The organism is Streptomyces sp. NPDC031049 (assembly GCF_055571015.1).
Map to the genome: position 1 here is coordinate 57,324 of NZ_JBVIGC010000021.1, position 54,718 is coordinate 112,041.

The 54,718-nt window shown below is 72.8% G+C and carries 57 protein-coding genes (2 of these 57 only partly in view); 19 read left to right on the forward strand and 38 right to left on the reverse strand.

Features of this window, described 5'->3' with window-relative positions:
- Both ACZ45Q_RS28895 and ACZ45Q_RS28900 read right to left on the reverse strand, forming a co-directional pair.
- Positions 1-1,922, reverse strand: partial view of an AMP-dependent synthetase/ligase gene (locus ACZ45Q_RS28895; protein ID WP_468266623.1) — the 5' portion only. Its footprint begins 31 nt before the window's first position; the window shows 1,922 of its 1,953 coding nt (coding positions 1-1,922); its start codon is at positions 1,920-1,922; its stop codon lies beyond the left edge, outside the window.
- Positions 1,923-2,203: 281 nt separating this feature from the next.
- Positions 2,204-3,490, reverse strand: a complete 1,287-nt coding sequence (locus ACZ45Q_RS28900) for an acetyl-CoA C-acetyltransferase (protein WP_468266625.1) — start codon at positions 3,488-3,490, stop codon at positions 2,204-2,206.
- Positions 3,491-3,878: 388 nt separating this feature from the next.
- On the opposite strand from ACZ45Q_RS28900, the gene ACZ45Q_RS28905 reads away from it, so the two are divergent.
- Together ACZ45Q_RS28905 and ACZ45Q_RS28910 are read left to right on the forward strand one after the other, a co-directional pair.
- Positions 3,879-5,180 (forward strand): 3-oxoacyl-ACP reductase, encoded by a 1,302-nt coding sequence (locus tag ACZ45Q_RS28905; RefSeq protein WP_468266627.1) that lies wholly within the window; start codon positions 3,879-3,881, stop codon positions 5,178-5,180.
- The gene (locus ACZ45Q_RS28910; protein WP_468266629.1) at positions 5,180-6,037 is read left to right on the forward strand and encodes a MaoC family dehydratase; all 858 of its coding nucleotides are present in this window, start codon (positions 5,180-5,182) and stop codon (positions 6,035-6,037) included. The genes ACZ45Q_RS28905 and ACZ45Q_RS28910 overlap by 1 nt, the downstream gene beginning before the upstream one ends.
- A gap of 98 nt (positions 6,038-6,135) precedes the next feature.
- On the opposite strand, the gene ACZ45Q_RS28915 is transcribed toward ACZ45Q_RS28910, so the two are convergent.
- The 9 genes from ACZ45Q_RS28915 to ACZ45Q_RS28955 all read right to left on the reverse strand — a co-directional run bounded on the left by ACZ45Q_RS28915 (position 6,136) and on the right by ACZ45Q_RS28955 (position 12,825).
- A complete protein-coding gene (locus tag ACZ45Q_RS28915; RefSeq protein WP_468266631.1) occupies positions 6,136-6,813 on the reverse strand; it encodes a TetR/AcrR family transcriptional regulator in 678 nt (225 codons plus the stop codon).
- A gap of 48 nt (positions 6,814-6,861) precedes the next feature.
- Complete coding sequence (locus ACZ45Q_RS28920; RefSeq protein ID WP_468266633.1) at positions 6,862-8,178, reverse strand: dicarboxylate/amino acid:cation symporter; 1,317 nt, start codon at positions 8,176-8,178, stop codon at positions 6,862-6,864.
- A gap of 72 nt (positions 8,179-8,250) precedes the next feature.
- Entirely contained in the window at positions 8,251-8,352 is a 102-nt protein-coding gene (locus ACZ45Q_RS28925; protein ID WP_468266635.1) for a putative leader peptide, read from the reverse strand.
- 184 nt (positions 8,353-8,536) lie between these two features.
- Entirely contained in the window at positions 8,537-8,836 is a 300-nt protein-coding gene (locus ACZ45Q_RS28930; RefSeq protein WP_468266637.1) for a DUF4229 domain-containing protein, read from the reverse strand.
- 137 nt (positions 8,837-8,973) lie between these two features.
- Entirely contained in the window at positions 8,974-9,501 is a 528-nt protein-coding gene (locus ACZ45Q_RS28935) for a GNAT family N-acetyltransferase (RefSeq protein WP_468266639.1), read from the reverse strand.
- Positions 9,502-9,517: 16 nt separating this feature from the next.
- Entirely contained in the window at positions 9,518-10,168 is a 651-nt protein-coding gene (locus tag ACZ45Q_RS28940; protein ID WP_468266641.1) for a UdgX family uracil-DNA binding protein, read from the reverse strand.
- A gap of 198 nt (positions 10,169-10,366) precedes the next feature.
- Positions 10,367-11,530, reverse strand: a complete 1,164-nt coding sequence (gene mqnE / locus ACZ45Q_RS28945) for an aminofutalosine synthase MqnE (protein ID WP_468266643.1) — start codon at positions 11,528-11,530, stop codon at positions 10,367-10,369.
- 50 nt (positions 11,531-11,580) lie between these two features.
- On the reverse strand, positions 11,581-12,036 hold the full coding sequence (locus ACZ45Q_RS28950) for an Lrp/AsnC family transcriptional regulator (RefSeq protein ID WP_416525587.1): 456 nt from the start codon (positions 12,034-12,036) through the stop codon (positions 11,581-11,583).
- Positions 12,037-12,135: 99 nt separating this feature from the next.
- Positions 12,136-12,825 carry a UbiX family flavin prenyltransferase gene (locus ACZ45Q_RS28955; protein ID WP_468266646.1) on the reverse strand — a complete coding sequence of 230 codons (690 nt, stop codon included), beginning with the start codon at positions 12,823-12,825 and terminating at the stop codon, positions 12,136-12,138.
- Between the two features lie 91 nt (positions 12,826-12,916).
- On the opposite strand from ACZ45Q_RS28955, the gene ACZ45Q_RS28960 reads away from it, so the two are divergent.
- Positions 12,917-13,540, forward strand: a complete 624-nt coding sequence (locus ACZ45Q_RS28960; protein WP_468266648.1) for a rhomboid family intramembrane serine protease — start codon at positions 12,917-12,919, stop codon at positions 13,538-13,540.
- A 30-nt stretch (positions 13,541-13,570) separates the two neighbouring features.
- Here ACZ45Q_RS28960 and mqnP read toward each other — a convergent pair whose 3' ends face one another.
- Entirely contained in the window at positions 13,571-14,476 is a 906-nt protein-coding gene (gene mqnP / locus ACZ45Q_RS28965) for a menaquinone biosynthesis prenyltransferase MqnP (protein WP_468266650.1), read from the reverse strand.
- Positions 14,473-15,930 (reverse strand): menaquinone biosynthesis decarboxylase, encoded by a 1,458-nt coding sequence (locus ACZ45Q_RS28970; RefSeq protein ID WP_468266652.1) that lies wholly within the window; start codon positions 15,928-15,930, stop codon positions 14,473-14,475. The genes mqnP and ACZ45Q_RS28970 overlap by 4 nt, the downstream gene beginning before the upstream one ends.
- Before the next feature lie 76 nt (positions 15,931-16,006).
- On the opposite strand from ACZ45Q_RS28970, the gene ACZ45Q_RS28975 reads away from it, so the two are divergent.
- Positions 16,007-16,315, forward strand: coding sequence for a PLD nuclease N-terminal domain-containing protein (locus tag ACZ45Q_RS28975; RefSeq protein WP_468266654.1), 309 nt, complete (start codon positions 16,007-16,009; stop codon positions 16,313-16,315).
- 50 nt (positions 16,316-16,365) lie between these two features.
- Here the strand turns inward: ACZ45Q_RS28975 and ACZ45Q_RS28980 are convergent, their stop codons facing one another.
- Complete coding sequence (locus tag ACZ45Q_RS28980; RefSeq protein ID WP_468266656.1) at positions 16,366-18,462, reverse strand: serine/threonine-protein kinase; 2,097 nt, start codon at positions 18,460-18,462, stop codon at positions 16,366-16,368.
- Between the two features lie 240 nt (positions 18,463-18,702).
- On the opposite strand from ACZ45Q_RS28980, the gene ACZ45Q_RS28985 reads away from it, so the two are divergent.
- Positions 18,703-19,305, forward strand: coding sequence for a TetR/AcrR family transcriptional regulator (locus ACZ45Q_RS28985; protein ID WP_468266659.1), 603 nt, complete (start codon positions 18,703-18,705; stop codon positions 19,303-19,305).
- Positions 19,306-19,360: 55 nt separating this feature from the next.
- Here the strand turns inward: ACZ45Q_RS28985 and ACZ45Q_RS28990 are convergent, their stop codons facing one another.
- From ACZ45Q_RS28990 to ACZ45Q_RS29005, 4 genes are all read right to left on the reverse strand, one after another.
- Positions 19,361-19,738, reverse strand: a complete 378-nt coding sequence (locus ACZ45Q_RS28990) for a hypothetical protein (RefSeq protein WP_468266661.1) — start codon at positions 19,736-19,738, stop codon at positions 19,361-19,363.
- 18 nt (positions 19,739-19,756) lie between these two features.
- Positions 19,757-20,623: a helix-turn-helix domain-containing protein gene (locus ACZ45Q_RS28995; RefSeq protein ID WP_468266663.1), complete on the reverse strand. Its 867-nt coding sequence runs from the start codon at positions 20,621-20,623 to the stop codon at positions 19,757-19,759.
- A gap of 230 nt (positions 20,624-20,853) precedes the next feature.
- Positions 20,854-20,979: a DUF397 domain-containing protein gene (locus ACZ45Q_RS29000; protein WP_468266785.1), complete on the reverse strand. Its 126-nt coding sequence runs from the start codon at positions 20,977-20,979 to the stop codon at positions 20,854-20,856.
- On the reverse strand, positions 20,927-21,889 hold the full coding sequence (locus ACZ45Q_RS29005) for a helix-turn-helix domain-containing protein (RefSeq protein ID WP_468266665.1): 963 nt from the start codon (positions 21,887-21,889) through the stop codon (positions 20,927-20,929). The genes ACZ45Q_RS29000 and ACZ45Q_RS29005 overlap by 53 nt, the downstream gene beginning before the upstream one ends.
- Positions 21,890-21,993: 104 nt before the next feature.
- Between ACZ45Q_RS29005 and ACZ45Q_RS29010 the strand changes: the two genes are divergently transcribed.
- Positions 21,994-22,455 carry a DUF7848 domain-containing protein gene (locus tag ACZ45Q_RS29010; protein WP_468266667.1) on the forward strand — a complete coding sequence of 154 codons (462 nt, stop codon included), beginning with the start codon at positions 21,994-21,996 and terminating at the stop codon, positions 22,453-22,455.
- A 1-nt stretch (position 22,456) separates the two neighbouring features.
- Here the strand turns inward: ACZ45Q_RS29010 and ACZ45Q_RS29015 are convergent, their stop codons facing one another.
- The gene (locus tag ACZ45Q_RS29015; RefSeq protein WP_468266669.1) at positions 22,457-23,989 is read right to left on the reverse strand and encodes a carboxylesterase/lipase family protein; all 1,533 of its coding nucleotides are present in this window, start codon (positions 23,987-23,989) and stop codon (positions 22,457-22,459) included.
- Positions 23,990-24,174: 185 nt separating this feature from the next.
- Here ACZ45Q_RS29015 and ACZ45Q_RS29020 point away from each other — a divergent pair, with 185 nt between their 5' ends.
- Positions 24,175-24,888, forward strand: coding sequence for a MerR family transcriptional regulator (locus ACZ45Q_RS29020; RefSeq protein WP_468266671.1), 714 nt, complete (start codon positions 24,175-24,177; stop codon positions 24,886-24,888).
- Between the two features lie 22 nt (positions 24,889-24,910).
- Here ACZ45Q_RS29020 and ccsB read toward each other — a convergent pair whose 3' ends face one another.
- From ccsB to hemL, 7 genes are all read right to left on the reverse strand, one after another.
- On the reverse strand, positions 24,911-25,927 hold the full coding sequence (gene ccsB, locus ACZ45Q_RS29025; protein WP_468266787.1) for a c-type cytochrome biogenesis protein CcsB: 1,017 nt from the start codon (positions 25,925-25,927) through the stop codon (positions 24,911-24,913).
- Positions 25,928-26,019: 92 nt separating this feature from the next.
- Positions 26,020-27,759: a cytochrome c biogenesis protein ResB gene (gene resB, locus ACZ45Q_RS29030; RefSeq protein ID WP_468266673.1), complete on the reverse strand. Its 1,740-nt coding sequence runs from the start codon at positions 27,757-27,759 to the stop codon at positions 26,020-26,022.
- Positions 27,759-28,526, reverse strand: coding sequence for a cytochrome c biogenesis CcdA family protein (locus ACZ45Q_RS29035; RefSeq protein ID WP_468266675.1), 768 nt, complete (start codon positions 28,524-28,526; stop codon positions 27,759-27,761). The genes resB and ACZ45Q_RS29035 overlap by 1 nt, the downstream gene beginning before the upstream one ends.
- A 1-nt stretch (position 28,527) precedes the next feature.
- Positions 28,528-29,160 carry a TlpA family protein disulfide reductase gene (locus ACZ45Q_RS29040; RefSeq protein ID WP_468266677.1) on the reverse strand — a complete coding sequence of 211 codons (633 nt, stop codon included), beginning with the start codon at positions 29,158-29,160 and terminating at the stop codon, positions 28,528-28,530.
- Between the two features lie 66 nt (positions 29,161-29,226).
- Positions 29,227-30,465 (reverse strand): polysaccharide deacetylase family protein, encoded by a 1,239-nt coding sequence (locus tag ACZ45Q_RS29045; RefSeq protein ID WP_468266679.1) that lies wholly within the window; start codon positions 30,463-30,465, stop codon positions 29,227-29,229.
- A 144-nt stretch (positions 30,466-30,609) separates the two neighbouring features.
- The gene (locus ACZ45Q_RS29050; RefSeq protein ID WP_468266681.1) at positions 30,610-31,305 is read right to left on the reverse strand and encodes a histidine phosphatase family protein; all 696 of its coding nucleotides are present in this window, start codon (positions 31,303-31,305) and stop codon (positions 30,610-30,612) included.
- Entirely contained in the window at positions 31,302-32,618 is a 1,317-nt protein-coding gene (gene hemL, locus ACZ45Q_RS29055; RefSeq protein WP_468266683.1) for a glutamate-1-semialdehyde 2,1-aminomutase, read from the reverse strand. The genes ACZ45Q_RS29050 and hemL overlap by 4 nt, the downstream gene beginning before the upstream one ends.
- A 434-nt stretch (positions 32,619-33,052) precedes the next feature.
- Here hemL and ACZ45Q_RS29060 point away from each other — a divergent pair, with 434 nt between their 5' ends.
- Entirely contained in the window at positions 33,053-33,688 is a 636-nt protein-coding gene (locus ACZ45Q_RS29060; RefSeq protein ID WP_468266685.1) for a hypothetical protein, read from the forward strand.
- A gap of 112 nt (positions 33,689-33,800) precedes the next feature.
- Here ACZ45Q_RS29060 and ACZ45Q_RS29065 read toward each other — a convergent pair whose 3' ends face one another.
- Together ACZ45Q_RS29065 and ACZ45Q_RS29070 are read right to left on the reverse strand one after the other, a co-directional pair.
- Positions 33,801-34,265 carry an ArsI/CadI family heavy metal resistance metalloenzyme gene (locus ACZ45Q_RS29065; RefSeq protein WP_468266687.1) on the reverse strand — a complete coding sequence of 155 codons (465 nt, stop codon included), beginning with the start codon at positions 34,263-34,265 and terminating at the stop codon, positions 33,801-33,803.
- Positions 34,266-34,299: 34 nt separating this feature from the next.
- Positions 34,300-35,607 (reverse strand): FAD-dependent oxidoreductase, encoded by a 1,308-nt coding sequence (locus tag ACZ45Q_RS29070; protein WP_468266689.1) that lies wholly within the window; start codon positions 35,605-35,607, stop codon positions 34,300-34,302.
- 190 nt (positions 35,608-35,797) lie between these two features.
- Here ACZ45Q_RS29070 and ACZ45Q_RS29075 point away from each other — a divergent pair, with 190 nt between their 5' ends.
- Both ACZ45Q_RS29075 and ACZ45Q_RS29080 read left to right on the forward strand, forming a co-directional pair.
- Positions 35,798-36,859 carry a flavin-containing monooxygenase gene (locus ACZ45Q_RS29075; protein ID WP_468266691.1) on the forward strand — a complete coding sequence of 354 codons (1,062 nt, stop codon included), beginning with the start codon at positions 35,798-35,800 and terminating at the stop codon, positions 36,857-36,859.
- 41 nt (positions 36,860-36,900) lie between these two features.
- Positions 36,901-37,278, forward strand: a complete 378-nt coding sequence (locus tag ACZ45Q_RS29080; RefSeq protein ID WP_468266693.1) for an ArsR/SmtB family transcription factor — start codon at positions 36,901-36,903, stop codon at positions 37,276-37,278.
- A gap of 93 nt (positions 37,279-37,371) precedes the next feature.
- Here the strand turns inward: ACZ45Q_RS29080 and arsB are convergent, their stop codons facing one another.
- Together arsB and ACZ45Q_RS29090 are read right to left on the reverse strand one after the other, a co-directional pair.
- Positions 37,372-38,472: an ACR3 family arsenite efflux transporter gene (gene arsB, locus ACZ45Q_RS29085; RefSeq protein WP_468266695.1), complete on the reverse strand. Its 1,101-nt coding sequence runs from the start codon at positions 38,470-38,472 to the stop codon at positions 37,372-37,374.
- Positions 38,469-38,777, reverse strand: coding sequence for an ArsR/SmtB family transcription factor (locus ACZ45Q_RS29090; protein WP_468266697.1), 309 nt, complete (start codon positions 38,775-38,777; stop codon positions 38,469-38,471). Before ACZ45Q_RS29090 ends, arsB begins: the two co-directional genes overlap by 4 nt.
- A 93-nt stretch (positions 38,778-38,870) precedes the next feature.
- Here ACZ45Q_RS29090 and ACZ45Q_RS29095 point away from each other — a divergent pair, with 93 nt between their 5' ends.
- From ACZ45Q_RS29095 to ACZ45Q_RS29110, 4 genes are all read left to right on the forward strand, one after another.
- A complete protein-coding gene (locus ACZ45Q_RS29095) occupies positions 38,871-39,296 on the forward strand; it encodes an arsenate reductase ArsC (protein WP_468266699.1) in 426 nt (141 codons plus the stop codon).
- A gap of 222 nt (positions 39,297-39,518) precedes the next feature.
- Entirely contained in the window at positions 39,519-40,229 is a 711-nt protein-coding gene (locus ACZ45Q_RS29100; protein WP_468266701.1) for a hypothetical protein, read from the forward strand.
- An 8-nt stretch (positions 40,230-40,237) separates the two neighbouring features.
- Entirely contained in the window at positions 40,238-41,791 is a 1,554-nt protein-coding gene (locus ACZ45Q_RS29105; protein ID WP_468266703.1) for a hypothetical protein, read from the forward strand.
- Positions 41,788-42,546, forward strand: a complete 759-nt coding sequence (locus ACZ45Q_RS29110) for a TIR domain-containing protein (protein ID WP_468266705.1) — start codon at positions 41,788-41,790, stop codon at positions 42,544-42,546. Before ACZ45Q_RS29105 ends, ACZ45Q_RS29110 begins: the two co-directional genes overlap by 4 nt.
- Positions 42,547-42,840: 294 nt before the next feature.
- Here the strand turns inward: ACZ45Q_RS29110 and ACZ45Q_RS29115 are convergent, their stop codons facing one another.
- Positions 42,841-43,701 carry a macro domain-containing protein gene (locus tag ACZ45Q_RS29115; RefSeq protein ID WP_468266707.1) on the reverse strand — a complete coding sequence of 287 codons (861 nt, stop codon included), beginning with the start codon at positions 43,699-43,701 and terminating at the stop codon, positions 42,841-42,843.
- 162 nt (positions 43,702-43,863) lie between these two features.
- Between ACZ45Q_RS29115 and ACZ45Q_RS29120 the strand changes: the two genes are divergently transcribed.
- Positions 43,864-45,252 (forward strand): macro domain-containing protein, encoded by a 1,389-nt coding sequence (locus ACZ45Q_RS29120; RefSeq protein ID WP_468266709.1) that lies wholly within the window; start codon positions 43,864-43,866, stop codon positions 45,250-45,252.
- A gap of 97 nt (positions 45,253-45,349) precedes the next feature.
- On the opposite strand, the gene ACZ45Q_RS29125 is transcribed toward ACZ45Q_RS29120, so the two are convergent.
- The 6 genes from ACZ45Q_RS29125 to ACZ45Q_RS29150 form a co-directional block, all read right to left on the reverse strand.
- Entirely contained in the window at positions 45,350-46,843 is a 1,494-nt protein-coding gene (locus ACZ45Q_RS29125; RefSeq protein ID WP_468266789.1) for a HAMP domain-containing sensor histidine kinase, read from the reverse strand.
- Positions 46,844-46,897: 54 nt separating this feature from the next.
- A complete protein-coding gene (locus ACZ45Q_RS29130) occupies positions 46,898-47,626 on the reverse strand; it encodes a response regulator transcription factor (protein WP_468266711.1) in 729 nt (242 codons plus the stop codon).
- A 97-nt stretch (positions 47,627-47,723) separates the two neighbouring features.
- Positions 47,724-48,356, reverse strand: coding sequence for an FMN reductase (locus ACZ45Q_RS29135; protein WP_468266714.1), 633 nt, complete (start codon positions 48,354-48,356; stop codon positions 47,724-47,726).
- Entirely contained in the window at positions 48,353-49,441 is a 1,089-nt protein-coding gene (locus ACZ45Q_RS29140) for an LLM class flavin-dependent oxidoreductase (RefSeq protein ID WP_468266716.1), read from the reverse strand. The genes ACZ45Q_RS29135 and ACZ45Q_RS29140 overlap by 4 nt, the downstream gene beginning before the upstream one ends.
- Positions 49,442-49,519: 78 nt before the next feature.
- Positions 49,520-49,996 (reverse strand): MarR family winged helix-turn-helix transcriptional regulator, encoded by a 477-nt coding sequence (locus ACZ45Q_RS29145; RefSeq protein ID WP_468266791.1) that lies wholly within the window; start codon positions 49,994-49,996, stop codon positions 49,520-49,522.
- 90 nt (positions 49,997-50,086) lie between these two features.
- On the reverse strand, positions 50,087-50,566 hold the full coding sequence (locus ACZ45Q_RS29150) for a hypothetical protein (RefSeq protein ID WP_468266718.1): 480 nt from the start codon (positions 50,564-50,566) through the stop codon (positions 50,087-50,089).
- A gap of 212 nt (positions 50,567-50,778) precedes the next feature.
- Between ACZ45Q_RS29150 and ACZ45Q_RS29155 the strand changes: the two genes are divergently transcribed.
- Positions 50,779-51,117 (forward strand): YnfA family protein, encoded by a 339-nt coding sequence (locus ACZ45Q_RS29155; protein WP_468266720.1) that lies wholly within the window; start codon positions 50,779-50,781, stop codon positions 51,115-51,117.
- A gap of 130 nt (positions 51,118-51,247) precedes the next feature.
- On the forward strand, positions 51,248-52,024 hold the full coding sequence (locus ACZ45Q_RS29160) for an SDR family NAD(P)-dependent oxidoreductase (RefSeq protein ID WP_468266722.1): 777 nt from the start codon (positions 51,248-51,250) through the stop codon (positions 52,022-52,024).
- Positions 52,025-52,057: 33 nt separating this feature from the next.
- Here ACZ45Q_RS29160 and ACZ45Q_RS29165 read toward each other — a convergent pair whose 3' ends face one another.
- Positions 52,058-53,251 (reverse strand): RtcB family protein, encoded by a 1,194-nt coding sequence (locus tag ACZ45Q_RS29165; RefSeq protein WP_468266723.1) that lies wholly within the window; start codon positions 53,249-53,251, stop codon positions 52,058-52,060.
- Between the two features lie 229 nt (positions 53,252-53,480).
- On the opposite strand from ACZ45Q_RS29165, the gene ACZ45Q_RS29170 reads away from it, so the two are divergent.
- Positions 53,481-54,374, forward strand: a complete 894-nt coding sequence (locus ACZ45Q_RS29170; protein WP_468266725.1) for a DUF3558 domain-containing protein — start codon at positions 53,481-53,483, stop codon at positions 54,372-54,374.
- 116 nt (positions 54,375-54,490) lie between these two features.
- Positions 54,491-54,718, forward strand: the 5' portion of a protein-coding gene (locus tag ACZ45Q_RS29175; RefSeq protein ID WP_468266727.1) for a DUF3558 family protein. It continues 630 nt past the right edge of the window; only the first 228 of its 858 coding nucleotides appear in the window; its start codon is at positions 54,491-54,493; its stop codon lies off the right edge, out of view.

A 54,718-nucleotide genomic window follows, 5' to 3' on the forward strand; every position in this document is an offset into this window, starting at 1 on the left:
GCGTACAGCTTCTCCACCGCCTCCGCGAAGTCCCGCAGGATCGCCTCTCGGCGCAGCTTCAGCGACGGGGTCAGGTGGCCCTCCTGCTCGGTGAAGTCCCGGGGGAGGACGGCGAAGCGGCGGATGGTCTCCGGGCGGGAGACCAGCCTGTTGGCCTCGTCGACCGCTCGTTGCAGGACCGCCAGCAGTTCCTCGTCGTCGGTCAGCAGCTCCGGCGGGACCGGGTGCTTGCCGATCATGCGGCGCCAGTGGGTGATGCCGTCGGGGTCGAGGGTGAACAGGGCGGTGACGTAGGGGCGGGCGTCGCCCAGGACCAGGCACTGGGAGATCAGCGGGTGGGAGCGCAGCCAGTTCTCCAGCGGGGCCGGCGCCACGCTCTTGCCGCCCGCCGTGATCAGCAGTTCCTTCTTGCGGCCGGTGATCGTCAGGTACCCCTCGTCGTCCAGGGCGCCGATGTCGCCGGTGGGGAACCAGCCGTCCGGCGCGGCCGGGACCACGCCGCCGGCGGCCGGGTCCCAGTAGCCGTGCAGGACCTGCTCGCCGGCGAGCAGGATCTCGCCGTCCGAGGCGATGCGGACCCGGGTGCCGGGCAGGGGCCAGCCCACGGTGCCCAGCCGGGGCTTCAGGGGCGGGGTCACCGTCGCGGCGCCCGTCGTCTCGGTCAGGCCGTAGCCCTCGTAGATCTCGATGCCCGCACCGGCGTAGAAGGCCGCCAGGCGGCGGCCCAGCGGGGAGCCGCCGCAGATGGCGTACCGGACCCGTCCGCCCATCGCGTTGCGCAGCCGGCGGTAGACCAGGGGGTCGTACAGGGCGCGGGCCGCCTTCAGGGCGCGAGAGGGGCCGCCGCCCGTGCCGGTCTGGTGGGCCTCCCGCGCCTCGCCGTACTTCACCGCCACCGACACCGCGCGGTCGAAGGTCGACGCCCGTCCGCCGGACTCGGCCTTGGCGCGGGCGGTGTTGAAGACCTTCTCCAGCATGTAGGGGATGGTGAGCAGGCAGGTGGGGCGGAAGGCCGCCAGGTCCGGCAGGAGGTCCTCCGGCTTCAGGCTGGGGGCGTGGCCGAGGCGGACGCGGGCGCGGACGCAGGCCACGGCCACCATGCGGCCGAAGACATGGGACATCGGCAGGAAGAGGAGGACGGACGCCTCGTCGTCGGTCCTCGCCTTGAAGACCGGGTAGAGCAGCTCGATCGCGTTGTCGACCTCGGCGAAGAAGTTGCCGTGGGTGAGGGCGCAGCCCTTCGGGCGGCCCGTGGTGCCGGAGGTGTAGATCAGGGTGGCGAGCGTGGCCGGGCTCAGCATGCCGCGGCGGACGTCGACCTCGGCGTCGGCGATGCCCGCGCCCGTCTCCGCGAGCCGGTCCACGTGCCCCTGGCCCATCACCCACAGGTGCCTGAGGTCGGGCATGTGCTGGAGTTCCGGGCCGAGGGCGGCGGCCTGGGCCGGTTCCTCCACGACCAGGGCGACGGCGCCCGAGTCCTGCACGATCCAGCGGGTCTGGAAGAGGGAGGAGGTCGGGTAGACCGGGACGGTCACCAGGCCGGCCGCCCAGGCGGCGAAGTCCAGGAGGGTCCACTCGTACGTCGTCCTGGCCATGATCGCCAGCCGGTCACCGGGCATCAGCCCCTCCGCGATCAGACCCTTGGCCACCGCCAGCACCTGTGCGGCGAACTCGCCGGCCGTCACGTCCGACCAGCTCCCGTCCGGGCCCTTGCGGCTGAGGACGACGGTGTCCGGCACGGCCGCGGCGTTCTCGAACGGCAGGTCGGCGAGCGAGCCGTGCCGCACCGGCGGCGCGAAGGGCGGGACGTACGCCTCCCGGACCGTCCCGTCCAGCCGCCGGATCTCGGGCTCCACGAGGGTGGGGCCGGGCGCGTCGGCGAAGGCGGCGGACGCGGCGAAGGAGGGGAGGGGGGTCGACACGGGCGGCTCCTGGGACGTGCAGCGGCGACACTGCCTGCTGCCTGAGGTACGTGCCTCGCGCGCCGGGGCGTTCACCGAGGCCTTCACCGACGGACCGCCACGGACAGGGGTTACCGCCGGTCAGGTGGGGATCGTACGAGGCTGTCGTGGCGGGTTGGTGCACGTTCGGGGAGGGTCCGGGGCCGGGTCTGTGCAATCCCGCAGGTTACGTGAGGGTAGATCACGTTCCCGGTGCGCGGGCGTCCGCCCGGCCCCGCGGCCCGGGGGCCGGGCGGCGGCCCTCAGGGGCGCTCCAGCACCGCCGTCACCCCCTGGCCGCCCGCCGCGCACACCGAGATCAGGCCCCGGCCGGGTCCCTCGCGCTCGGCGAGGAGCTTGGCCAGGGTCGCCACGATCCGGGCGCCGGTCGCCGCGAAGGGGTGGCCGGTGGCGAGGGAGGAGCCGGCCGCGTTGAGGCGGGCGCGGTCCACCGGGGGCAGCCCGCGCTTCTCCCAGGCGGCGAGGGTCGCCAGCACCTGGGAGGCGAACGCCTCGTGGATCTCGATCAGGTCGAAGTCGGACAGGGTCAGTCCGGCCCGCTCCAGCATGCGCGGGACCGCGTGGGCCGGGGCCATCAGCAGGCCGTCCTCGCCGCCCGCCACGTCACCGGCGACGAAGTCGACGGCCGCCGTCTCGTACGTCGTCAGATACGCCAGCGGCTCCAGGCCGCGCCGCTCGGCCCACTCCTCGCTCGCCAGCAGCACCGTCGCCGCGCCGTCCGTCAGCGGCGTCGAGTTGCCCGCGGTCATCGTGGGGCCGGGGTCCGCGACGCCGAACACCGGCTTCAGCGCGGCCAGTTTCTCCGGGGTCGAGTCCGGGCGCAGGTTCTCGTCGCGGGTCAGGCCGCGGAAGGGGACCACCAGGTCCTCGAAGAAGCCGCGCTCGTACGCCGCCGCCAGCCGCCGGTGGCTGGCGGCCGCCAGTTCGTCCTGGGCCTCGCGGGTGATGCCCCAGGCCCGGGCGGTCACGGCGGCGTGCTCGCCCATCGACAGGCCGGTGCGCGGCTCGGCGTTGCGCGGGATGTCGGGGACGAGGTGGGCGGGCCGGATCCTCGCCAGGGCCCTCGCCCGGCCCGCGAGGGACCTGGCGCGCCGCGCCTCCAGCAGCAGGCGCCGCAGCCGGTCGTTGACGCCGAGGGGTGCGTCGCTGGCCGTGTCGGCGCCGCCCGCGACCGCCGCCTCGGTCTGCCCGAGGGCGATCTTGTTGGCGGCGGCGATCACCGCCTGGAGACCGGTGCCGCAGGCCTGCTGGATGTCGTAGGCGGGTGTGCGCGGGTCCAGGGCCGAGCCGAGCACGGTCTCGCGGGCCAGGTTGAAGTCCCGGCTGTGCTTGAGGACCGCTCCGGCGACGAACTCGTCCACCGCGCCGGGGCCGCGCAGGCCGTAGCGCTCGGCCAGCCCGTCGAGGGCCGCCGTCAGCATCTCCTGGTTGGAGGCGGTGGCGTACGGGCCGTCGGAGCGGGCGAAGGGGACGCGGGCGCCGCCGACGATCGCGACGCGTCGCGCCGGCGGTGGACTGACGGGGCTCATCTCGACCTGCTCCTCACCGTCGACCTAGACTTACCTCCGGTAACCTTACTCCAGAGTAAGGACTATGCGACCGTCCGGGGCCCGGTCGGCCGTCCCGCGGCCGTCCGAAGCCCAGCCGAAACCCGGTCGGCCGGAGCCCGGCCGTCCGAAGCCGGACGGCCCGCAGCCCGAGGGCCCCGGCCGACCTGGGCCCCGGCCGAGCGGGCCCCGACGGCTCGCGCCCCGACCCACCGCCCTCCGACCCAGCGCCATCCCGACCCGACCACTGCCCTCCGACCACCGCACCCCGCCCCCCCTCGACCACCGCCCTCCGACTCAGCGCCATCCCGACCCACGCACCCCGACCCCACCACCCCGACCCACCACCGACCCCGACCGGGAGACACGCATGGCCGACCGTTACCTCAGCCTCGCCGGCACCGCGCCCGGCCGCTTCCTCACCCGGCGCCTGGGCCTGCCGCAGCCGGCGCCGCTGCTGCGCCGGTCCTCCGGCGCCCGCACGCTGGAGGGCGGCCTGCTGCACCTGACGGCCGGCACGTCCGGCCTGGACCTCGCCCCCGTCCTCGCCCGGACGGGACTCGGCGAGGACACCGGCACCCCGGGCGCCGTCGTCCTCGACGCCACCGGCGTGCGGGACGTCGAGACGCTGGCCGAGGTGCACGCGGCCCTGCACCCGGTCGTCCGGTCGATCGCCGCCAGCGGACGGGTCGTCCTGCTCGGCGCCCCGCTCGATCCCGCCGACCACCACCAGGCCGCCGCCCAGCAGGCACTGGAGGGCTTCACCCGCTCGCTCGGCAAGGAGATCGGCCGGGGCAGGACCGTCAACCTGGTCCGGCTCACCGACGCCGCACCCGCCGAGTCCACCCTGCGCTTCCTGCTCTCCCCCGCCTCCGCCTACGTCAGCGGCCAGGTCGTCGAGGTCGGCGCCGGGCGGACCCGCACCCCGGACGACTGGGACCGCCCCCTGGCCGGCCGCACCGCCCTGGTCACCGGCGGTGCGCGCGGCATCGGCGAGGCGGTCGCCGAGACGCTGGCCCGGGACGGCGCCCGGGTCGTCGTCCTCGACGTGCCGCAGGCGGAGGCGGACGCCCGGCGCGTCGCGGAACGGCTCGGCGGGACGGCGCTGCCCCTGGACATCACCGCCGCCGACGCCGGCGACCGGATCGCCCGCGCCCTGCCCGACGGCCTCGACGTGCTGGTCCACAACGCGGGCGTCACCCGGGACCGGCGACTGGTCAACATGCCCGCCGAACGCTGGAGTTCCGTGCTGGAGGTCAACCTGGCGAGCGTGCTGCGCACCACCGACGCGCTGCTCACCGCCGGCACGCTGCGGGCCGGCGGCCGGATCGTGGCCACCGCCTCCATCGCCGGGCTCGCGGGCAACGCGGGACAGACCAACTACGGGGCGAGCAAGGCCGGGATCGTCGGTCTGGTCCGCGCCCTGGCCCCGCGCGCCCTGGCCGAGCACGAGGTCACGGTCAACGCGGTCGCGCCGGGGTTCATCGAGACCAGGATGACGGCGGCCGTCCCGCTGTTCATCCGGGAGGCGGGCCGCCGGATGAACTCCCTCGCCCAGGGCGGGCTGCCCGTCGACGTCGCCGAGACGACCGCCTGGCTCGCGCATCCGGCGTCCGGGGCGGTCAACGGCCAGGTCGTGCGGGTCTGCGGCCAGAGCCTGCTGGGGGCGTGATGACCGGCGACGCGAACACCACGACCCTCACCGGCACGCCCGCCCTGCCGCCGCTGCTGGCGCGCGGCGCCCTGCTCTCGCCGTTCAAGCGGCCCCGCCCCGACGCCGGCCATCCCCGTACCCGCCTGGTCCTGCCCGGCCTGCGCGTCGATCTCGCGCGGCTGGCGGCGTACGAGCGGGTGTGCGGGTTCGCGACCGGGGCGGACGCGCTTCCGGTGACGTATCCGCACGTGCTGGGCTTCCCGCTGGCGATGCGGCTGATGAGCGGGCGGGACTTCCCGCTGCCGCTGCTGGGCCTGGTGCACACCTCGATCGGCATCACGCGGTGGGCGGCGATGCCGGCGAGCGGGGAGTACGAACTCGCCGTGCACGTCGCCGGGCTGGCGCCGCACCGGCGCGGGACCGAGGCCGCGGTCGTCACCGAGATGCGCAGGGGCGGGGAGGTCGTGTGGCGGTCACGCAGCACGTATCTGGCGCGGCACCGCACCGGCCGGCCGGTCGAGGAGAGGACGGTCCGGCGCGAACCCGGTCCGCTGCCGGTGCGGGGCGAGTGGCGGCTCGGCGACGACCTGGGGCGGCGCTACGGTGCCGCGTCCGGCGACCGCAACCCGATCCACCTGCATCCGCTCACCGCGCGCCTGTTCGGCTTCCCGCGGGCCATCGCGCACGGCATGTGGACGGTGGCCCGGTGCCTGGCCGCGCACGGCACGCCCGAGGCGGTGGTCGTGGGCGCCGAGTTCCGGGCGCCGGTGCTGCTGCCGGGGACGGTGGTGTACGGGGCGGAGGACGGCCGGTTCGACCTGCGCGCCGCCGCGGACGGCCGGCTGCATCTCACCGGCGACGTCCACCCGGCCTGACCGGCCGGCGCCCGGAACTCGGACCGGGCCGGGCGACGGGGACGTGCGCCCGGCCCCGGCGTCCCCGCCCCTGCCCTGCTCGGTATCCGACTACCCGACTACCCGGCCCGAGCGACCGTCGCGGCCGGGTCGTCCTCCGGTGGTGACCAGGAGCGGCCCCGCATGAGGTCGCCCAGGCCGGCCCAGGCGAAGTTCATCAGGGTGGCCGCCGCCTGCCGGGCCGTCACGCCCGGGGTGGCACCGGCCCAGTCGGCGAGCGACTCGGCGGCGCCGACCAGGGCCTCGGCGAGCCCGGCGACCTCGTGTTCGGGCAGGTCGGGGTCCCGGTGGGCCTCGCGGGCGGCGGCGGCGATCAGCTGCGTGACGAACGCGACGATCTCCTCGCGCAGCGCCGTGACCTCGGCGGCGAACCGCTCGCCGTGGGTGCGGGCCTGGAGGTGCAGCACCGCCCAGCCGTCCGGGTGCCGGGCGGTGTGCGTGAAGAAGGCCGTCAGGCCGTTCCAGAGCTGCCGGTCCGCCGGCAGGTCCGCGTGCCGGGTGCCGGCCCGGACGGCCGCGACGAGCGCCTGGGCCTCGCGCCGGATGCAGGCGCTGAAGAGGTCTTCCTTGGAATTCAGATACAGGTAGACCAACGGCTTGGAGACACCGGCGAGTTCGGCGATCTCGTCCATCGACGCGGCCATGTAGCCGCGCTGCCCGAAGATCGTCACGGCGGCGTCCAGCATCTGCTGCTCACGGACCGCACGCGGCATCCGTCTGGTCTTCCCTGCACCCATGCGGATCAGCGTACGGTCCGTGCGGCGGCCGGCAGGCGGTTCCGGCCGTCAGGCGACGGCGGCCACCGGCTCCTTGTCCTGCTCGCGCGCGGGCTCCGGCTCGTCGAGCGGGGAGCTGTGCGCCCGGTCGTAGGCCGTGCGGTCGAGCAGGCCCTCGCGGGCGGAGACGAGGACCGGGACCAGGGCCTGGCCGGCGACGTTGGTCGCGGTGCGCATCATGTCCAGGATCGGGTCGATGGCGAGCAGAAGGCCGACGCCCTCCATCGGCAGGCCGAGCGTGGACAGGGTCAGCGTCAGCATGACCGTGGCGCCCGTGAGACCGGCCGTGGCGGCCGAGCCGACCACCGAGACGAACGCGATCAGCAGGTAGTCGGTGACTCCGAGCTGGATGTCGAAGATCTGCGCGACGAAGATCGCGGCGATCGCGGGGTAGATCGCGGCGCAGCCGTCCATCTTGGTCGTCGCGCCGAACGGCACGGCGAAGGACGCGTACTCCTTCGGCACCCCGAGGCGCTCGGTGACCTTCTGGGTCAGCGGCATGGTGCCGACCGAGGAGCGGGAGACGAAGGCCAGCTGGATGGCGGGCCAGGCGCCCTTGAAGAACTGGAGCGGGTTGGCCTTGGCGACGGTGGCGAGCAGCGTCGGGTAGACCACGAACATCACGATGGCGCAGCCGACGTAGATGTCGGCGGTGAAGGTGGCGTACTTGCCGATCAGGTCCCAGCCGTAGGTGGCGATGGCGTTGCCGATCAGGCCGGCGGTGCCGATCGGGGCGAGGCGGATGACCCACCACAGGGCCTTCTGGAGAAGGGCGAGGACCGACTCGCTCAGGTTCAGGATCGGCTGGGCCTTCTCGCCGAGCTGGAGGGCCGCGATGCCGGCGACGGCGGCCATGAAGACGATCTGGAGAACGTTCAGGTCGGTGAACGGCGTGATGACGTCGGTCGGCACGATGCCGGTCAGGAAGTCGATCCACGAGCCGGTGCTCTCCGGCTCGGCGCCGTCGGCGGGGGTCAGGCCGGTGCCGGCGCCGGGGTTGGTGACGAGGCCGATGACGAGGCCGATGGCCACCGCGATCAGCGACGTGATCATGAACCAGAGAAGGGTGCGGGACGCCAGGCGGGCCGCGTTGTTGACCTTCCGCAGGTTGGTGATCGACACCAGGATCGCGAAGAAGACGAGGGGGGCGACGGCCAGCTTCAGCAGGCCGACGAAGGTGCCACCGACCTTCTCCAGGGTGGTGACCAGCCAGGAGAGGTCCTGGCTGCGGGCCAGCCAGCCCAGCAGGACGCCGAGGACGAGACCGGCGAGTATCTGGGCCCAGAAGGGCACCTTGAAGGACTTCGTGCGTGTGGACACGGACATGCTCCGTTAGGGGACGGGACGCGGGGACGGACGCGCTGTACTGACGTGGGCGATGACGGATGAAGAGGTACGTCAGGGGCGACAGGTCGCGGACGCGCACCGACAGAGGTCCACGTGCAGGCGCGCCACGAGCGGAACGCTCGACGGCGGGTGGGGCGCGGCTGCGTGCTTCATGCACACGACTTTAACACCCATGCTTTCAGGCACTCAAAGCCTCACTTTGAGAGGCCGGGGCGCCCGGATGCCCGTAAAACGCAAAGCGCCCCGGTTTCCTGCGGATTGGGAAACCGGGGCGGGTGCGTCTGTGACGGAGGTTACGGCGAGCGACGCGGAGGCGCGGACGGGGCCGGGGCCGGCGTCAGGAGGCCTGTCCCTGGGCCCGCGCGGTGTCGTCGGCGACGTCCTCCTGGCTGCGGCTGGCCTCCAGGTCGGCCTTCATCCGGCCGACCCGCTCCACGACCTGCACGGAGGCCCGGTCGCGCTCTTTGCGCAGCACCACGAAGCTGATGGGCGCCGAGATCAGCAGGGAGAGCAGGACGATCCACATCCCGTTGGAGTCACCCAGGCCGCGCGGGAAGACTCCGGCGTAGACGAGACCCCAGACGACCACGAGGCAGCCCACGAAGATCCCGAGGCGCATCAGCGTGTAGCGGAGCATCTCAATCCACTCTTCCGTTTCTGGCACAAAGAGGCACTGTCCAGTGAAGCACGCCGGGCCGCGGGGCCCGCAGGCGGGTCCGGTGGCGGGCCCCGGACCGTGCCGGCGGGCCACGCCGGTGATGCCTCACCGGGGGCTCAGCAGCCCAGCGGCAGCAGCATGACGACGTCGTCGCGGTCGTCGCCGGGCGCCACCCGGATCGCGCCGGGCACCCGGCCGACCTCCTTGTAGCCGCAGGACTCGTAGAACCGCTCCAGGCCGAGGCCGCCGCGGCAGGTGAGGCGGATCGCCTCGATGCCGTCGACGGTGCGGGCCGCGTCCGCGGCGGCGGCCATGAGGTCCCGGCCGTAGCCCCGGCCCTGGTGGCGGGGGTGCACCATCACCGTGTAGAGCCACAGCCAGTGCGTCATCAGCCGGTGGGTGTTGAGGGTGAGGAACGCGGTGGCGGCCACCCGTCCGTCCGCGTCGTGCCCGACGAGCAGCCGGGTGCGGCCCTCGGCCATGGCCACCATGTGCCTGACCAGCTCGGGACGGATGGCCTCCCGGTCCGCCGGCGGGACGAAACCGACCGAGCCGCCCGCGTCGGTGACGTCGGTCCACAGGTCGAGGATGCCGTCACGGAGCTGGGGCGTGACGGGGGGATCGAGCATGAAGGTAAGGGACACGCATCGATGGTAACCATTACCCCAGAGCGTCGGCCGCCACCTTCAGGTCGGCCAGCAGCCCCCGGTAGGCGGCGTCCCGGTCGTCCGCCCGCAGCACCGACGAGGGGTGCACGGTCGGCACCAGCCGCTCGGGGCGCCCGTGGATCTCCTCCTCCAGGACCGTGCCGCGCACCCGGGTGACCCGGAACGAGGACCCGAGCAGCGCCTTGCCGGCGGTGGCGCCGAGCACGACGATCAGCTCGGGCTCGACCAGCGCCAGCTCGGCGGCGAGCCACGGCCCGCACGCCGTCATCTCGCGCAGGGTGGGCGCCTTGTGGATCCGGCGCTTGCGCGGCTCGGCCTGCGTGAACTTGAAGTGCTTGACGGCGTTGGTGACGTACGCGTCCGCCGGGTCGATGCCGGCCTCCTCCAGCGCGCGGTCCAGGAGCCTGCCGGCCGGGCCGACGAAGGGCTCGCCCCGCCGGTCCTCCTGGTCGCCGGGCTGCTCGCCGACGAGCATGACGCGGGCGTCCGCCGTGCCGGCGCCGAAGACGGTCTGCGTGGCGTCTCTGTGCAGCGGGCACCCCCGGCAGCCGGCCGCGGCCTTCCGCAGGGCGGCGAGCCCTCCGCGCGCCGGCACGAAGGGCTCCGCCGTGTAGGCGTCCTCGGGGGCTCGGGTGGTGGGCATGGCCCCCGGGTACCCGCCGCGGAGGCCATGCATCCTGCCGGGTGCGGGCGTACGGGGGCCGGTCGCGCCGTTCCCCGCGCCCCTTGGGGCACGTGCGGTGAACGCCCCTGAAAGGGGCGCGGGGAACGGCGCGAGCAACCCCACACCTCCCGCACCATGCGACCGAAGACCCCTCACACCCTCATCGGCTGAAGACCCTCACACCCTCATCGGCTGCGGAGACTCCCGGCGCCCGGCGTCGGGACCCTCGTACTCGCGGATGATCTCGTACCGCGTGTTCCGCTCCACCGGCCGGAACCCCGCGTCGCGGATCAGCTCCAGCAGGTCCTCCCGCGTGAGCTTGTTCGGCGTGCCGTAGTTGTCGGCGTCGTGCGTGATCTTGTACTCGACCACCGAGCCGTCCATGTCGTCCGCGCCGTGCTGGAGGGCCAGCTGCGCGGTCTGCACGCCGTGCATCACCCAGAAGACCTTCACGTGCGGGACGTTGTCGAACAGCAGCCGGGAGACCGCGAAGGTCTTCAGGGCCTCCGCGCCGGTCGCCATCTGCGTCCGGGCCTGGAGCCGGTTGCGGATCTTGCCGTCCCTCATGTCCACGAAGTCGTGCTGGTAGCGCAGCGGGATGAAGACCTGGAAGCCGCCGGTCTCGTCCTGGAGCTCACGCAGCCGCAGCACGTGGTCGACGCGGTGGCGGGGCTCCTCGATGTGGCCGTACAGCATGGTGCACGGGGTCTTCAGCCCCTTCTCGTGCGCCAGGCGGTGGATGCGCGACCAGTCCTCCCAGTGGGTGCGGTGGTCCACGATGTGCTGCCGGACCTCCCAGTCGAAGATCTCGGCGCCGCCGCCGGTCAGGGACTCCAGACCGGCGTCGATCAGCTCGTCCAGGATGTCGCTCGCGCTCATCCCGGAGATCGTCTCGAAGTGGTGGATCTCGGTGGCGGTGAAGGCCTTGAGCGAGACCCCCGGCAGGGCGGCCTTCAGCTCGCGCAGGGAGCGCGGGTAGTACCGCCACGGAAGGTTGGGGTGCAGCCCGTTGACGATGTGCAGCTCGGTGAGGTTCTCGCTCTCCATCTCCTTGGCGAGCTTGACGGCCTCCTCGATGCGCATGGTGTACGCGTCCTTCTCCCCCGGCTTGCGCTGGAAGGAGCAGTAGGCGCAGGAGGCCGTGCACACGTTGGTCATGTTGAGGTGGCGGTTGACGTTGAAGTGGACGACGTCGCCGTTCTTGCGGGTGCGCACCTCGTGGGCGAGGCCGCCGAGCCACGCCAGGTCGTCCGACTCGTACAGCGCGATGCCGTCCTCGCGGGTCAGCCGCTCACCGGAGCGGACCTTCTCCTCCAGCTCGCGCTTGAGCCCGACGTCCATGCCGATACCTCTTTCCTGAGACAGACTGCGTCCACCGTACGCCCGGCCCGCTACACCTCTTCGGGCAGCTCACCGACCCGGTTCTCCCACTTCGTGGACAGCACGATCGTGGTACGGGTACGGGAGACGCCCTTGGTCCCGGAGAGCCGGCGGATGATCTTCTCCAGGCCGTCGACGTCGGTCGCGCGCACCTTGAGCATGTAGGAGTCGTCGCCCGCGATGAACCAGCAGTCCTCGATCTCCTGGAGATCCTTCAGCCGCTGCGCCACGTCCTCGTGGTCGGCGGCGTCGGAGAGCGAGATGCCGATCAGGGCCGTGACGCCGAGGCCCAGCGAGGCGGCGTCCACGGTGGCCCGGTAGCCGGTGATGACACCGGCCGCCTCCAGCCGGTTGATGCGGTCGGTGACGCTGGGTCCCGACAGACCGACGAGGCGCCCCAGCTCCGCGTAGGAGGCCCGGCCGTTCTCTCTGAGGGCCTGGATGAGCTGCCTGTCCACCGCGTCCATTGCGATCGAAGCCTTCCGGTGAGGAGGTCTGAGAAGGTGCTGAGTAGGTAGGAGTCGAAGAGTTTCCCGCAACGTGTGCCCGTGGGCCCGTCGGTGAGGTCAGGCGGGGCGCGAGCCGCCGCCCAGCTCCCCCCGCCAGCGCCGGTAGAGGCCGTGCTCGACGCCCGCCGCGTCCAGGACGCGTCCGGCGACGAAGTCCACCAGGTCCTGGATGTGCGTCGCCCCCGCGTAGAAGGCCGGTGAGGCGGGCACCACGGCCGCGCCCGCGTCGTCCAGCGCGACCAGGTGTCTGAGGGTCCGGCCGTCCAGCGGGGTCTCCCGGACGGCCACCACCAGCGCGCGCCCCTCCTTCAGGGTCACGCTCGCCGCCCGCTGCAACAGGTCCTTGGACAGGCCGAGGGCGACCCCCGCCACGCACGCCGTCGAGGCGGGCACGATCAGCATGCCCTTGGTGCGGTACGAGCCGGAGGACGGCCCCGCGGCCAGGTCACCGGCGCTCCAGTGCCGTACGCGGCCGAGGTCGTCGGCCACGTCGAAGGCGCCGGGCTTGCCGTCCGCTCCCCGCGACAGCCACTCCCGCAGGTCCTCCTGCCAGTGGGCGTCGCGGAAGGAGATGCCGGTCTCGTCGAGCAGGGTGAGCCGCGAGGCCCGGCTGACGACCAGGTCGACGCTCTCGCCCGCGGCGAGCAGCGCGCGCAGCACCGAGGCGGCATACGGAGTGCCGGAGGCGCCGGACACCCCTACGATCCAAGGCGTACGCGGCGTCTCTCCTGGCTTGACTGGGTTCACGACACCGAGCCTATCCGGCGCCGAGGGGTGGGAACCGGCCAAGGGTGCCCGGGCGTTGTCCAGAGGGGACGCGCACGCAGTGGGGGTCGACATGTCGGGTACGCCGGACACGCGGGGACCGGGCCGCCAGTGGGGGCGCGGTGAGCGCGCTAAGACCGCGGCCAAGCTGATGGTGGCCTGGGTGGCGCTGCTGTGGCTGCTGGAGCTGATCGACGTGGCCTCGGGCCATGCGCTGGACCGCTTCGGCATCGTCCCGCGCGTGCCGTCCGAGCTGGTCGACGTGGTGCCCGCGTCGTTCGTCCACTTCGGCTTCGCCCATGTGGCCGCCAACAGCGTGCCGCTGCTGGTCCTCGGCTTCCTGGCGGCCCTCGGCGGCATCGGCCGGTTCCTCGCGGTGTGCGCGCTGATCGTCGTGGCCGACGGCATCGGGGTCTGGCTGGTCTCCCCGGGGTACAGCAACACCGCGGGCGCCTCCGGCCTGATCTTCGGCCTCTTCGGCTACCTGCTGGTCAGCGGCTTCGTGGAGCGCCGCCCGCTCGGCGTCCTGGTCGGCGTCGTGATCGCCGCGATCTGGGGCGGCACCATCCTGGCGGGCCTCGCCCCGACCCAGTCCGGCGTGAGCTGGCAGGGCCATCTGATCGGCCTGGCGGCGGGCGTCCTGGCGGCGTTCGTGTTCCGCCGGGGGCCCGATCGGCCCACTCCGCTCATACGGTGAGACGCACCCGGCCGGACCCAACGGTGAGACTCACACGGTGAGCCCGCGCACCAGCAGGTCCAGCAGCGCGCACACGAACAGGGCGATGCCGATGAAGCCGTTGACGCTGAAGAACGCCCGGTTCAGACGGGACAGGTCGTGGGGGCGCACGATGGAGTGCTCGTAGACGAACGCACCCGCGACGATCAGCAGGCCCAGCCAGAAGAAGACGCCGGCGCCGGTGGCGAGGGCGTACCAGGCGAACAGGGCCGTGGTCACGGCGTGGCAGGCGCGGGCGCCCCAGATCGCGGCCGGGACGCCGAAGCGGGCCGGGACCGACTTCACGCCGATCCGGCGGTCGGTCTCGACGTCCTGGCAGGCGTAGATCAGGTCGAAGCCGCCGATCCAGATGCCGACGGCCAGGCCGAGGACCACGGCGTCCCAGGACCAGCTGCCGGTGATCGCCAGCCAGCCGCCGATCGGGCCCATGGCCTGGGCGAGACCGAGGATGGCCTGCGGGAAGTTGGTGAACCGCTTGCCGTACGGGTACACCACCATCGGCACGACGGCGACGGGCGCGAGGGCCAGGCAGAGCGGGTTGAGCAGGGCCGCCGCGCCGAGGAAGACCACGAGGGCGACGATCGCGCCGGTCCAGGCGTGCTTCACCGACATCGCGCCGGTCACCAGTTCGCGGTGGGCGGTGCGCGGGTTCCGGGCGTCGATCTCGCGGTCGATGATCCGGTTGACGGCCATCGCGAAGGTGCGCAGGCCGACCATGGCGATAGTGACCAGCAGCAGCCGGCCCCAGTGGATGTTCTTGTCCCACTGGTACATCGCGGTGAGCGAGGCGATGTAGGCGAAGGGCAGCGCGAAGACGGAGTGCTCGATCATCACCAGGCGCAGGAACGCCTTCGTGCGCCCCGGCTGCTGCGGAAGCGCGGCGGAAGCCGACGTCACAGTCCGTACTCCTTCCACCGGCGGTCGACCTTCGCCGCCGTCTCCGGGTCGGACAGCACCATGTCCGGCCAGCCCCCGTCGCGGGTGTACCCCTCCTCGGGAAGCTTCTTCGTGGCGTCGATGCCCGCCTTGCCGCCCCAGAACTGCTGGTACGAGGCGTGGTCCAGGTGGTCGACGGGGCCTTCCACGACGGTCAGGTCCCGCGCGTAGTCGGTGTTGCCGAGCGCCCGCCAGGCGACCTCGTGCAGGTCGTGGACGTCGCAGTCGGCGTCGACGACCACGATCAGCTTGGTCAGCGACATCATGTGGGCGCCCCAGATGGCGTGCATGACCTTCTGCGCGTGCTTGGGGTACTTCTTGTCGATCGAGACGATCGCGCAGTTGTGGAAGCCGCCGGCCTCGGGGAGGTGGTAGTCCACGATGTCCGGGACGATGATCTTCAGCAGGGGCAGGAAGAACCGCTCGGTCGCCCGTCCCAGCGGGCCGTCCTCCGTCGGGGGCCGCCCGACCACGATCGACTGGAGCAGCGGCCGCTTCCGCATCGTCACGCAGTCGATGGTCAGCGCGGGGAAGGGCTCCTGCGGGGTGTAGAAGCCGGTGTGGTCGCCGAAGGGCCCCTCGGGCAGCATCTCGCCGGGCTCCAGCCAGCCCTCCAGCACGACTTCCGCCTGCGCCGGGACCTGGAGCGGCACGGTCTTGCAGTCGACCATCTCGATCCGCTTGCCCGCGAGGAAGCCGGCGAACAGGTACTCGTCGATGTCGCCGGGGAGCGGGGCGGTGGAGGCGTAGGTCACGGCGGGCGGGCAGCCGAAGGCGATGGCGACCGGCAGCCGCTCGCCGCGCCGGGCGGCGACCTGGTAGTGGTTCCGGCTGTCCTTGTGGATCTGCCAGTGCATGCCGATGGTGCGCCGGTCGTGGCGCTGGAGCCGGTACAGCCCGAGGTTGCGGACGCCGGACTCGGGGTCCTTGGTGTGCGTCAGGCCCAGGTTGAAGAAGGACCCGCCGTCCTCGGGCCAGGTGAACAGCGCCGGGAGCCGGTCGAGGTCGACGTCGTCGCCCGTCAGCACGACCTCCTGGACGGGGGCCTGACCGGGCTTGACCTTCTTCGGCGGTACGTGGGTCATCGCGCCGAGCTTGCCGAAGGCCTCCCGGACACCGACGAACCCGTGCGGCAGCTCGGGCTTGAGCAGGCCGCCGATCTTGTCGGAGATCTCGCCGTACGACTTCAGGCCCAGCGCCTTGAGCAGGCGGCGGTCGGTGCCGAAGACGTTCATCGCCAGCGGCAGGTCCGAGCCCTTCACGTTCTCGAAGAGCAGCGCGGGACCCCCGGCCTTGTTCACCCGGTCGACGATCTCCCCGACCTCCAGATGCGGATCGACCTCGGCCTTGATGCGCTTGAGGTCGCCCTCGCGCTCCAGAGCCCTGAGCAGGGAGCGAAGATCGTCGTAAGCCATGGGGTCAAGTATCCCCGAGCGGCTACCCTGGCCCTGTACCGACCCCGTGTCCCGTCGCTTCCGCTGGAGAGGCCCCATGCTCCGGGTGCTGATGTTCCTCGTGCCACTGGCGTTGAGCGTCTACGCGTTCATCGACTGCATCAGCACGAAGGACGACGATGTGCGGCACATGCCGAAGCCGCTGTGGGCGATCCTCGTGCTGCTGTTCCCGCTGGTCGGCTCGATCTCGTGGATCATCGCCGGCAAGAAGCGGCAGCCGGCCGGCGCCGGGTGGCAGCGGCAGGGCGGACGGCAGTGGGTGGCGCCGGACGACAACCCCGACTTCCTGAAGTCGCTGGACGACGACGACCGCAAGGAACGCGGCGAGGAGCCCAAGGGCGACTGAGACCGGCGGCGACGCGCCCCGGCCGGCCCCGACGACGCCCCGACGCCGCGTCAGCCGCGCGTCCAGCGCTGGGACGCCGCCCCCGTGCAACCGGCCGTCATGACACCGCCGTTGGTGCCGAGGTCGAGGCAGCCTCCGTTGGACACGCTCCGCAGCGCCCCGCCGGAGACGGCCCGCCAGGAGGCGGACCCGCTGTCGCAGCGGCCCACGAAGACGGCCTGCCCGAGCATGTTGGCGTACAGGCACTGCCCGCCCGCGGTCACCAGCTGGACGCCGCCGTCCGGTGCGCCGCGGACGGTCCAGGACGCGGCGGTGCCGGAACACGAGCCGTGGCCCGCGGCGCTGTACAGGGAGATCAGGCAGTTCCCGTTGTCGCCGTTGCGGTAGCGGTGGCTGCCGGTGGAGGGGGTGCCGGGTGCGGTGCCGCCACCCGACGTACCACTGCCCGACGTACCACTGCCCGACGTGCCGCCGCCGGAGGCGGTACCGCCGGACGTGCCGCCCGAGCCGCTTGAACCGCCGGAGCCACCCGAGCCGCCGGAACCGCCGGAGCCGCCGGAGCCGCCGGAGGCAGTGGAGCCGCCCGGTTCGCCGTCCGAGCCCTGCCCCGTGCCGCCGGCCGCCGCCCCGGCCCCGTCCGAGCCGCCCGCTCCTGCCACCGGGCCCCGGCCACCGCCGCCCCCGCCGTGACCGCCGTCCTTGCCGGCTGCCCCTTCCTTCCCCCCGTCACCACCGCCCGTCTTTCCCTTGCCGTCCTCGCCCTCACCCTCGGACGCCGCCGGTGACGGCGGCGACGACCGGCCGGACGCTCCCGCCCCCGACGGCCCGCCGTCCGGTGACGCCGTGGCCGGAGCGGTGGCCGGGGCCGGCACCGCGCTCGACCCGTCGCGCGGCGCGGAGGAGTGGGGCAGGAGGCCGACCGCCAGCGTCGTGGCGCCCGTGACGACCACGACCGGAAGGACGGCGAGCAGGACCCGGGGCCCTCGCCACCGCTCCTTCCCTGAGGGGCCGGAGGCCGGTTCCTCGGTGGGTGCCGGGTCCCGTGTCACGGGCGCCTCGGACGCCGTGTCGGGTACGGGACCCGCCGCCGGGGCTTCCTCCGGTCCCGCGGCGGGCCCGGCGGTCGACGCCGGAGCCGCCTCGCGTTCCGCGGCGGGACCGGCTTCCTGCTCAGCAAGCTCTCCGGGCCGCGGGGGCCGGGCCGCGAAGGCGGCCCGTTCCGCCAGCGTCGCGGCGACGGCCTCGGGCCACGGCGGGGCGCCGGCCGGGGCGTGAGCGTCGGCGAGTCCGAGCAGTTCGGCGGCGGTGGGACGGCCCTCGTAGTCCTTGTCGAGGCAGGAGGCGACGACGTCGGCGAGTTCCGGGTCCAGGTCGCGCAGCGGCTGGAGACCGGGCTGCTCGTGCACGATCCGGTAGAGCACGGCGTGGCCGGACTCGTCGCCGAAGGGCGGCCTGCCCGAGGCGGCGTACGCCAGCACCGACCCCAGCGCGAAGACGTCGACCGCGCCGCTCGACGCCCGTACGCCCGAGGCCTGTTCGGGCGACATGTAGGCGGGCGTGCCCACCACCATGCCGGTCCGGGTCACCTGGCTCTGCTCGGCGGCACGCGCGACACCGAAGTCGATGAGGGTGGCACCGTCGGCGGTCAGCATCACGTTGGACGGCTTCAGGTCCCGGTGCACCATGTCCAGCGCGTGCACGGCGGCCAGCCCGGAGGCGGCCTCCCGCAGCAGCGGCCACAGCGCGTCGGCGGGCAGCGGCCCGTGCAGCTCGACGGCCTCGCGCAGGGTGATGCCGGGCACGTAGGCCGTGGCGAACCACGGGGGCCGCGCGGTGCGGTCACCGGCGAGCAGCGGGGCGGTCGCCTCGGCGGGCAGCCGGGCGAGGTTGTCCAGCTCGTGTCCGAAGCGGCGGACGAACTGGGGGTCCTCGGCCACGACGGACGGCAGCACCTGCTTCACCGCGACGTGGCGGCCCTCGTGCACGCCGAGGTACACCCGCCCCATGCCGCCGGCGCCGAGCCGCCCGAGCAGCGGGATCGGTCCGATCCGCCTCGGGTCGTCCTCCTCCAGCGGCTCGGCACCGCTGCCCGCGAGCTCCGGCCCCTGCGTCCGCTCCGGCCTCTCCGGACCCTCCGGCCCCTCCACGCGCCCCCCGCTCGTCCTCGACCCGGCCCCGCGTCCGTGCGCTCCCCCCGGATCGCACGGACGGGGACGCGGTCCGCAACCGGCACGAGTCTGACCCAAGAGGCCACCGTTTGGAAGGCTTTTCTAGAAACTCGCTCTAGAAATTCTTCTGGAACAGCGGCCCGGGAGGCGTGTTCTACGCTGTCGCTCACGGTGCCCGGCAGGCGCCCGGCACAGCAGCTCCACCGAGGACGGTCGTCGATGAGCCCGAAGCAGCAACGCGGTGAGGTCACTGCCGAGCTGCTGCTCGACGCGGCCCTGCGCCTGTACACGGAGTCGGGCAAGCAGGGTGTGACCGTCAGCGCGGTCACCAAGGCCAGCGGGGTCAGCCTCGGCAGCCTCTACCACCACTTCGGCAGCATCGACGGCCTGCTCGTCGCCCTCGCGGAGCGCTGGACGCACCGGCTGCTGGGCGATCTGGTCACTGCGGTGACGGCCACGGACACGGCCCGCGCCGGGATCGAGGCGGTGGTGCGGGCTTACATCGCCTTCGTGCGCGACCACCCCGGAGCCGCGCTGCTCATCCACTCCCCGTACGCCGACGAGCGCATGATGGGCAACGCCAGGGAGGCGCGTGCGGCGCAGGAGCCCGCCGTGTCGGCGTTCGCCCTGTGGGCGCGGCCGCACATCGAGTCCGGCGAACTGGCCCCGCTCCCCCAGCCGCTCTTCGAGGCCCTGATCCTGGGCCCGGTCGTCGCCGTGGCCCGCCGCTGGCTGGCCGGCATCCACGACATCGACCTCGACACCGCCGCCCGCGACCTGCCGGACCGCATCTGGCGCTCGGTGAGCGCGAACCCTGCCTGAACGGACGGCAGCTCTCCGACCGTCGCTCCTCGAAGGGTTCTCGACTCAGAAGCCCTCAGGTGCCCGACCGTGCACGTGCAGCGCCTCTAACTGCCTTCATGGCCTCGTCCAGAGCCGCGCTCAACTCCCGCAGTGCTTCCTGGGCGACGGCAGCATCCTGATGTTCCAGATCACGCCGGGCGCGGGCATGGCGGGCGGACAGGTCGGGGCGGCGAGCGATCTCGATGTCCCTGGCCCAGGTCAGGACCCAGCTCCGCACCGGGCTGAGGGACTGCCACTCGACGGCCTTGGCGAAGGCCTCGTCCTTCGACTGCCGCATCTCCGTGAGGCGGCCGGGGGCGACGACGGCGAGCGCGGTTCGCAGGGCATCGGGCGTCTGCTCCGGACGCCAGGGTAGTCGTGCGGGACGGCTGAGGCGCGGGGCTACGGACATCGCGGGCGTTTCTCCTGGTCAGCCTTGGGGCGAGAGGGGGTGCGCCGAGCGGCAGTCGCGGCAGCGGTGCTCGGCCTCGGGGGCGCGGAAGCCGCGGTCGCAGCCGTCGCAGTTCCGCAGGGGGTACCGGGGTGGCGGTGAGGCGGCCGGTGGGCGAAACGGCGGGGGTGGCGGCAACTGGGCCCTGAGGCGATGGGCCAGGAGGGCGGCCGGGCGGCGCATTCCCTCCGGTGGCAGGTCGGTGGTCAAGGCGTGGCGTACGGCCGCGGGGGGCACGTCCCGCTCCAGCCAGGCGGCGACGCCGGGGGCCAGGTGGGTCGTGTCGCAGGTCGACAGGAGCAGGCGGGAGTCGCGGTCGCGCAGGCCGGCGAGGAGGTCGGTGGCCTGCTGGAGCAGCGCGGGGGCCTTGCGGCTGGGCTGCGGTACGGCGGGAAGGGGACGCGGCTTGCGGGGCGCGCGGCGCGGGGTGTTCTCCCGGGCGGGTGCGTGCGGGTGCACGGCGGTGCGGCGCCGGGCCGCTGCCGCCGGGTGGTTGCAGGAGACGGTACGGGTCACGATGCGGCCGCCCGGAACGCGCTCGCGTTCGCGGCGCAGGTACCCGTGGGCCTCCAGCTCGCGCAGGGCGGCGGCGATGCGGGCCGTGCCCTCCTTGAAGCGGGCGGCCAGGCTCTTGATGTCCACGGGGGTGCCCGCGCGGACCGACTGGATGTGGACGCCCAGTCCGATCGCCAGCAGGGAGAGTTCGGGGTGCTGGGCCAAGTGGTTGCCGACCACCACGAAGTGGGATGTGTGGCGGACGTTGTCGTGGATCACGCCGGAGGGGTGACGATTGCCGTCAACGGCGGACCGGGCGCGCCGGGGCACGCTAAGGTCGTGGGTACCCATCAGGAAGCTCTTCTCTTCCTCGGTGGTCAGGCCCTCGCGGGGATCGCTACTCCCCGACGGGGGCCGACATATGTCAGCGGTTGTTGCGCTGAGCGTAAGGGAGTTGGGCCCCGCGAATTCCAGTCCGGCCGGTGATGTTCACCCGCGTGAGTGAGGCCGCGCCGAGGGCGGGAGGGGTGGGGCTTGGTGGGGTTCTTTCTCCCCGGTGTGCCTTTCAGTGACCGCCCGCGTCACCGCAGCCCGAGGAACCGGGACCCGGTGAACGCCGCCCACGCCGAGCGGCTGACGACCAGGACGGGACCGTCAGGGGTCTTGCTGTCGCGGACGGGGACGACGCCGGGGATATCGGGGGCGATTTCGACGCAGTTGCCGCCGTTCTCGCCGCTGTAGCTGCTCTTGATCCAGATCGTCGTCGCGTTGGCTTCGTGGCTGCTCATGGTGCCCGTACCCTTCCATCGCGTCGCCGATGAGGGCGAGAGTCTCGCGGGCCGACATGGCGTCCGCCCTGAGCACATCATAGGCGTGAGCATGACGGGCGTAGACGTCCGGATCGCTGGTGAAATGGCCTCGGTCCAGCGACTCCGAGTACACCCACCGCTCCCCGCCGGGCAGTTCGATCAGTGACATGGAGACGTTGGGGCGCAGCAGTTCCGGATAGCTCGCCGGTGCCACCTGGATACGGATGTTGGGGCGTCGCGCCACGTCCAGGAGAGCCGCGCACTGGTCACGCATGACGTCGCCGCCCCCGACCACATTGCGCAAGCAGCTCTCGTCCAGCACCACGACGTACGAGGGACCGCCCTCCGCCAGGAAGCGCTGCTGTCGGCTCAGCCGCGCCCGTACACGCTCCTCCAGTTCCTCGCCTCGCGCGACGCGGGCGAACAGCGCCCTCGCGTACCGCTCCGTCTGCAACAGCCCCGGCACCAGGCGCTCTTGGTACTCCCGCAGGGACACCGCCACCGCGTCCATCTCGGCCCTCCGCCGGAACCAATCCGGATGCTCCACCCGCGGATACCAGTCGATCCGCCCCCACAGCCGCCCCAGCACCCCGCCCGTGTCCAGCAGTTCGTCGCACGTCTTCGCGAACGTGTCCTGCGGTACCCGCGTGCCCGCCTCCACGCGGGCCACGTGCGAGCGGTCGCACGGGATGCGGCGGGCCAGTCCCTCCTGCGTCAGCCCCGCCGCCTCCCGGAAGTGCTTGAGCACCTCGCCGAACACGGCGGCCGTGCTGGCCCCCGTACCGGCCTCGGCGTTGCGTCGGCTCACGGTTCCCCCTCCGTGACAGTGCGCGAGTGTCACGCGGCAAGCGTTGCCACCCAAGATTCCCCTGAGCCACGCTCGGTACACCGAGAGTGACGAAAGGGATGCGCATGGATCTGAGTGCCGAGGTGCGGGAGGCCAACCGCCGTTCGGTGGCCCGCTTGTCGACGTCGTACCCGCTGGTCTCCGTGGGTCCGCCGCCGGAACCGGTGCCCGGCTGTGCCGAGTGCGCGGAACTGGCCGGGCGGCGCGCGCAGGCGCGGGCGGCGGGCGACGGCAGTGCGGAGACCGACGCCGACGTGCTGCTCGCCCGGCACCAGCGGCAGCGGCACGCCGGGCGCCGGGCGTTCCGGTACGTGCCGTACGTGATCGTGCAGGACGCGTCCGCGCAGCCCGAGTACCAGGCATGGTGCGTCTGGGGGGACGAGGCGGACTGCGGGGCCTCCTCCGGGCCGTGGCCGTGCCCGGAGGAGGTGGAGGAGTGGCAGCGCAGGCACACCCGGGAGACCCGGCACCTGCGCTACCGCCGCTGTTTCGCGGACTACGCGGTGCTGGAGGCGCCGGGCCCGTGAGTCAGGAGGCGTTCCACAGGTCGCACTTGTGGGATTCCGGGAACGTGGTCACCGGGGCGATCGGATCCGGTGCCAGGACCTGCACCTTCGGGAACCGCGGCCAGCGCGGGGCGTCGGTCGCGTACGGGACGCCGGTGCGGGCGAAGTTGGTCCAGTAGTCCAGCATCCTGTCGGCCAGGGCGTTCTGGGCCGGGGTGCCGTCGACGCCGCCGAAGACGTAGCGGATCTCCGAGCCGTGCGGGGCGCCGAGCGGGAAGCTCACCGGCAGGTTCAGGTAGGCCATGGCGTCGGGGTCGGCGAACTCGTACTGGTAGGAGCGGGTGTGATCGGCCATCAGGGCGGCCGTGCGGGACTGGAGGCAGGCGAACTGGGAGTCGGTGAGGATCGCGCCCAGGGCCTCGGCGGGGGTGCCGTACTCCGACAGCGGGTAGCGGGCGAGGATCGTGTCGGTCCGGTCGCCGTACAGGGCGCGGACGGCCGCCGGGTAGCCGGCCGCGGTGAGTGGCCGGCCGACCAGGTCGTAGGTGGTGGCCACGGTCAGCCGGCCCTCGTCGGCGGTGGTCCCCTGGAGGACGGGGACGCGGTGGAAGCGTCCGCTCGCCAGGGCGTCGGGCACCTGGCTCGGCAGGACCCGGCCGTCGACGTTGGGGACCCAGCGGGCGGTGGGGGCCTGTGCGGCGGCGAGGAGTTCGGCGGCGGGCCGGGCCCGCAGGCAGGCCACGTCCTGGCAGCCCAGGGACTGCGCCCAGGCGGCGCCGGTGCGCTGCTGGGACTCCTGGGCGGGCAGCGGGAAGCCGCAGCCCGACTGGGCGATGGCGCGGTCGAACAGGCCGAGCGCCCCGGGCGAGACCAGGTGCTGGCAGACGCTGCCGCCGCCCGCCGACTCACCGAAGACCGTCACGTTGCCCGGGTCACCGCCGAACGCGGCGATGTTGGCCCGCACCCAGCGCAGGGCGGCCTGCTGGTCGAGCAGCCCGTAGTTGCCGGAGACGCCGTGCGCGGACTCGTCGGCGAGGCCCGGATGGGCGAGGTAGCCGAAGGCGCCGAGGCGGTAGTTGAGGGTGACGACGACCACGTCGCCCCGGGCGGCCAGCTCACCGCCGTCGTAGAAGGCCCCGGAGCCGACGGTGAAGCCGCCGCCGTGGATCCACACCATCACGGGCCGCTTCAGCGGTGAGCGGTCGGCGGGCGTGTGGACGTTCAGGTAGAGGCAGTCCTCGCTGGGGGTGCCGGGTCCGGCGAGGTCGCCCCACGGGGTGGACGAGGGGCCCTGCATGCAGGGATCGCCGGGCTCGGTGGCGTCGCGGACGCCGGTCCAGCGGGCGGGCGGCAACGGCGGCTTCCACCGCCGGTCGCCGACCGGCGGGGCGGCGTAGGGGATGCCGAGGTAGTCGTGCGCGCCGTCGCCGGCCGTGCCGCGCACCTGCCCGTACCAGGTGGTGGCGGTCGGCGCCGTGGCCGCCGCGGCGGGGGCGGCGGACAGTCCGACGGCCGACAGGAGCAGGGCGGCCAGCAGACCGCCGAGACGACGCACCGAAGGACGTGCCCATGACCTGCGTAACGGGTTCGGGTGACCCGCCGGACCTCGTGCGAGCGGATGGGGCATCGGTTCCTCCCGAGGGTCGGTCGCGGATGGACGGTCACCGCAGTGTCGGAGACCGCCGGGCGTCCGGCATCGGGTAAATCACCAGCCCCGCCCCGGCCCTAAGCTCACCCCCGATGACCGACGACCGCCCACGCCGTCTGCGCCCCGTCGACCTGGCCCGGTCGGCCGGGCTGTCGACGCAGCAGATCCGCAACTACGAGGACGCGGGCGTCCTGCCGCCCGCCGCGCGCACCGAGTCCGGCTACCGGGTCTTCGGCGAGCGGCACCGGCGGGCGCTGCTGGCGTACCGGAAGCTCCAGAGGGGGTACGGACCGGTGTCCGCCACGCGGATCATGCGGGCCGTGCACGACGGTGACCTGCCGGGCGCGCTGGCGCTGGTGGACGCCGCCCACGCCGCGCTGCACGAGGAGCGGGTGTCGCTGCGGGCGGCGAGCGAGGCGCTGGAGACGCTCGCGCGGGAGGGGCCCGCGCCGCTGCCCCGCGCCGGCCTGCGCATCGGCGACGTGGCCGGACTGCTCGGCGTACGGACCTCCGCGCTCAGGGTGTGGGAGGCGGCCGGGCTGCTGGCGCCCCGGCGGGAGCGGGGCACGGGCTACCGCGTGTACGACCCGGCGGACGTGCGGGACGCGCGCGTGGTGCACACGCTGCGCCGCAGCCACTATCCGCTGGACCAGATCCGGCCGGTGCTCCAGGGTCTGCGCCGGGAGGGCACCAGCGAGGCGCTGCGCACGGCGATCGCGGCACGCGAAGAGGCGCTCACGGCCCGCACCCGGGCCATGCTGGCCGGGGCGGGCGCGCTGTACGCGTACCTGGAGGAGGGCGGGTGAGCGGCCCTGTGGCCGCGCCGGGTCACACCCCCGCGTAGGAGTGCTTGCCGGAGACGAAGATGTTGACGCCGTAGTAGTTGAACAGCCAGCAGCCGAAGGCGATCAGGGCCAGGTAGGCGGCCTTGCGGCCCTTCCAGCCGGCCGTGGCGCGGGCGTGCAGGTAGCCGGCGTAGGCGACCCAGGTGATGAAGGACCAGACCTCCTTGGGGTCCCAGCCCCAGTAGCGGCCCCAGGCGTCGCCCGCCCAGATGGCGCCCGCGATGATCGTGAACGTCCACAGCGGGAAGACGGCTGCGTTGACCCGGTAGGCGATCTTGTCGAGGGTCGCGGCGGCCGGCAGCCGGTCCAGGACCGAGTTGGCGAAGCGCCCGGGCGTGCCGCCGCTCGCGAGCTTGTTCTCGAAGCTGTCCTTGAAGAGGTACAGGATCGTGGAGACCGCGCCCACGTAGAACACCGCGCCGCAGAAGATCGCCGTGGAGACGTGGATGTACAGCCAGTACGAGTGCAGGGCCGGGACCAGCTGGTCGCTGGCGGTGTAGAGGACGGTGACCGCCAGGCCCAGGTCCAGCAGGACCACGGTGGTCAGCGGCAGGCCGAGCCAGCGGACGTTCTTGCGCAGGGCGAGCAGCGCGAGGTACACGCCGACCGCCGTCGTGGTGAACGTGATGTTGAACTCGTACATGTTGCCCCACGGCGCCCGCTCGACCGACAGCGCGCGCGTGAGCACGCCGCCGGACTCCAGCAGGAAGGCGAGCACCGTGAGGGAGATGGCGATCCGGCCGTACAGGTCGCCCTTCTCGGTGCCGCCGTGCGCGCCGGGCCCGTCCGGTACGTCACGGGAGCCGGCCGCGGAGCGGACGACGACCTCGGGACGCTCCAGCACGGCGGTGCCGCCGGCCTTCTTCACGGTCACCGCGGGGGCGGCGGACCCGGTGCCCGCCTTGCCGGTGAGCGCGGCGGCGGTACGGCCGACCTTGCTGCGGCTGCCGAAGGTCCACTCGGCGATGTAGGCGAAGAAGGCCAGCGTGTAGACCGCCATCGCGGAGTAGATCAGCGTGTTGCTGAGGTTCGCCAGGTTCTCGTTGGTCGCGGCGGCCAGCTGGGTCGCTGCGGCGGTGGCGTCGGCGAGAGTCACTTCTGCTCAGCCCTCTCGGCAGGTGCGGATGCGGGGTCGGGGGTGGCGGGCCCGGACGGCGTGCCGGACTCGGACGGTACGGGATCGGGGGCGCCGGGCGCCTGCCGGTACAGGACGGCGGCGAGGTCGCCGAGTTCCTCGGGCACCTTGGCGGACTCGCTGCGGCCGAGGCCGGCCATCTCGACGACGGTGACGCCGTCCGGGCCCTCGACGGCACGCACCCACACCCGGCGGCGCTGGATGAACAGAGAGGCGGCGAGGCCGAGGACGGCGGCGACGGCGCCGGCGAGCGCCCAGCCGCTGGCGGGCTGCTGGGTGACCTGGAAGCCGGCCCATTCCTTGACGCCCTCGAAGGTCACCGAACCCGCGCCGCCCGGCAGTTCCATGGTCTCGCCGACGGCGAGCTGCTTCTTGAACAGGTTGCCGTCGGCGTCCTTGAACTCCTCCAGGTTCTCCTTGTCGAGCTGGTAGACGCTCTGCGGGAAGCCCGCGTCCACGCCCAGGTCGCCGTGGTAGGCGGACAGCGCCAGCATCGGGTTGAGCAGCGCCGGGAACTGCGACAGCATCGTGGTGCCCTTGCCGCCGTACGTCGGCAGGAAGAACGCGTTGAAGCCGAGCTGCTCCCGCTCGCCCTTCGCGTTGCGGTAGCCGTCCATGACCTTGACGGCGCCGGAGGAGGTGACGTTGGCGTCGAGCGGCAGCAGGGCCACGGCCTCGCGGTCCATGACGACCTTCCCCCGGGCGTCCCGCACGGTGAGGACCGGCGCGTAGCCGTGGCTGACCAGGTAGACCTTGGAACCGTCGATCTCCAGCGGCTCGTTGACCTCGATCTTGGTGGTCTTCTCGTCGCCGAAGGCGCCCTCGCTGTAGGTGACCTCGGCCTCGAAGACGCGGGGCGTGCCGCGGTTGGGGCCGGTCGGCTCGTAGGTGCCGTGGAAGTCCTTCAGGGTGAAGCTGAACGGGTCCAGGTCCCCGGGCGTGAACAGGTTGCCGGACTTGAAGTCGTCGTACTGGGTGAGCGTGTTGGCGAAGCCGTCGCCCTCCAGGATCAGCTTGTTGCCCTCGTACTTGAAGAGCTGGCCCCAGCCGAAGGCGACCAGCATCACGATCAGCGCGATGTGGAAGAGCAGGTTGCCGACCTCGCGCAGATACCCCTTCTCGGCGGCGACCGCGTCGCCGACGGTGTGGGCGCGGAACCGGCGCTTCTTCAGCAGCGCGAGCGCGGCCTCACGGACCTGCTCGGGCCCGGCCTCGGTGCGCCAGGCGGTGTGGGCGGGCAGCCGGGTCAGCCGGCGCGGGGCGCCGGGCGGCCGGCCGCGCAGCTGGCCCACGAACTGCCAGGTGCGCGGGACGATGCAGCCGATCAGGGAGACGAACAGCAGGATGTAGATCGCGGAGAACCACACCGAGCTGTAGACGTTGAAGAGGCCGAGCTTGTCGTAGAGCGGGGCGAGGGTCTCGTGCCGTTCGCGGAAGTCCTCGACCTTGGTGGCGTCGATGCCGGTCTGCGGGATCAGCGAGCCGGGGATCGCGGCCAGCGACAGCAGCAGGAGCAGCAGCAGCGCCACCCGCATCGAGGTGAGCTGCCGCCAGAACCAGCGGGCCCAGCCGATGACGCCCAGCGCGGGCAGGTTGGGTGCCTCCTCGGCGGGCGCGGTGGACAGCTGGGAGCCGGCGGCGCCGAGGTCCTGGTCGTCGCCGGCCTTCGGGGTCGTGTCCGTCGTGGTGTCGCTCATCAGATTCCCGGGGTGAAGCCGTTGGACCAGGTCTGCATCTGCTGCACGAGGCTGTCCCACGCGCCGGTCAGCAGCAGCAGGCCGGTCGCGATCATCATGGTGCCGCCGATGCGCATCACCCACACATAGTGGCGCTTGACCCAGCCGAAGGCGCCGAGCGCCTTGCGGAAGGCGACCGCGGCGAGCACGAAGGGGACGCCGAGGCCGAGGCAGTAGGCGACGGTGAGGACGGCACCGCGGCCGGCCGTCGCCTGCTCGAACGCCAGTGCCTGCACGGACCCGAGGGTGGGGCCGATGCAGGGCGTCCAGCCGATGCCGAACAGCGCGCCCAGCAGCGGGGCGCCCGCCAGCCCGGTCGCCGGACGGGTGTGGAAGCGGAACTCGCGCTGGGTGAGCCAGGGCATCAGCCCCATGAAGAAGGCGCCCATGAGGATCATGAGCACGCCGAGCACCCTGGTCAGGGTGGACTGGTAGTCCTGGAGCGTCTGGCCGAAGTAGCCGAACAGGGCGCCGCCGGAGACGAACACGACGGTGAAGCCCAGGACGAAGAGGGCGGCACCGGAGGCCATCCGGCCGCGCTTGGCCTCGGCGAGATCGGTTCCCGTGACGCCGGTCACGTAGGAGAGGTAACCGGGGACGAGCGGCAGCACGCAGGGCGAGAAGAAGGAGACGAGGCCGGCGAGGACGGCGATCGGCAGGGCGAGCAGCAGCGCCCCGCTGTTGACCGTCTCGCCGGGATCCGCGGCGAGCGTGAACACGGCGTTCACGTCACTTCTCCGCCAGGACCGGGTCGAGCATCTTGCGCAGCTTCTCCTCGCTGAGCGCCTGGAGGGCGCGCGCGGCGATCTTTCCGTCCCGGTCGAGAATGAGCGTGGTCGGAATGGCCTGCGGGTTGAGCGTGCCCTTCTCGAAGCGCAGCATCAGCTTGCCCGAGGGGTCGTACAGGCTCGGGTACGTGACGCCGTGCTCCTCCTCGAACCGGCGGGCCGCGCCGACGGAGGCGTCGCGGGTGTTGATGCCGACGAACTGGACGCCCTGGTCCTTGGTGTCCTGGTAGACCTTCTCGAAGTTCTTCGCCTCGGCGCGGCAGGGACCGCACCAGGAGCCCCAGACGTTGAGGACGACGACCTTGCCCTCGTAGTCGTCGACGTCGAGCTGCCCGCCGTCGACGGTCTCGCCGGACAGTTCGGGGGCGTCGTGCCGCTCGGCCTTCGCCACCGTGGCGATGCCGTCCGTGCTGGTGACGAAGTTGGTGTTGCCGCCGCCGCCCGACGTTCCGCCGGAGCCGCACGCGGACACGAGCAGCGCGCAGGCGGCGGCGCCGGTGGTCAGGGCGGCGCGGCGACGGGCGCGGGCGGTGGTGCGGTTCGAGCGCTGGGGGGCGCGGCTGGCGGCACTCATGTGAAAAGTTTCGCATGTCCGTTCCGGGGATCTTGCGCGCCCCCCTCAAGGGCGAAAACCCCCATTTCAGAGCTGCTTCCAGCCCCCCGCGGGCGCCTGCCCGACCTCCAGCCCGCGCAGCTTGGCGAGGATCTCGGGCGGCTGCACGTCCAGCCAGTCGGTGAACTGCCGGAAGGAGACCAGCCGGATGTCGCCGCCCTTGTCCCGCTCCCGGGCGATGTGTTTCAGGGCCTCCTCGACGGCGTCCATGTAGATGCCGCCGTTCCACTCCTCGAAGTGGTTGCCGACGAAGAAGGGCGCCCGATTCGACTCGTATGCCCGCTTGAAGCCTGATATGTATGCCTGGGCGGCCTGCTCGCGCCACGCCGGGTAGTTGTGGGCCGGCGCCTTGGTGGAGTTGACCGACTGGTTGGCCAGCATGTTGTAGTCCATCGAGAGCACCTCGAAGGAACGTCCGGGGAAAGGTATCTGCTGCAACGGCAGGTCCCAGATCCCCTGCTTCTTCACCGGCCACACCTGACGGCCGCCGGGCGAGGAGGCGTCGTAGCGCCAGCCCAGCTCGCGGGCGGTGGGCAGCAGGTTGTCCTGCCCGAGCAGACAGGGCGTCCGGCCGCCGACGAGTTCCTTGTCGTAGTCGAAGGGCAGCGACGGCAGGTCGGACCAGCCGGTGTTGGTCCGCCACTGCTTCACGAAGGACTTGGCCTGCTCGATCTCGCTGCGCCACTGCTGCGGCGTCCAGTTGCCGACCGAGCCGGAGCCCGCGCAGAAGTGGCCGTTGAAGTGGGTGCCGATCTCGTGCCCCTCCAGCCAGGCCCGGCGCACGTTCTTCAAGGTGTCCTTGATGTGGCCGTCGGTGAGGTAGCCGATGTCGGAGGCGCCTCGGCGGTTGTTCGGCGGGTCGTAGAGGCGCTTCTTGGACTCGGGGAGCAGATAGAGCCCGGAGAGGAAGAAGGTCATGTGCGCGCCGTGCTCCTCGGCGAGGTCGAGGAAGCGCGGGAAGAGGCCGTTGCCGACCTCACCGGCCCCGTCCCAGGAGAAGACGACGAACTGCGGCGGCGTCTGCCCCGGCTCCAGCGGCACCGGGGCCTTCGGCTGGCGCGGCTGCTTGCCGGTGTACGAGGTGGAGCCGTCGCCGATCGGCTTGGCGGGCGGCGCGGTGCTCCCGGACGGCGAGGGCCGCCGGCCGGAACCGGCACCGGCCCCGGAACCGTCCGTGGAGGTGTGGGAGCCGCAGCCCGCCAGTCCGACGGCCGCCGCGGCGCCCGCCCCGAGCCCGAGCATTCCCCTGCGGGTGAGAGAGCGCATCGCTTCCCCGATTCTCACGTCCTGTCGCGGTCACCCAGTGAGAGGACGTGAGAAACGGGCAGGTTCCGGGTTCTTTCCGGAAACATGTGCGGATTCCGTAACGAATGGTGATCAAGTCGGGCGAACCACCCGGCTGACGCCCGTTCAGGCCCCGTACGCCTTGGTCTGCCCCTTGGCCGGCCTGGCACCGGCGAGGAGATGGGCCGGGACCAGGTCGCGGGCCGGCTCGGTGTAGCCGACGGACACGATCCGGTCGCCCTGGTAGGTGAACGTCGTCAGCGACGCGAGCGTGCACTGCCGCTTGCGCGGGTCGTGCCACAGCCGGCGCTTCTCCACGTAGGACCGCACGATCCAGATCGGCAGCTGATGGCTGACCAGCACCGCCTCGTGGCCGCGGGCCCGGTCCTTCGCCGTGTTCAGCGCGCCCATCATGCGCACGACCTGGTCGACGTAGGGCTCGCCCCAGGACGGTTTGAACGGGTTGACCACGTGCCGCCAGTTGCCGGGCCGGCGCAGGGCGCCGTCACCGATGCCGAACGTCTTGCCCTGGAAGACGTTCTCGGCCTCGATCAGCCGCTCGTCGGTGTCCAGGTCCAGCCCGTGCGCCTTCGCGATCGGCGTCGCGGTCTCCTGCGCCCGCTCCAGCGGGGAGGCGACCACGTGCGTGACGTCCCGGGAGGCGAGGTGCTCGGCGACCCGGTCGGCCATCCGCCGGCCCAGCTCGGACAGGTGGTAGCCGGGCAGGCGGCCGTAGAGGATGCCGTCCGGGTTCTCGACCTCGCCGTGCCGCATCAGGTGGACGACGGTGATGTCGCCGTTGTCGTGGGCCGCGGTGCTCATGCGGTGGCCTCCGCCGCCGCCCGGGCCGCCGCCGGGAGGGCGTCGGCGATGCGCTGCACGGCCCGCTCGTCGTGGGCGGTGGAGACGAACCAGGACTCGAAGGACGACGGCGGCAGATAGACGCCGCTCGCCAGCATCGAGTGGAAGAAGGCGGTGAACCGGAAGGACTCCTGCGCCCTGGCGTCCTCGTAGTTCCGCACCTCCCGGTCGGTGAAGAAGACGGAGAACATGTTGGAGGCGCGCTGCAACCGGTGCGCGACGCCCTCCTTGGCCAGCGCCTCGGTCACCAGGCCCTGGATCTGCTCGGAGACGGCGTCGACCTTGTCGTAGGCGGCGTCGTCGAGCAGCCGCAGCTGGGCCAGACCGGCGGCGGTGGCGACCGGGTTCCCGGAGAGGGTGCCGGCCTGGTAGACGGGGCCGGCGGGGGCGAGGTGGGCCATGACGTCGGCGCGCCCGCCGAACGCCGCGGCCGGGAAGCCGCCGCCCATGACCTTGCCGAAGGTCATCAGGTCGGGGACGACGCCCTCGACGCCGTACCACCCGGCCCGGCTGGTGCGGAAGCCGGTCATGACCTCGTCGGAGATGAACAGCGCGCCGTTCTCCCGGCAGGCGTCCTTCAGCCCCTGGTTGAAGCCGGGCAGCGGCGGGACGACACCCATGTTGCCGGGCGAGGCCTCGGTGATCACACAGGCGATCTCGCCGGGGTGGCGGTGGAAGGCCTCGTGCACGGCCTCCAGGTCGTTGTACGGCAGCACGATGGTGTCGCCGGCCTGGGCACCGGTGACGCCCGGGGTGTCGGGCAGGGCGAACGTGGCGACGCCGGAGCCGGCGGCGGCGAGCAGCGAGTCGACGTGCCCGTGGTAGCAGCCGGCGAACTTGACGACCTTGGTGCGCCGGGTGAACCCGCGGGCGAGCCGGATGGCGGACATGGTGGCCTCGGTGCCGCTGGAGACCAGGCGCACCTGCTCCAGCGGGGCGATCCGGGCGATCATCTCCTCGGCGAGCGCGACCTCGCCCTCACCGGGCGTGCCGAAGGACGTGCCGCGGGCGACGGCCTCCTGCACGGCGGCGATCACCTCGGGGTGCCCGTGCCCCAGGATCATCGGCCCCCAGGAGCAGACCAGGTCGACGTACTCCCGCCCGTCGGCGTCCGTGAGGTACGGCCCCGTCCCGGACACCATGAACCGGGGCGTGCCGCCGACGGCGCGGAAGGCCCGCACCGGGGAGTTCACGCCACCGGGCGTGACGGCCGCCGCACGGTCGAAAAGGGCCTGCGAGGCCGGGGCTTCGTACGGGTATGCCTGTTCGCTCATGACCTGCGACTTCTCCGACCTTCTCGTCCTTCTTCTCCGGCTTCTCGGGCTTCTCGGACTCCGGATGCGTGGGTGACCTCCTCAGGGTAGGCCAGCGGGGGCGGGGGGCCGGGGGCGGACCTCGGCGAAAGGCCGCGACGGGCCGGTGAGGGGAAGGCCGTGACGGCCCGGTGACCGGAAGGCCATGACGGCCCGGTGACCGGAGGGCCATGACGACCCGGTGATCGGACAACCCGCCCCGGCGCCGTGTCGTCTGCAAGACTGGTACCCGGTACACGCAGCTCACACGGGGCCTGCGAGCGGGGGCCGAGGACATCCCGCGGACAGATGTTTCACCGCACGTTTCGGCGGGCGGCCGTGGGGGAGGTCACTGACACGATGATCGGGTTGCGCGGCGGGGGCCACGCGTCCTAGAAAAGCAGTCGGGTGGAGATATGCATCGCGGTGGCGGACTGGGCGAGGGGACCGGCGATCTGGGTCCTCGACGTGCCCGGCGGGGAAGGCACCGGCGCGAGGCGGAGGACACGACCGAGGCACGTCAGGCATTCGGTGCGCAGGGCGTACCGAGCGAGCCCGACCGGCACGACCGACGGGTCGACCGTCCGGCGGCGGGGAGCAGGAATGGTGGTCGGGTGGGGGTGACGTACAAGTACTTCGGCGCGCCCGACGGCGCGACCGCGGCCAGGGTCCCGATCTCCATGCGCCCCGAGGAACTGGGCGGCGACGAGCTCGGCATGAACGGCATGTTCACCAAGATCAAGCCGGAGACCATGGCCGCCATGGTCCTCACCGGCATCGAGGGCGTCCCGCTCCACAAGGTCCCCCCGCTGGAACTGGTCGTCCTGCACCCCGACTACGCGGTCGTGAAGCTGCCGATGACCGTCGTCGACCCGCTGCGCGGCATCGGCGAGGAGGCGGTCGGCGCGGCGGCCTTCATCTGGTCGACGGTCCCGGACCGGGGCGGGCCCCGGGACGCGTTCAACGTGTACCAGTTGCTGCACGAGTGGCAGGACTTCAGCCACCGGCTGCATGAGGCGGGGCATCAGCCGTACTGCCTGGTGTGGCCCTGAGCCGGTTGCCTGCCGGACCGGGCGGAGCCGTCGGGCTCCGCCCTCGCCGTGTGCGGGGTCCTCGTGGTGAGCGGGGTCCTCGTCGTGTGCGGGGTCCTCGTCGTGTGCTGGGTCAGCAGCAGCCGGCCGCTGCCGTGGGCTTCCCGGTGTCCGCCGCGGTGGTGTCCGGGGTGGTGCAGCAGGTGCTGCCCTGCTGCTTGGCGAGGGTGCCGGCGTCGGCCTTGACGACGTACACCTCCCACGGCTCCCGGCCGGGGCCGTGGACCCAGACCTTGTCCTGGAGGGCGTAGCAGCACTCCGTGTCGTTCTCCTCGACGGTGGCGAGGCCGGCTTCCGCCAGGCGGGCGGTCGCGGTGCGGACGGACTCGGTCGACTCGACCTCGACGCCGAGGTGGTCCAGGCGGGTCGCCTCCTCCTCGGTGCCTTCGATCAGGACGAGCTTGAGCGGGGGCTCGGAGACGGCGAAGTTGGCGTAGCCGTCGCGGAGTTTGGCGGGCTCGGTGCCGAACAGCCTGGTGTAGAAGGCGACGGACGCGTCGAGGTCGGGGACGCGCAGGGCGAGCTGTACGCGGGACATGACGTACCTCCTGGTGGGTGGAGAGGGGGCGGGGTCAGCCGCAGCAGCCGGCGTCGTCGGTCTGCTGCGTGTCAGGGGCGTCGAACAGGCCGGCTCCACCGCAGACTCCGGTCTCGGGGAGGGTGAGTTCGACGCGGTCGGCGGAGTCGAGGTCGCCGGCGATCGCGGCGACGACGGAGCGGACCTGCTCGTAGCCGGTCATGGCGAGGAACGTCGGGGCGCGGCCGTAGGACTTCATGCCGACCAGGTGGATGCCCGGTTCGGGGTGGGACAGCTCGCGGTGACCGTGCGGGTAGACGGTGCCGCAGGAGTGCTGGTTGGGGTCGATCAGCGGGGCGAGCCGCACCGGGGCCTGGAGCCGCTCGTCGAGGCCGAGGCGGATCTCGGAGAGGAAGGACAGGTCGGGGCGGAAGCCGGTCAGCACGATCACCTCGTCCACCGGCTCCAGCCGGCGGCCGTCCTCACCCACCAGCACCAGGCGTCCGGCGCCGTCGCGCTCGAACGCCTCGGTGCGGAAGCCCGTGACGGCGTCGGCGTGGCCGTCGTCGACGGCGGCCTTGGCCGCCAGGCCCAGGGCGCCGCGGGCGGGCAGCTGGTCGGCTTCGCCGCCGCCGAAGGTGGAGCCGGAGATGCCGCGGCGCAGGACCCACACCGCGTGCGTCCCCGTGCCGTCCTCGGACCCGGCCAGTTCGGCGAGGGAGGCCAGCGCGGTGAACGCGGAGGCGCCGGAGCCGATCACCGCAGTACGCCTGCCCGCGTAGCGGGCGCGTACGGCCGGGTCCCGGAGGTCGGGGACGCGGTAGGTGACGCGGTCGGCCGCCGCCTTCTCGCCGAGCGCGGGCAGGCCGCTGCCGCCGGCCGGGCCCGGTGTGGTCCAGGTGCCGGACGCGTCGATGACGGCGCGGGCGAGGACCCGTTCCTCGCGGCCGTCGGTGCGGGTGGTGTGGACGACGAAGGGCTGGGTCTCGCGGTCGGCGTCGACGATCCTGTCGCGTCCCGCCAGCGAGACGCCGGTGACGGTGGCGCCGAGGCGGACGGTGTCGCCGAGGACGTCGGCGAGCGGCTGAAGGTACAGCTCCGCCCAGTCCGCGCCGGTGGGGTACGTCGCCGGGTCGGGCCGGGTCCAGCCGGTGGGCGCCAGCAGCTTCTCGGCGACCGGGTCGACGATCTCGCTCCAGGGGGAGAACAGCCGCACGTGACCCCACTCGCGGACGGCCGCAGCGGCGCCGTCGCCCGCTTCCAGGACGAGCGGCTCGATGCCGCGCCCGACGAGGTGCGCGGCGGCGGCGAGCCCGGTGGGGCCGGCTCCGATGACGACGACGGGGGGCTGCTGGGTGCTCATGAGGATCTTCTCCTTGCCGGGAGGGCGCGGGGACCGGCGGTGCGCGGGGTGGCGGCCATGGCGGGCCGGGCCTGTGCGGTGGCCATGGCGAGGCTTTTGTTTTGATGGGCGTCGATGTCTTGCGCTGCCAGCATGGCACCTGTTTCGATGTGCGTCAACATAGACATTCATCGAACTCATGGGGTCGTTCATGGAGTACGCGGACGTAGTCGTCATCGGCGCCGGGCAGTCCGGACTGGCTGCCGCCCACGCCCTGCTGGGGCAAGGACTGCGCCCGGTCGTCCTGGAGGCGTCCGGCAGGGCGGCCGGGTCGTGGCCGCAGTACTACGACAGCCTCACGCTCTTCTCCCCGGCCCGGTACAGCTCGCTTCCCGGCATGGCGTTCCCGGGCGCCGACCCGGACCGCCACCCCCACCGCGACGAGGTCGTCGCCTACCTCACCGCCTACGCCGACCGCCTGGACGCCGACATCCGCACCGGACAGCGGGTCACCGCCGTGCGCCGGGCCCCCGCCGGGTTCGAGGTGGAGACCGAGGGCGGCGGCCGGCTCGCCGCGCGTGCCGTGATCGCGGCGTCGGGCAGCTTCGCCCGACCGCACCACGCGGCCCTGCCGGGCCTGGACGGCTTCACCGGCAGGGTGCTGCACTCGGCGCGGTACCGCCGTCCCGGGCCCTTTGCCGGGCAGCGCGTCGTCGTCGTGGGCGCGGGCAACTCCGCCGTCCAGATCGCCGCCGAACTCGCCCGCTCCGCAACGGTCACGCTCGCCAGCCGGAACCCGGTGAGGTTCGTACCGCAGCGCCTCCTCGGCCGCGATCTGCATTTCTGGCTGCGGCGCACCGGCCTGGACACCGCGCCCCTCGGCCGGCTCAGGCGCACGCCTGCGACGCAGCCGGTCATCGACGACGGCCGCTACCGCGCCGCGCTCGCCGCCGGCCGGCCGGACCGGCGGCCCCTGTTCACCGGCACGGACGGCACTCGGCTGCTCTGGCCGGACGGCGCCCGCGAGGAGGTGGACACCCTCCTGCTGGCCACCGGCTACCGCCCCCACCTGCCCTATCTCACCGGCCTCGACGGAGCCCTCGACGACTCGGGCCTGCCGCGGCACCGCGAGGGCCTCGCCACGGGCGTGCCGGGTCTGGCGTTCGCCGGGCTGGAGTGGCAGCGCAGCCTGTCGTCGAACTCCCTGCGCGGCGTGGGCCGGGACGCCGCCCGCATCGCCCGTCGCCTCGCCGCCCACCTCGCTCGCCCGTGACAGCTCTCGCCCATGGGTTCGACGCGTGTCAACATAGACGCATGTCGAATACCAAGGTGCTGCCGTTGGCCGAGCCCGTCGACGGCCGGGCCGTCGTGCCGTGCTGCCCGCCGCTGACCGAGCGGCCGATGACCGCCGAGGAGGCCGAGACGGCCGCGCGGATGTTCAAGGCGCTCGGCGACCCGGTCCGCCTGCGGCTGTTCTCCGCCGTCGCCTCCCACGAGGGCGGCGAGGCGTGCGTCTGCGACATCTCCGACGTCGGCGTCTCCCAGCCGACCGTCTCCCACCACCTGAAGAAGCTCAAGGAGGCCGGCCTGCTCACCTCCGAGCGCCGGGGCACCTGGGTCTACTACCGGGTGGAGCCGTCCGTGCTCGCCGCGATGGGCAAGCTGCTGACCACCACCGCCGCGGCGGCCTGACCGCGCGGCCCCGTCCGGCCCTTGACGCCGGGCACCACGCCCGGTGCCTGGCGTCAGGTGCTCAGCTGAGCAGCTGCTCCGGTGCTCAGCTCCTCAGGCGCTGGGCGACACCCCCGGCGGTGCCGTGAACTTCCGCCGCCACGCCAGGGAGACGTACACCAGCGCCACGAGTACCGGCACCTCGATCAGCGGACCGACCACGCCCGACAGGGCCTGGCCGGAGGTGACGCCGAAGGTGGCGATGGCGACCGCGATCGCCAGTTCGAAGTTGTTGCCCGCGGCGGTGAAGGCGAGGGTGGCCGTGCGGTCGTAGGCCAGGCCGACGGCCTTGCCCAGCGCGAAGGTGCCGAACCACATCACCGCGAAGTACACCAGCAGCGGCAGCGCGATCCGCGCGACGTCCAGCGGCTGCGAGGTGATCGTCTTCCCCTGGAGGGCGAAGAGGATCACGATCGTGAAGAGCAGACCGTAGAGCGCCCAGGGGCCGATCCTCGGCAGGAACTTCTGCTCGTAGCCCTCGCGGCCCATCGTCCTCTCGCCGATGCGGCGGGTCAGGAAGCCGGCCAGCAGCGGGACGCCGAGGAAGACGACCACGTTCAGGGCGATCTCCCACATCGAGACGTCCAGACGCTCGCCGTCGCCGAGGCCGAGCCAGCCGGGGAGGAGGTCGAGGTAGAACCAGCCGAGCAGGCCGAACGCGATCACCTGGAAGACGCTGTTGAGGGCGACCAGTACGGCGGCGGCCTCCCGGTCTCCGCAGGCCAGGTCGTTCCAGATGATGACCATGGCGATGCAGCGGGCCAGGCCGACGATGATCAGGCCGGTGCGGTACTCGGGGAGGTCCGGCAGGAAGATCCACGCCAGCGCGAACATCACGGCCGGGCCGAGGACCCAGTTGACGACCAGCGAGGAGATCATCAGCTTCCGGTCGCCGGTGACGGCGTCGAGCCGGTCGTAGCGGACCTTCGCCAGGACCGGATACATCATGACCAGCAGACCGAGCGCGATCGGCAGGGAGACGCCGCCGATCTCGACCTTCGCCAGGGCGTCGTTCAGGCCGGGGATCGCACGCCCGAGTCCCAGGCCGACGGCCATGGCGAGCAGGATCCACACGGCCAGGTAGCGGTCGAGCGTCGAGAGCTTGGCGACGACGGACGCCTCCTGGGGCGTCGCGGGTGCTTCGGTGCGGGTCACGGGCAGGCCCTCTTGTTGTCGGCGGCGGTACGGGCGGACTCGGCCAGGTCGGCGAACCGCCCGGCGAGCGACGCGATGACGTCCGGGCGGAGTCTGTAGTAGGTGAAGCGGCCGCACGGCTCGGTTTCGACGACCCCGGCCTCGCGCAGCACGCGGAGGTGGTTGGAGAGGTTGGTCTGCCGGGCGCCGGTCTCCTCGACGAGGTGGGTGGTGCACAGCGTCTCGCGGGCGAGCAGGGTCACGATCCGGAGCCTGAGCGGGTCGGCGAGCACCCGGATCAGGTCAGTGTCGACTGACGTCAGCATGGGCTGATACTTTCACATCATCCGGCGCTGACGTAAGCCGGGGCCGGTCCACGGGCCCCTCGCGCCTCCACCACCTTGACGAAGGAAGAACGCATGTCCTCCGCTCCGCTCGCCTCCGTGCTGTTCGTCTGCGTCCACAACGCCGGCCGCTCGCAGATGGCCGCCGGATTCCTCCAGCACCTCGCGGGCGACCGCGTCGAGGTCCGCTCCGCCGGCTCCCTCCCCGGTGACCGGGTCAACCCGGCCGCCGTCGCGGCGATGCGGGAGGCCGGCGTCGACATCGCCGGCGCCGAGCCGAAGGTCCTCACCCCCGAGGCCGTCCAGGCCTCCGACTACGTCATCACCATGGGCTGCGGTGACGCCTGCCCGGTCTTCCCCGGCAAGAAGTACCTCGACTGGGCCCTGGAGGACCCGGCCGGCAAGGGCGTCGACGCCGTCCGCCCGATCCGCGACGAGATCAGGGCCCGCGTGGAAGCCCTCGTCGCCGAGATCGACGCGCGGGGCGGAGCCGCCGGATGACCCACCGTGCGGCCCACGCGGGGGCGGCGAACCCGAGGGGCCGCCCCCTGCGCTGACGCGTCGTCCGCCGTCCCGTCCGAAGCCGATCGGAAGAGCTTCGGAAGCGGCGGGAACTGGTGCCGGAAGCGGCGTCCCTGGTCCGATCGGGCCACGCACACGGCACGCCGGCACGCCGCGGGCCGACCGGTTCCGCGCCGGACGCCGGCAGCAGTTAGGTGACAGATGAGTACGACACGAGTACCGGGAAGACCCGAGGGCTCCTATGCCGCACCGGCCCTCACCCTCGAACCCGGCCGGATACGCAACAACGCCCTGATCATCATCGCTGTGCCGCTCGTCCTGATCGTCGTGCTGGCGATCGTGCTCGGGACGTCCGGCGAGGACGACGCCCCGTACTCGGGCCCCGACCACTGGAGCGGCGAGATGCCGTTCGGCGGCGGCACCGGGGACGGGGCGCCCGGCGACTCGGGTGACGGCCCGTCCTGGACCGAGGGCGCCTCCGACGAGCCGACGGACCACTACCCGACCGGCTACCCGACCGACGGGTACCCGGCCGACGGCTACTCGACCGACGAGCCCACCGGGTACCCGGCCGACGAGCCCACCGAGGAGTCCGCGGACGCGACCGGCGGGGCGTACGGGGACGATCCGAAGGCGCGGACGGTGATGTCCTACTTCGCCGCGATCGACAGCGGCGACTACGTGACCGCCTGGAACATGGGCGGCCAGAACCTCGCCGCCGACTACGGGTCCTACACCGCCGGCTTCGCCACCACGGCCGACGTCGCCGTCACCGTCGAGGGCGTCGAGGGCGACGTGGTCACCGCCACGGTCACGTCGCGGGAGACGGACGGCACGCGGAAGGTGTTCGACGGCAGCTACACGGTTCTGGACGGCGTCATCACCGACGCGGACGTCAGCGAGAGGCAGTGACCAGGCCCATGACCGCACACAACGCCCCGCCCCCGCCCGACGCCACGAGCAACGCCACCCGGCTGCTGTGCGCCGGCACCTACCTCGACCCGGTCTACCGCAAGGCGGTCCTCCGGGAGCTGCTGACCCACCGCTACCGGGTCGTGGCCCCGTCCTACGGCTACGACGCGGTGCCCGTGCTCGCCCACGCGCTGGCCGCCGCCGGTCTGCGCCGCCAGCAGGTGCTGACGCTGGCCGGCGGGGCCGCCGTCATCGTCCTGGCCTCGTTCGCCGGATGGCTGGACACCCTGGTCGCCTGGCTGCTGTTCGGCTGGCTCGCCTGGACCACCATGTTCCTGCGCCGGCTGGCGGTCCTGCGGATGCTCACCGAGCACCTCGCGCCGCCGGAGGAGCGCCCCGGCTTCGACGCGAGCTACCCGAAGAGCCGGCACCTCACGTCGAGGATCGTGCAGAAGATCTCCGCCGAGCAGGCCTCCGACACGGTCTACTACGGCGGCTACAAGCCCTTCGTCGGTGCGGGACAGCTGTGGCGCAGCTGGTCCAACGCCGAACTGCTGATCGGCCGCCCGGAGAAGCCCGCCGGCCCCTTCGGGCAGTCCCCGTTCGAGGGCGGCCCGCTGCTGCCGCAGCAGAACGGCTCGCCCGGTGACGCGGACGGGCACCGGGAGGTCCGGCGGCGCCCGATCGTGCCGTTCACGGCCGGCGACATCACCGACCGGGTGCAGCGGCAGATGCTCGACGAGCTCACGCGCAAGCCCCGCGAGGCCGACCGCGTCCGGTTGCTGTCCGTCGAGCGCCGCCGGTTCACCAAGGCCGTCCGGCTCGTCGACGAGGACGAGCCCGACGCCTTCAGCGGCCCCGACGAGCACTGGCGGGAGGACTACGACGCCGGCCGCGAGTACCTGTGCATCCGGATCGGCTCCTGGCAGCAGGAGCTGGTGACCACGGTGTTCGTCGGATTCGACATCAAGGGCACCACCCTGCACACCGAGTTCTACACCTACGTCCTGGCCCCGATCTCGCAGAGCTTCCGCCTGGTGGACCGGCTGCCCGAGCGGATCGACGGCGCGCTGATGTGCCGTATCGCCTGGCACGTGCTGCGCAGCGCGCCCGGTGAGCTGCTCGGGCTGATGATGAACCCGCTGAAGGAACGCCTGCCGCGCAAGCTGGGCTCGGACACCGTCAAGGTCGAGATCACCCGGCCCACCGACCACAGCGAGTTCGGGCTGGGCCGCTACGCCCACACGGTCGTCGACTGCGGCGCCCGCGCCAGCGTGCGGGAACTGGCCACGCCCAACGTCTTCCACCACTTCTTCCAGGAGAGCGACGCCCGCAAGTACACCCAGATCGTCGAGCGCCATCTGTTGCAGATCATCGGTGACTTCCTCTACGACCACGACGTCGACACCCGTGAGCACGAGGCCAACCAGACCAACATCCTCCAGCAGAACTTCGGCGCGAACAGCAACAACAACTTCGGCGGCAACCAGAGCGTCGGCAACAGCGGGACCCAGACCTTCGGCACCAACTCCGGCATCACCCGGGAGAGGCGGCCCGCATGAGCGGCCACGACTTCAGCGGCAACAGCTTCGACAACATCACCTTCGGTGAGGGCGGCAACAACAACTTCGGCGGCAACCAGAGCGTCGGCAACAGCGGGACCCAGTCCTTCGGCGACAACTCCCCCGTCGTCGCCGCTCCGGCTCCCGGACCGGACCGGGCGGCGGGCCCCGGCCCGGCGGGCGGCCGGCACCGGCCGGACCCGGCGGCCCCCTCCGACGTGGCGCGCAGCGTCTTCGTCGTGCACGGCCGGGACGAGCAGGTCCGCCGGGAGATGTTCGAGCTGCTGCGCCGGCTCGACCTGCGCCCCAAGGAGTGGGAGGACCTGGTCGGCGCGACCGGCCAGACGGCGCCGTTCCTCGGTGACGTGGTCGCCGCCGCCCCGGGGCAGGCGCAGGCCGCGCTGGTGCTGCTCACCCCGGACGACGTCGTCTCCCTCCACCCCGACCTGCACGGCCCCGACGAGCCGCCCCACGAGACCGGACCCGTCGGCCAGCCCCGGCCGAACGTCCTGATCGAGCTGGGCATGGTGCTGGCCACCTACGCCGAGCGCACACTGATCGTCGAGGTCGGCCGGGTACGCCCGATCGCGGACATCGCGGGCCGCAACGTCATCCGCTTCGACGGCTCCGAGACCGCCCTCGGGAAGGTGGTGGAACGGCTGAAGCGGGCGGGCTGCGCCGTCAACGACACGGGCTCCGACTGGCGTCAGACGTGGCCGTTCCGCCACTTGAGCGCTTATCAGCGGCGGCCCTGAGCCCCGCCTCCGGCCAGGCCCGAGCCGCTGCCGGAAGTCGCCGTGAGCGGCGATCCGCAGCGGCCCCGGGCGCCTGTCGGCAGCAGGCCTGAGCGCCTGCCGCCGACGCCCCGAGCGCCCCATCGGTGACGGCCCCGAGACGCCGCCAGTGCCTGACGGCACGGCCTCGGAGGCCTCGCCCGGACCACCGCCGGCCCGCGCGGCACGGCGGTTCGTGTGCCGCCCGGGGGACGGCACAACCGCCCCCGGGGCGGACCCGAGCACCTGCGGGCCCGCCTCGGGGGCGGCGGCGTTTCAGCCGGTGTCGCCGGGGTCGGACGCCAGCACCCCGAGGAACGCGGCGACCTCGGTCATGTCGACGCGCTCGGCCTCGGCCGGACGCAGGACGATCCGCAGCTCACGGCAGATCACCCGTTCCCTCGACCGGGTGATGAAGGACAGCAGTATCAGCCGCAGCAGGCTCTCCTCGTCCAGCCCGTGCAGGCGGGACAGCCCCGAGCCGATCAGCGGCAGCGCCACCCGGTCCAGCTGCCCGTGCCGGTGGACCGCGTCCCACACCCGGTTGAGGCTCAGCCACAGCTCCTCGGTGCTCGACCGGGCGACGAAGTCGTTGCCGATCCGGCTGTAGGCGACCGCGAACACCAGCCGCGGCCGGGTCCCGAGCACCGCGACCGTCCCCACCGGGTAGCGGTCCAGCTTGCCGTGCGGCTTGTCCGCCCGCCGCTCGCGGGCCACCGGCGCCACCTCGCGCAGCGCCGCCCGAAGCTCCCCGTCGAGGCGCTCGGTGTCACCGCCGTAGCGGCGGTGCAGCAACTGGCCCTGCACGCTGGCGCCGTTGATGACGATGCCGTCGCGCACGTCGGTGTCGAAGGTGTCGCTGAAGCCGACGACGAGATGCGCCGGCTCCTCGAAGAGGTCGCCGCGCCCCACCGACACGGTCATGTTCGGCCGCCGGAAGTCCTGGGCCACGGCCGTGGGCCGGCGGCTGCGCGCCACCGCCCAGGCCAGACAGAGCAGCACCGAACCGCCGAGCACCGGCGCGGGGTCCAGCACCTCGGGAAACAGCTGGCCGACGAACTGCACGACCGCCGACACCCCGCCGAACGCGGCCATCGCGCTGACCACGAACGCCCGCCGCCCCCGGGCCCCGCCCACCGGCCGCCACCCCGCCCGCCGTATCCGGCCCGGACCGGGCGTCCGGCCCCTCACCGAACCCCTGAAAACCACAACTCCCCCAAATCCCCGCTTGGTAGTCTGCCGAGACCGCTCCCGCGGCCTGAGACGGGGGGAGCGCGGAGCGAGTGGAGACCACGTGTCATGACGCGCATCCGGGTCTGTGTACTGGGGCGGACCAGGGTCGAGGTCGACGGCGAGCCGGGCCGCCTGACCCCGCTGACCAAGCGATTACTCCTGCGGCTGGTGGCGGCCGAGGGCGATCCGGTGCCGGTCCGGCGGCTCTACCAGGACGTGTGGGGCGCCTCCCACACCGGTCCCGGACAGGCCGGCCGGGCCCGCAACGAGGTCCAGAAACGCGTGCTCGAACTGCGCCGCGCCCTCGACCCCGCGCAGGACGGGACCGGCCAGCGCGTGCTGCGTACCGAGCAGTTGCTCGCGGCCCCGACGCCCGAGACGGCGTACCGGCTGGCGCTCGGCCGTGACGAACTGGACTGCGCGGAGTTCACCGAACTGGTCGGCTCGGCGCTCTTCGCGGCCCCGGCGTCGGCGGCGCACCAGCTCATGACCGCCCTGGACCTGGTGACGGGCCGTCCGCTGGCCGACCTGAGCGACGAGCCGTTCGCCCGGCCGCTGGTGCGCCGGCTCACGGCGCTGCACGAGACGGCCCGACGCCATCTGATCACCGCGCACACCGAACTGGGCCGCTACGACCTGGCGGTGCCCGTGGCCGAGCGCCTGGCGCTCCAGCGGCCGGACGACCCGGAGGTCACGGCGCTGCTCCAGACGCTGCGCTCCCGGCTGCGGGAGCGGCACGGCCAGGAACTGCTGCGCCAGCCGATCCCCGGGTCCGGCCGCGACCTGGTGGTGGTCCGCGGCGACCTGTTCGCCCAGGACGACGCCAATCTGGTGGTCGGCTTCACGGACACCTTCGACACCGCCACCGAGCAGGACCTGGTCATCAGCCGGGACAGCGTCCAGGGACAGCTGGTGGAGCGCCTGTTCAACGGCGAACGCAAACTCCTCGACGACCGGCTCCAGGCGGGGCTGCGCTCCGTCACGCCCTGCGGCACCGAGCGCCCCCAGGACAAGCCCCGGGGCCGGCGGGTCCGCTACCCCCTCGGCACCACCGTGCCCCTCGTGGTCGACGGCCGCCGGGTGTTCGCGGTCGCCTACTCCCGGCTCGGCAACGACCTGGTGGCCCGCTCCGCACCGGACGACCTGCGGGCCAGCCTCGACTCCCTGTGGCGGTCGGTCGCCCGGTACGGCATGTTCAAGCCGGTGGCCATACCGCTGGTCGGCACCGGACTGGCCCGGGTGGTCGAACTCGACCGTACGCAGCTGCTGTTCATGATCATAGAGAGTTTCGCCGCGCACGCCCGCCGGGAACCGACCACCGCACCCGAGCTGCGCGTCGTCATCCGCCCCGACGATCTCGCGAGGACGGACCTGGCGGCCGTCGGCGGACTGCTGCGCACCCTGCCCGGCACGGCCGGCGCCGACGCCGATGCCGCGGCTCGTGGGGCCCCTTGACGTCGTCATACGCCCATCCGACCCGGACCCCCGCTTCCGCCACCAGCGGCAGGAGGGTTCCAGGGCGCTTCCGGATCACTTCGGGCTCACTTCCGGGTCACTTCCTGTGCCCTTCCGGCGGGGCGCCGTCCTCGCCGGTCCCCCGGCCGACCGCAGTCCCCTGGCCGACCGTGAAGCCGATCACCGAGCCGCCGCCGGCCCGGCGGGAGGCGAACGGCGCCCCTCCGTGGGCCAGGGCCACCTCGCGCACGATGGACAGGCCGAGGCCGGAGCCGGGCCGGGAACGGGCGTCGGCGGCACGGTAGAAGCGGTCGAACACCCGGGTCAGATCGATGTCGGCGATACCGGGGCCGCGGTCGCGGACCTCGACCCGTACGACCCGGGCGGCAGCTCCCCCGGCGGGCCCCGGCGCCCGGTGGCGGTCCGGGCCGGTCACGGTGACCTCGATGGGGGCCACCCCGTCGGGGTCGAACTTGGTGGCGTTCTCGACCAGGTTGGAGAGGGCCCGGGTCAGCATCCCCGGCCGGCCCTGCACCGCGGTGTCGCCGCCGGCCTGCACGACGATCGTCCGGCCGGTACGGCGGCGGGCCGGCCCCGCCACGTCGTCGGCGAGTTCGGCGAGGTCCACACGCTGCGGCGGCTCGGTGTCCGACTGGCCGGCGGCCAGGTCGACCAGCTCGTTGACCAGGTCGGTCAGTTCACGGGCCTCCTGGCCGAGGTCGGCGACCAGCTCCTCACGGGTGTCGGGCGGCAGCTCGTCGATCCGGCGCAGCAGCGAGATGTTGGTGCGCAGCGAGGTCAGCGGCGTCCGCAGTTCGTGACCGGCGTCCTGGACCAGCCGGCGCTGGTCCTCCTCCGACTGGGCGAGCCGGCCCAGCATGCGGTCGAAGGCCCGGCCGAGGCGGCCCACCTCGTCGTGCCCGGTGACGGGGACCTGGATGCCGAGCCGCCGGGTGCGGGCGACGTCCTCGGCGGCGGCGGTCAGGGCGACGAGACGGCGGGTGATGCGCCGGGCCAGCCACCAGCCGAACAGCCCCGCGGCCACCACCACCGCCGCCATCAGCAGCAGCGTCCGCCGTTGCAGCGCCCGCAGCAGGTCCTCGGTGTCGCTGAACTCCTGCGCCACCTGGACCGCGCCCCGGCCGCCGCCCAGGGCGACGGTCGTCACGCGGTAGACGTCGGCGCCGACGTACACGTCCTGGTGCGCCACCATCCGCCCGGCGGTGCCGGCGGCGGCGACCCTCCGGTCGGCGTCGGTGACGGGCAGCCGCGGACCGGAGTCGTCGGTCACCGTGCCGTCCGGGCCGAGCACCTGCACGTCGGTGCGGGCCGGGCGCACCACGTCGTGGCCGGGCGCGGAGGAGAGGAAGTCGCCGGGGGTCATCCGCTGCTGCCGCACCTCGTCCCGCAGCTCCCGCACGACCTGGCCGAAGACGGTCTCCTGGTCGACGCGGACCAGCCGGGCGGCGGCGCTGTACGAGAGCACCCCGACCAGCACCGTGACCACGGCGGTCACCGCCGCGAACGACACGGCGAAGGTGGTGCGCAGCGAGGTCAGCCGGGGCCTGCGCCCGTAGGGCACCGCCCCCACGGGCGGCGGCGCGTAGCCCCCGGGCCCTCGCGAGCCCGGCTCGGGAGCGGGCACTCAGTCCTCCCGCAGCACGTAGCCCACCCCGCGCACCGTGTGGATCAGCTGCGGCGCGCCCGGCTCGTCGAGCTTGCGGCGCAGATAGCCGACGTAGACGGCGAGGTTCTTCGAGCCGGGCCCGAAGTCGTAGCCCCAGATCCGGTCGTAGATGGTGGAGTGGTCGAGCACGATGCCCGCGTTGCGGACCAGCAGGGCCAGCAGCTCGAACTCGGTCCGGGTCAGTTCCAGTTCGCGTTCGCCCCGCCAGGCGCGGCGCGCCGCCGGGTCCATCCGTACACCGGCCGCCCCGAGGTGGCGGGCCGGTGGCTGCTCCGGCGCCTTCGGCGCCCGGGCCGGCGCCGTCCCGGCCGCCCCCGCGGAGGCGGTGCGGCGCAGCAGGGCGCGCAGCCGGGCGAAGACCTCCTCGACGTCGAACGGCTTGACGACGTAGTCGTCGGCACCGGCGTCCAGCCCGGCGATCCGGTCGGCGGTCTCCACCAGCGCGGTCAGCATCAGGATCGGGGTCGGGTCGCCCTGGGCGCGCAGTTCCCGGCAGACCTGGAGGCCGTCGAGGCCGGGCATCATCACGTCCAGCACGAGGACGTCCGGCCGGCCCCGGTGGGCCTGCGCGAGCGCCTCGACGCCGTCGGCGACCGCGGTGACCCGGTAGCCCTCCAGGGTGAGCGCGCGCTTCAGGGCGTTGCGGATGGCGCGGTCGTCCTCGGCCAGCAGCACGGTCTGGGTCACCCGTCCAGTCTGCCAAGGGCTCCGGGCAGGGCCCGGGCGGGGCGGAACCCCTCTTACCCGTCTCTCACCCGCGCCGCCCCGAGCGGCCCCGGAAGGCTCACCCGGCCTGCCGCAGCGCCGCGAGCCGTTCCTCGAACGGCACGACCTCGGGCACGTCGGACGACGGCCCCGGAACCTCGGGCACGTCGGACGACGGCTCCCGGGCGGCGACCCGGCCCCGCGTCAGCGCCGCCAGCTCCCCCGCCGCCCGCTCGATGCGCACGTCGAGACCTTCCGCGCCGCCGGCTCCCCAGTCCTCCGAGGCGGCGTACACCCCGGTCGGGACGACCACGGCCTTGAGGTGGGCGAAGAGGGGGCGCAGGGCGTGGTCGAGGACGAGGGAGTGCCGGGCGGTGCCGCCCGTCGCGGCGATCAGCACCGGCTTGCCGGCCAGCGCGTCCTGGTCGTGCACGCTCAGCACGTCGAAGAAGGACTTGAACAGCCCGCTGTACGACGCCGAGAACACGGGCGTGACGACGATCAGCCCGTCGGCGCCCGCCACCGCGTCGAACGCGGCGGCCAGGGCCGGCCCGGGGAAGCCGTTGGTGAAGTTGTGCGCGATCTCCACGGCGAGGTCGCGCAGCTCGATCACCTCGGTGCCGCTCGCACCGGTGGCGGCGGCCAGCCGGTCGCCCAGCAGCCGGGTCGAGGACGGGACGCCCAGCCCCGCCGATACGACGACGAGCTTCATGCGGCGTTCTCCTTCCTGGCGTCGGCCAGCAGCGAGGCGTGGGTCGGCGCGTCCGGCACGTCGGCGGGCCGGTTCTCGGCGAACTCCCGGCGCAGCACCGGCACGACCTCCTCGCCCAGCATGTCGATCTGCTCCAGCACGGTCTTCAGCGGCAGCCCGGCGTGGTCCATCAGGAACAGCTGGCGCTGGTAGTCGCCGGCGTACTCCCTGAAGCCCAGCGTCCGCTCGATCACCTGCTGCGGGGAGCCGACGGTCAGCGGGGTCTGGGCCATGAAGTCCTCCAGCGAGGGCCCGTGCCCGTAGACCGGCGCCACGTCGAAGTAGGGCCGGAACTCGCGCACCGCGTCCTGGCTGTTCTTCCGCATGAACACCTGGCCGCCGAGGCCGACGATCGCCTGCTCGGGCGTGCCGTGCCCGTAGTGGGCGTAGCGGCTCCGGTACAGCTCGACCATCCGCTTGGTGTGGTCGGCCGGCCAGAAGATGTTGTTGTGGAAGAAGCCGTCGCCGTAGTAGGCCGCCTGCTCGGCGATCTCCGGGGAGCGGATGGAGCCGTGCCAGACGAACGGCGGCACGCCGTCCAGCGGGCGGGGCGTGGAGGTGAAGCCCTGGAGCGGGGTGCGGAACTTCCCCTCCCAGTCGACGACGTCCTCGCGCCACAGCCGGTGCAGCAGGGCGTAGTTCTCGACGGCGAGGTTGATGCCCTGCCGGATGTCCTGGCCGAACCAGGGGTAGACGGGCCCCGTGTTGCCGCGGCCCATCATCAGGTCCACGCGGCCGTCGGCCAGGTGCTGGAGCATCGCGAAGTCCTCGGCGATCTTCACCGGGTCGTTCGTGGTGATCAGCGTGGTGGAGGTGGACAGGATCAGCCGTTCCGTCCGGGCCGCGATGTAGCCGAGCATCGTGGTGGGGGACGACGGCACGAACGGCGGGTTGTGGTGCTCGCCGGTCGCGAAGACGTCCAGCCCGACCTCCTCGGCCTTCAGCGCGATGGCGACCATGGCCTTGATGCGCTCGCGTTCGGTCGGCGTACGGCCGGTCGTCGGGTCCGGTGTGACATCGCCGACGGAGAAGATCCCGAACTGCATGGTCGCTCAACCTCCAAGTTGTTGACCGTTCAACTATACCGCTGAACGAACCCCCTGTCGGTCTTATTCCACCCCCGCTCAGACCGCTCCGCCCCGCAACCGCTCCACCTGCGTCGCGCTGAACTCCGTCGTACGCCGCAGATGATCGATGAGCAGCGTCAGCTGGGCCTCGTCCAGGTCCTCGAAGAGCGTCCCCCAGCCGTCGCCGAGCCGCTGCCACATCCGCCGGAACTCGGCGATCCGCTCCGGCACCGTCGCCACCAGCACCCGCCGCCGGTCGGCCGCGTCCCGCTCCCGGACGACGTACCCCGCCCGCTCCAGCCGGTCCACCAGCCGCGTCGCCGAACCGGTCGTCAGCCCCGTCAGCTCGGCGATCCGGCCCGTGGTCACCGGGCGCCCCTCCAGGACCAGCAGGTTCAGGCACTGGAGATCGGTGGGGTGCAGGCCGAGCCGGTCGGCCGCGGCCTGGTTGAACAGGGCGTACGAGGCCAGACAGCGACGGGAGACGGTGGACAGCTCGTCCAGCAGCCGCTCCCGCTCCCTCCCGGCACCCATGCCGCTCACCTCCGCCTCCCTGAGCACGTCCGCGGCCTGCGGGCCCGCCCCGGGCCCGTCCCCTGCCGTCGGCCCCGGCCGCGGCCCTGGTCAGAAGTGATACGCGTCCCCCGTACCGAGGACGAGCACCCGCTGCCGGTCGTTGTGCCGGTTGCGGTCCACCGCACCGCCGCCCCACACCGTGTCCAGCTCCAGCACGACCTCCGAGGGCGCGTCCGGCAGCCACACCCGCAGCGCGATGCGCTCGCCCACGCCGTCCGCGGCCAGCGCCCCCGTCCGGCACAGCACCACCCGCGGCTCCGAGCGGGTGCAGCCCGCCGGCAGCTCCTGCCGCGCCGCCGGAGCCGTCGACCAGCGCAGCCGCACGGTCGCGTCCGGCACGGCGGCGGGCCCGTGGTTGACCGGCACGAAGGCGACGTCCACCCGGTCGCCGACCAGGACGGCCGAGCCGTGGTACGCGAGATCGGCCTCGGGCTGTGCCGCGGCGGCCGCGTTCCCGCCCGCACCCCCGGCGGCGGCCATCAGCGCGGCCCCGCACACCGCGAGCACCCGCACCACCGGCTTCGGCATCGACGCCTCCCGCACCCATCTCGTCGGACGGTCCGCACATCAGGTCACAGGCATGTATGCCACGTGAACGGGACACCAGGCGCCCTCCATCAGGTGACGTGGGCGGACGACGCCTGCGCGGCGCGACGCCGGGGACGAGCCAGTGGTGGCGGTGGCGGCACGTCCGCGGACGCGCCGAAGGGCCGGGACGGCGGCCGTGCGAAGCTGCCCCCATGCTGGTCCTGCGCTCCGCCGCCCTGTTCGTCGTCGCCGCCCTGTTCGAGATCGGCGGGGCCTGGCTGGTCTGGCAGGGTGTGCGCGAGCACCGCGGCTGGCTGTGGGTCACCGGCGGGGTCCTCGCGCTCGGCGCCTACGGCTTCGTCGCCACCTTCCAGCCCGACGCCCACTTCGGCCGCATCCTCGCCGCGTACGGCGGGATCTTCGTCGCCGGTTCGATCCTGTGGGGCGTGGTCGCGGACGGCTACCGGCCCGACCGCTGGGACATCACCGGGGCGCTGATCTGCCTCGCCGGCATGGCCGTGCTGATGTGGGCCCCGCGCAACGGCGGCTGACCCGCCCCGGCTCCGGCCCGGCTCCGCCCCTGCCCCTGCCCCCCCGGAGCCTCGGCGTCCGCCCGCTCCCGGCGCCCGCCCGTCACTTACGCTGGGCGGCGACCGGTCGTCCCTTGCCGAGGAGCAGCCCATGGCCACCGCCGCACCGTCCGCCGCGTCCCGCATCGCCGTCGTCACCGGTGCGAGCAGCGGCATCGGCGCCGCCACCGCCCGGCAGCTCGCCGCCGCCGGCTACCGGGTCGTCCTCACCGCCCGCCGCAAGGACCGCATCGAGGCGATCGCCGAGGAGATCCAGGCGGCCGGCCACAAGGCGACGGCGTACCCCCTGGACGTCACCGACCGCGCGGCGGTGGACGAGTTCGCGACCGCGTTCAGGACGGTCGGCGTCCTCGTCAACAACGCGGGCGGCGCGCTCGGCGCCGACCCGGTGGCCACCGGCGACCCGGACGACTGGCGCCGGATGTACGAGACGAACGTCATCGGCACCCTCAACCTCACCCAGGCCCTGCTGCCCAAGCTGGAGGCGAGCGGCGACGGCACGGTGGTCGTCGTCTCCTCCACCGCCGGCCACGCCACCTACGAGGGCGGCGCGGGCTACGTCGCCGCCAAGCACGCCGAGCACGTGCTCGCCGAGACCCTCCGCCTGGAGATCGTCGGCCGCCCGGTGCGCGTCATCGAGATCGCGCCCGGCCTGGTGAAGACCGACGAGTTCGCCCTGACCCGCTTCGGCGGCGACGCGGACAAGGCGGCCAAGGTCTACGAGGGCGTGGCCGAGCCCCTCACCGCCGAGGACGTGGCCGACACGATCACCTGGACGGTCACCCGGCCCGCCCACGTCAACATCGACCTCCTCGTGGTCCGCCCCCGCGCCCAGGCTTCGAACACCAAGCTCCACCGGGAGCGGTGACGGCCGGCGGCGGTCTCGAGCGCCGGCGTAGCGTCAGCCCTTGACGCAGACGACCTGCTTCAGCTTCGCCACGACCTCCACCAGGTCCCGCTGCTGGTCGATGACCTGCTCGATCGGCTTGTAGGCGCCCGGGATCTCGTCCACGACCCCGGAGTCCTTGCGGCACTCCACGCCCCGCGTCTGCTCCTCCAGGTCCCGCGTGGAGAAGCGCCGCTTCGCCGCGTTGCGGCTCATGCGCCGGCCCGCGCCGTGCGAGGCCGAGTTGAAGGACATCGGGTTCCCGAGGCCCTTGACGATGTAGGAACCGGTGCCCATCGAGCCCGGGATGATGCCGTACTCGCCGGAGCCGGCCCGGATCGCTCCCTTGCGGGTCACGAGCAGGTCCTTCCCGTCGTAGCGCTCCTCGGCCACGTAGTTGTGGTGGGCGCTGATCTCGGGCTCGAAGACCGGCTTGGCCTTCTTGAACTCCTTGCGGACCACGTCCTTCAGGAGCGCCATCATGATCGAGCGGTTGTACCTGGCGTACTCCTGCGCCCAGAACAGGTCGTTGCGGTACGCCGCCATCTGCGGGGTGTCCGCGACGAAGACGGCGAGGTCGCGGTCGACCAGGCCCTGGTTGTGCGGGAGCTTCTGGGCGATGCCGATGTGGTGCTCGGCGAGCTCCTTGCCGATGTTGCGGGAGCCCGAGTGCAGCATGAGCCACACCGCATCAGACGTATCCACGCACACTTCGACAAAGTGATTCCCGGAGCCGAGGGTGCCCATCTGCTTCGTGGCCCGCTCCTCACGGAACTTGACCGCCTCGGCCACCCCGTCGAACCGCCCCCAGAAGTCGCTCCACCCCGCCGTGCCGAAGCCGTGCAGCCGCCCCGGGTCCACGGGGTCGTCATGCATCCCCCGCCCCACCGGAATCGCCTGCTCGATCCTCGACCGCAGCCGGGACAGGTCCCCGGGGAGGTCGTTCGCCGTCAGCGACGTCTTCACCGCCGACATCCCGCAGCCGATGTCCACGCCCACCGCCGCCGGGCACACCGCGCCCCGCATGGCGATCACGGAGCCGACCGTGGCGCCCTTGCCGTAGTGCACGTCCGGCATCACGGCCAGGCCCTCGACCCACGGCAGGGTGGCGACGTTCCGCAGCTGCTGGAGGGCGCCCTCCTCGACCGTCCCCGGGTCGGTCCACATCCGGATCGGCACCTTCGCGCCCGGCATCTCCACATACGACATATCGTCCTCATTCCCCCGGAAAGCAACAGAAGTCTCAAAGCGCAAAACCGGCGCCAAGGTCAATGAACGGGACAACCGACCGGCATCCACGGCAGCGCGTGCGATACACATTGTCTCCAGGGGCGGCCCCCGTGCGGCAAGCGAATAACCAGCGGGGACACTGGACGCCGGGCCGGCCCCGCCGTTCCGCCCCGTCCCAGCGGACCCCACCGTCGAGAGGATCCTGACCGTGCAGCGGAAGGCGTACGTACCCGGCGCCGCGGCGCTCCTCGCGGCGCTGCTGGCCGGCTGCACCGGCGGCTCCGGCGAGGGCGGCGCCGCGGACGACTCCAACCCCGGCGACCCCGGCGCCGCGTCGGCGGCGGCCGAGCCCGGCAGGTACCGCACCCTGCCCGACCCGTGCACCGTGATCCGGCAGGACACGCTCGACGCGCTGCTGCCCGGCATCACGCAGATCGCGGACCCGGAGCAGCGCGAGAAGGCCTACGAGGGCGAGCCGACGCTCACCTACGACACCGACCGCAAGGTCGGCTGCGACTGGAAGGTCGAGGCCGCCGAGGCCACCAACCATCTGTTCGTCGACTTCGAGCGGGTGGTGTCGTACGACGGCTCCGTCAGCGACGACGACCAGGCGCAGACCCTGTTCGCCTCGAAGGAGCTGGCGGCCGACCTGCCCGAGCCGGCCGCGGGCTCCTCGGCGACCGGGGACGAGTCGGCCGACCCGAGCGCCTCCTCGTCGGGCTCCACCTCTCCGTCCCCCACCTCCTCCGCCTCCTCCGCTTCCTCCAGTTCGTCTCCTTCTTCGGGTTCATCCGGTTCCTCCGGTTCGCCCTCCTCGTCGGCGTCGTCGGGTTCCCCGTCTCCCGGCGGCACCCCCTCCGAGCTCCAGCCCCGGCTGCTCGACGACCTGGGTGACGAGGCGTTCCTGGACGACGAGCTGAACAGCTCCGGTTCGACGGCGAAGCGCCGCACGGTGACTGTGGCGTTCCGCACGTCGAACGTCATCGTGACCATCGAGTACGTCGAGCAGCCGACCACGGTCGGAGTCGTGCCCGACAGCAAGGAAATGCAGGACAGGGCGCGGAAACTGGCCGCCGGGCTGGCGGACTCGCTCGGCGGCTGAGCCCCGTTCGCCGCGTCGCGCCCTCGTGGGCGAAGTCCGGCGACCGGGACCGCCCGGTTGGCGCAGCGCGTACCGTGACCTCTCGGACCCGTTCCACCGCAGGAACCACGAGCGTCATGAGTGAAGGAACCATGCAGCGACGAGCCCAGCGAGCCCAGCACGACCAGCAAGCGAAGCGCCGCCACCGCGTCCTCGTCTGCGCGGCAGCCGTCCCCGCGGTGCTGGTGGCCGCCGGCTGCTCCTCCGGCTCCGGCTCCGAGAGCGGCGGTGACAAGAGCGCCGAGAAGTCCGCCTCGGCGTCCGCGACCCCGTCGCCGACGGTGCGGGCGGCGGTGTACCGGCAG

Coding starts and splice junctions, on each gene's coding strand:
- ACZ45Q_RS28920 (WP_468266633.1), bottom strand. CDS start 8,178: ATGTCCGTGTCCACACGCACGAAGTCCTTCAAGGTGCCCTTCTGGGCC.
- ACZ45Q_RS29105 (WP_468266703.1), top strand. CDS start 40,238: ATGACCGCACACAACGCCCCGCCCCCGCCCGACGCCACGAGCAACGCC.
- ACZ45Q_RS29145 (WP_468266791.1), bottom strand. CDS start 49,996: ATGGGTGCCGGGAGGGAGCGGGAGCGGCTGCTGGACGAGCTGTCCACC.
- ACZ45Q_RS28925 (WP_468266635.1), bottom strand. CDS start 8,352: ATGAAGCACGCAGCCGCGCCCCACCCGCCGTCGAGCGTTCCGCTCGTG.
- ACZ45Q_RS29095 (WP_468266699.1), top strand. CDS start 38,871: ATGTCCTCCGCTCCGCTCGCCTCCGTGCTGTTCGTCTGCGTCCACAAC.
- ACZ45Q_RS29110 (WP_468266705.1), top strand. CDS start 41,788: ATGAGCGGCCACGACTTCAGCGGCAACAGCTTCGACAACATCACCTTC.
- ACZ45Q_RS29040 (WP_468266677.1), bottom strand. CDS start 29,160: ATGAGTGCCGCCAGCCGCGCCCCCCAGCGCTCGAACCGCACCACCGCC.
- ACZ45Q_RS28995 (WP_468266663.1), bottom strand. CDS start 20,623: ATGGGTACCCACGACCTTAGCGTGCCCCGGCGCGCCCGGTCCGCCGTT.
- ACZ45Q_RS29160 (WP_468266722.1), top strand. CDS start 51,248: ATGGCCACCGCCGCACCGTCCGCCGCGTCCCGCATCGCCGTCGTCACC.
- ACZ45Q_RS28960 (WP_468266648.1), top strand. CDS start 12,917: ATGTCGGGTACGCCGGACACGCGGGGACCGGGCCGCCAGTGGGGGCGC.
- ACZ45Q_RS29165 (WP_468266723.1), bottom strand. CDS start 53,251: ATGTCGTATGTGGAGATGCCGGGCGCGAAGGTGCCGATCCGGATGTGG.
- ACZ45Q_RS28915 (WP_468266631.1), bottom strand. CDS start 6,813: ATGGGTGCAGGGAAGACCAGACGGATGCCGCGTGCGGTCCGTGAGCAG.
- ACZ45Q_RS28985 (WP_468266659.1), top strand. CDS start 18,703: ATGAGCCCGAAGCAGCAACGCGGTGAGGTCACTGCCGAGCTGCTGCTC.
- ACZ45Q_RS28950 (WP_416525587.1), bottom strand. CDS start 12,036: ATGGACGCGGTGGACAGGCAGCTCATCCAGGCCCTCAGAGAGAACGGC.
- ACZ45Q_RS29150 (WP_468266718.1), bottom strand. CDS start 50,566: ATGCCGAAGCCGGTGGTGCGGGTGCTCGCGGTGTGCGGGGCCGCGCTG.
- ACZ45Q_RS29060 (WP_468266685.1), top strand. CDS start 33,053: ATGCATCGCGGTGGCGGACTGGGCGAGGGGACCGGCGATCTGGGTCCT.
- ACZ45Q_RS28910 (WP_468266629.1), top strand. CDS start 5,180: ATGACCGGCGACGCGAACACCACGACCCTCACCGGCACGCCCGCCCTG.
- ACZ45Q_RS29120 (WP_468266709.1), top strand. CDS start 43,864: ATGACGCGCATCCGGGTCTGTGTACTGGGGCGGACCAGGGTCGAGGTC.
- ACZ45Q_RS29065 (WP_468266687.1), bottom strand. CDS start 34,265: ATGTCCCGCGTACAGCTCGCCCTGCGCGTCCCCGACCTCGACGCGTCC.
- ACZ45Q_RS29075 (WP_468266691.1), top strand. CDS start 35,798: ATGGAGTACGCGGACGTAGTCGTCATCGGCGCCGGGCAGTCCGGACTG.
- mqnE (WP_468266643.1), bottom strand. CDS start 11,530: ATGGACGTCGGGCTCAAGCGCGAGCTGGAGGAGAAGGTCCGCTCCGGT.
- resB (WP_468266673.1), bottom strand. CDS start 27,759: ATGAGCGACACCACGACGGACACGACCCCGAAGGCCGGCGACGACCAG.
- ACZ45Q_RS28975 (WP_468266654.1), top strand. CDS start 16,007: ATGCTCCGGGTGCTGATGTTCCTCGTGCCACTGGCGTTGAGCGTCTAC.
- ACZ45Q_RS29140 (WP_468266716.1), bottom strand. CDS start 49,441: ATGCAGTTCGGGATCTTCTCCGTCGGCGATGTCACACCGGACCCGACG.
- ACZ45Q_RS29070 (WP_468266689.1), bottom strand. CDS start 35,607: ATGAGCACCCAGCAGCCCCCCGTCGTCGTCATCGGAGCCGGCCCCACC.
- ccsB (WP_468266787.1), bottom strand. CDS start 25,927: ATGGCGGTCTACACGCTGGCCTTCTTCGCCTACATCGCCGAGTGGACC.
- ACZ45Q_RS29080 (WP_468266693.1), top strand. CDS start 36,901: ATGTCGAATACCAAGGTGCTGCCGTTGGCCGAGCCCGTCGACGGCCGG.
- ACZ45Q_RS29155 (WP_468266720.1), top strand. CDS start 50,779: ATGCTGGTCCTGCGCTCCGCCGCCCTGTTCGTCGTCGCCGCCCTGTTC.
- ACZ45Q_RS28990 (WP_468266661.1), bottom strand. CDS start 19,738: ATGTCCGTAGCCCCGCGCCTCAGCCGTCCCGCACGACTACCCTGGCGT.
- ACZ45Q_RS29100 (WP_468266701.1), top strand. CDS start 39,519: ATGAGTACGACACGAGTACCGGGAAGACCCGAGGGCTCCTATGCCGCA.
- ACZ45Q_RS28940 (WP_468266641.1), bottom strand. CDS start 10,168: ATGCCCACCACCCGAGCCCCCGAGGACGCCTACACGGCGGAGCCCTTC.
- ACZ45Q_RS29050 (WP_468266681.1), bottom strand. CDS start 31,305: ATGAGCACCGCGGCCCACGACAACGGCGACATCACCGTCGTCCACCTG.
- ACZ45Q_RS29045 (WP_468266679.1), bottom strand. CDS start 30,465: ATGCGCTCTCTCACCCGCAGGGGAATGCTCGGGCTCGGGGCGGGCGCC.
- ACZ45Q_RS28930 (WP_468266637.1), bottom strand. CDS start 8,836: ATGCTCCGCTACACGCTGATGCGCCTCGGGATCTTCGTGGGCTGCCTC.
- ACZ45Q_RS28970 (WP_468266652.1), bottom strand. CDS start 15,930: ATGGCTTACGACGATCTTCGCTCCCTGCTCAGGGCTCTGGAGCGCGAG.
- ACZ45Q_RS28905 (WP_468266627.1), top strand. CDS start 3,879: ATGGCCGACCGTTACCTCAGCCTCGCCGGCACCGCGCCCGGCCGCTTC.
- hemL (WP_468266683.1), bottom strand. CDS start 32,618: ATGAGCGAACAGGCATACCCGTACGAAGCCCCGGCCTCGCAGGCCCTT.
- ACZ45Q_RS29020 (WP_468266671.1), top strand. CDS start 24,175: ATGACCGACGACCGCCCACGCCGTCTGCGCCCCGTCGACCTGGCCCGG.
- ACZ45Q_RS29090 (WP_468266697.1), bottom strand. CDS start 38,777: ATGCTGACGTCAGTCGACACTGACCTGATCCGGGTGCTCGCCGACCCG.
- ACZ45Q_RS28900 (WP_468266625.1), bottom strand. CDS start 3,490: ATGAGCCCCGTCAGTCCACCGCCGGCGCGACGCGTCGCGATCGTCGGC.
- ACZ45Q_RS29010 (WP_468266667.1), top strand. CDS start 21,994: ATGGATCTGAGTGCCGAGGTGCGGGAGGCCAACCGCCGTTCGGTGGCC.
- ACZ45Q_RS29135 (WP_468266714.1), bottom strand. CDS start 48,356: ATGAAGCTCGTCGTCGTATCGGCGGGGCTGGGCGTCCCGTCCTCGACC.